The organism is Methanosarcina sp. DH1 (genome assembly GCF_020804205.1).
GTDB lineage: Archaea > Halobacteriota > Methanosarcinia > Methanosarcinales > Methanosarcinaceae > Methanosarcina > Methanosarcina vacuolata.
Genome location: NZ_WJBJ01000033.1, coordinates 1 through 57,671 on the forward strand (window position 1 = coordinate 1; position 57,671 = coordinate 57,671).

Here is a 57,671-nt window from a genome sequence, read left to right on the forward strand (position 1 = left end):
CTTCTTCGTGTGTATTACCACAATTTGAGCATTTATATCGACCAATGTTGATTTCTCCAAGACCTTCTTTAGTATGAGGATTATAGCCATTATGAACCATTGGAGTACTACAAATTGAACAGACTGGAGGAATTTTTCTACGAAAAATTCCTCGTGTGGTATATTCATAATCGTTTCCAAAACAACCAAAAACGTCTAAGAGAGCAGGGAGCTCCGAAAAGTTATTAAGAGTAAGGTTTATAGTTACCATTGTTTTTGCCGTAACATCATTACATAATTATAGAATTATAATTTTGTGTAGTGATGTTACACTTACTTTTATCACTAGATTTTGGGACTGAGTCTGTTAATAGTGAAATTTAATGAATTGAAAATAAACCTCTCCATCCCTGCCATTGCTGTAATTCTGATTGTAGCGCTGCTCTGTACTGGGTGTGTTGATACTAAAGAAGTGTCTGAAGAAAAAGTCCTTCGTGTAGTTTTTAACGAAGGGCCTGATACTGGCGGCAGTCTTGACCCTGCCAACGGCTGGACAGGTTGGTATGTCCATCAGGCAGGCATCTATGAAACCCTGTTTTATTATGATGCAGACATGAACCTCATGCCCAAACTTGCAACAGGCTATAAACAGTTAAACGATACCGAATGGGAAATTCAGCTCCGTAAGGATGTAACCTTCCATGATGGGACAAAAATGGATGCGGATGCGGTTCTTTCTTCGCTGAACAGAGTGCTTGACCCGTCAAACAGCAGATCATCCGAGTACTCCTTCATCAAAGATGTACAAAAAACCGGGAATTACACCATTGTTATTGAAACCAATGGTACTTGCGCTCCACTAATTTCATCCCTTGTAGACCCTATCATGTCCATTGTAAGTCCAAAAGCGGAAAATCTTGACAACGAACCGGTTGGGACCGGACCCTTCAAGTTTGTGTCCTTCGAACCGGGTACAAGTCTTGAACTCGAAAAGAATCCTGATTACTGGGGTGGGGAAGCAAAAGTTGACCGCGTACTCATACAGTATAATAAAGACAGCACGGCCAGGACCATGCTAATAAAATCAGGAGATGTCGACATTGCCAGAGATCCACTCCAGAGCGAGTATTCAGCACTTAAGAATAATCCTGATATAAACGTCACCTCCAAAGAAACGCTGCGGACATATTTCCTTTATGTAAATGGTGGCAAAGCCCCATTCAATGACACTAGAGTCCGTCAGGCCCTTTCTTATGCGATCAACCGCCAGGAAATCGTGGATACAGCACTTGAAGGAGTCTCCGGTATCCCGGCAACTGGAGTATTCACAAATACCATGCCATGGAACGCAAACAACCGGATTAAGTCCTACGAATATAACCCTGAAAAAGCTCTGGAACTCTTCGAAGAAGCAGGAATCACAAAAGGCGATGACGGCAAGCTCTACTACAACGGGAACCCCTTCACCGTTGAAATCCAGACTTACACAAAACGTGCAGCTCTTCAGCCGAGTGCGGAAGTAATCGCCTCAGAGCTGGAAGACATTGGCATCACCTCAAAGGTCACAATTCTGGAAAGTGCCGCACTTCAAGAAAACGCTCTTGCAGGGACATATGATTTCTCCCTCAGTGCATGGAACACGGCCCCTATTGGAGATCCCGATTACTTCCTCTCAACCCATTTCCTATCCACCGGAAGCTATGCATCAGGTTGGCTCCGCTATTCAAACCCCCAGGTAGACGAATGGATTCTCGAAGCAAGAAACGAATCTGACACAGAGAAACGGGCCGAACTATATGATAAGGTCCAGGAACAGATTCAGGAAGATGCACCAGTACTGCCAGTCTTCTATGCCAACGAAATTTATGCTCTTTCCTCGAATGTTGAAGGCTTTGTGATGTATCCAAACGAGTACACAATCATCACCAAGGACATCGGATTCGCATAAATTTGCAGGAGGACGCAAGGAAAAGCTAACGTTTGCAGACAGCAGATTTGATGTTATTTATAGAAAGGTATGTCCCAAGGGAGAGATCAGCAAATGATAAAGCTTCTGCAGTGAAGTTCTTATGGGTCTCTCCTTTTACGACAACAACATGCTGTGAACAATCTCTGAAATAACAGGATAGTGTTTGGAAACGGATATTTTCAAGGTTTCTTCATTCCGGGAAAATCAGTAAAGTGAAAAATGAATATTGATGTTGTTTTATCTAGGCTGGATAGTTACGATATGCTATTATTACCCAGCCGAATAATTACAATTTTTTGACTAAGAGGTATTGACGTGGCGTTAAGGGCGAAGTTATCATTTGCTTGCACTGCAGTCTTTTTTATTGCAGTCGTCATCTGTTCGGGTTGTGCTCAGACAGAGGGTTCTGAAGAAAAAGTTCTTCGCGTAGCTCTCACGACTGGCCCTGATACAGGAGGAAGCCTTGATCCTTCCATTTCATGGGAAGGCTGGCCTATGCGAAGAATCGGAATTTATGAGACTCTTTTCTCTTACGATGAAAATATGAATCTTCAGCCTGAACTTGCAACAGGCTATAAACAGTTAAACGATACCGAATGGGAAATTCAGCTCCGCAAAGGTGTAACCTTCCATGATGGAACTATAATGAATGCTGACGCAGTTCTTTATTCCATCAATAGAGTTCTTAACTCATCAAACAGCAGGTCATCAGAATACTCGTTTATCAAAGACGTCTACAAAACCGATGACTACACAATCGTTGTGGAAACAAATGAAACATACGCGCCAACGATTCTCATGTTCACAGACACCATCATGTCAATTGTGAGTCCTAAAGCCAGTGATCTCGACAAAGAACCGGTTGGAACAGGACCGTACAAGTTTGTCTCATTTGAGCCGGGTGCTAGTATAGAACTGGTAAAGAATCCTGATTACTGGGGTGGAGCGCCAAAAATTGACAGGATCACTATCCAGTACAGCAAAGATGCCGCTGCAAGAACTCTTCTGCTCAAATCAGGCGATGTTGACATTACAAGAGATGTCCTGCAAAGCGAGTACACAACTCTTGAAGCTGATCCTGATATTAATATCGTATCCAGAGAAACGCTTAGAACCTACTTCATGTACATTAACGAAGGAAAAGCACCATTCGATGATGTAAGGGTTCGCCAGGCACTCAATTATGTAATTGACCGTAAGGAGATCGTTGACACAGCTCTCGAAGGCGTTGCCGGCTCTCCAGCAATCGGAATATTCCCTGACATCATGCCATGGAGTGCGAACGACAAGATTGAAGCCTACGCTTATAACCCTGAAAAAGCTTTGAAACTCTTTGCTGAGGCAGGAATCACACAGGGAACCGATGGCAAACTCTACTACAATGGTGAGCCGTTCACAATTGAAATCCAGACCTATACAAAACAGGCCGCAAACCAGCCAATGGCAGAAGTAATTGCCGCCCAGTTTGAAAAAATCGGCATCACCACTACAATAAATATTGCCGAAACAAATTCAATTAGCGCTGACGCGGTAGCTGGGAAATATGACCTTGCACTCTATTCCTGGGGTGTTGCACCTGTAGGGGACCCTGACTATTTCGTGTCCAGTCACTTCCTTTCAAACGGAACTTACGCATCCACATGGCTACGCTATTCTAATCCTCAGGTTGATAAGTGGATTCTTGAAGCAAGGGCTGAGACAGACAAAGAAAAACGTGCAGAACTCTACGACAAGATTCAGGAACAGGTCCAGAATGATGCAGTACTGGTCTGTATCGCATACAAGAAAGAAATTGACGGACTCTCCCCCAATCTCAAAGGTTTTGAAATTTATCCAAATGAATACACGTTCATTACAAAGAATATGGAACTTGCCTGAGGGATTAAAAAATGAAAGACAAAATTACAGCACACTGGAATAAGATCAGTCCAAATTACCGGAAAATGTATCGTGACCACCTTGATGAAGAGATTCTCCTGATGCAAAACCTCTTTTTAGAGAAGCTGCCAGCTGGTAAAAAACTCAATGTCCTTGATATCGGAACAGGGCCTGGCATCCAGGCATTTGTTTTTGCCGAAATGGGACACAATGTCACTGCTCTTGATATCTCGGAAGAGATGCTTGCACGTGCAAAAGAAGGAGCAAAGAACCGTAATCTGTCAATTAAGTTTGTTGAAGGTGATGGAGAAAACCTGCCTTTTGAAAGCAATACGTTTGATGTTATCGTAAACATGCACCTTCTATGGACACTCACAGACCATGATAAATTCTTTAGTGAATGCTGCCGCGTTCTGGTACCCGAGGGCAGAATTCTCGCAATTGACGGCCAATGGTTCCAGCCAGGATACGTTCCAAACAGGAATTACAACCAGGAAGAAAGGAATCATGATGAATTAATTGAGTATCTTCCGCTTTATGGCAGCAACTCGCCTGAAATGATTACAGACATCATGGAAAATAATGGGTTTTCTGAGGTCTCCTGGAAATCTCTTCCCGAGTATGCAGAGTATATGAAAAGATGCGATCCGGAAGGTTATGACTATTTATCTGTTCCATATCTGGCCACCGGAATAAAATGTTGAGGAATAAAAATGGAATACAAAATTGCAGATGACAGACATTGTTCATTTTTGCTGAAATGTGATCCAAAAGAATACGCAGCACCATACTCGGTATCATACCTGGAATTTCTGGATCTCATATCTGCAAGGAAGAGTGGAAGTTTTCCAGAGGCACTGCAATGCTAAATGAGTATTTCATCCGCCGGGCTCTGTATCTCATCCCGGTCCTCATATTTACCTCATTCATGAGTTTTTCACTCATCTACATCGCGCCAGGAGACCCAGCAGAGATTATGATGACGAGTCCCTCGGGTGGATATGATGAAGCAGCTGTCGAGGCTTTCCGCATAGCCCATGGTCTTGACCATCCATTTTACATCCAGTATCTGAACTGGATCAAAGGCGCAGCTGTCGGAGACTTTGGCTACTCGTACATGAGTGAACAGCCGGTGTTTGAAACTGTTCTGAATGCATTCAAAAATACGCTGAAACTTTCCGTTCTCGCTCTTGCAATTGCTCTTGTTATCGCCATCCCTCTCGGCATAGTCTCAGCTCTGAAACATAACACTATTGTTGACGACGCCTGCCGCTTTGGTGCTCTTCTCGGAGTATCCATACCTAACTTCTGGCAGGCCTATCTGATGATAATTTTCTTCTCGGTAATCATTCACTGGCTCCCAGCATCCGGATTCGGACACGGGACAGACATCAGCTACATGATTCTGCCAGCAGTTGTTCTTGGGACAGGTTCAGCGGCTGTAATGATGCGGATGATCCGTTCAAGCATGCTGGATGTCATGGGAAAGGAGTACATCCAGACCGCACGCGGAAAAGGGCTTTCGGAAAAAATCGTTGTCATCAGACACGCATTGAAAAACGCACTTGTTCCGGTTATCACGGTGGTCGGTCTGTCAACTGGTTTTCTCTTAAACGGCTCAGTTGTTGTTGAGACAATTTTCGGATGGTCGGGTATTGGAAATCTTGTGGTGGACTCAATTCTTTCCCACGATTATATGATGGTACAGGGTTCGGTGCTCTTTGTTGCTATCATTTTCCTTCTGGTCAACTTCTTTGTAGATTTGGTCTACGTTTGGGCAAACCCGGAGATACGCTATGATAGAACTTCTTAAAAACCGGCAGATTGCTTTTTCCCTGATGATTCTTTGCGGGCTTGTCTTCATAGCTGTGTTTGCTGGTGTTTTAGCTCCTTATGACTACACGGAAAAGGACCTGCAAAACCGTCTGCTGCCTCCGTCTTCTGACCACCTGTTCGGTACTGATAACCTTGGACGCGATATCCTGACAATGGTGATGTACGGTGCGCGAGTATCCCTTTTCGTCGGGTTTGCGGTTGTCAGCGTTTCGCTTGCAATTGGAATGACACTTGGCGTTCTGGCTGGGTATTACGGCGGGTGGCTGGATGAGGTTATCATGCGGCTAACGGATAGCTTCCTTGCTTTTCCGTCGATGTTTCTGGCACTTGCAATTACCGCGTTTCTGGGACAGGGGCTGGAAAACATGATGCTTGCTTTAATTGTTGTCGAGTGGACGGTCTTTGCAAGAGTTGCACGCGGTTCAACACTTGACGTCAAGACAAAAGGCTACGTTCGGGCATCCAGGTGGGTTGGTGCTTCAAACACTTATGTGATGATAAAGCATGTTCTTCCAAACATTATCTCTCCAGTTTTGATTATGGCATCGCTTGGAATCGGTAATGTGATTCTTGCAGCGGCCGGCTTAAGTTTCCTTGGGCTTGGGGTGCAGCCGTCAACACCTGAATGGGGTGCAATGCTGAATGCAGGCCGTACGTATGTCACAACTGCTCCCTGGTTGATGCTTTTCCCGGGGCTTTTTATAATGATAACTGTTCTTGCATTCAACTACTTTGGTGATGGGTTGAGGGATGTACTTGACCAGAAGATGAAAAATATTGAACTTGAAGGGAGGTTCTGATATGCCTGACGTATTATTGAAAGTATCCGGCGTTTCTGTAACAATCCCAACCGGGCAGGGAGCAGTTCACGCGGTTGATGATGCAACATTTTCTATTAACAAACACGAGATATTTTCACTGATTGGGGAGTCAGGTAGCGGCAAGTCAATTCTTGGCCAGGCAATAATGCGGCTGCTTCCTCCAAATGCGGTGTTTTCCGGGAAAGTGGAACTTGAAGGTAAGGAAATTTCAGCTCTTTCCGATAAGGAAATGCAGAAGGTCCGCGGCAAAACGGTTGCATCAATTGCCCAGAATCCATATCTTGCGATGAATCCCGGAATAAGAGTTGGCACTCAGATTGCAGAGCCGATGCAGGCACATCTTGGAATGAGTAAAGAGGATTCAAAGGCCAGGACATTCCGGGCTCTGAAGTATTTTGATATCATCCCTCCTGAGGTGCGGGAAAGGGAATACCCGTTCCAGTACAGTGGCGGAATGTTGCAAAGGGCGATGGTTGCAATGGGAGCGGCTGCAGATCCTGAACTTATTATCGCTGATGAACCGACAAAAGGTATTGATGTGCTTAAGAAGCGCAATATTGCAGCAATATTTCATAAGGTTGCTTCGGACGGCTGTGCGTTTCTTTTAATTACGCATGATGTAGGTTTTGCCCGGGCGATGTCAGACAGAATCGCGGTAAACTATTGCGGGCAGATTATAGAGATTGCGGGAAAGGATTCGTTTTTCAAAGAACCTTTGCATCCGTATTCACAGGCGCTTTTAGATGCGGTGCCTGAGCGCGGTATGCACCCAATTCCAGGCTTGTCACCTTCGATGATCGAGGTGCCTGAAGGATGCAGGTTTCATCCTCGATGTCCACATAAAACGGACAGGTGCCTGAAGAATCCGCCGGTTGTGGATATGAACGGAAGATGTGTGAGGTGCTGGATGTATGCTTAAGGCAGAGAACCTGCGTTACGTTTACACATCAGGACTGATCAAAACCATCAAAAAAACAGCCGTCTATGGCGTTGGTCTTGAGGTTTGTCCGGGCGAAACGGTGGCTATTGTCGGGGAGTCGGGGTGTGGAAAGTCAACGCTTGCAAAGATGCTTGTCCAGCAACTTGCGCCTGTTTCAGGGGAAGTGTTTTTCGATGGGACAAAACTGACAGGGATGAACTGGAAAAATCTCCGGAAGTTTATGGGAAAAATCCAGTTGATACCCCAGAACCCAGATGATGTGGTTGATCCGAGGTGGACGGTTGAACGGTCAGTTGCCGAGCCATTAGTGATTTGCGAAGTTTTTTCCAAAGAAGAGATTTCGGCAAATGTAGATGCCCTGTTTGCAGAGGTAGGGCTTTCTGCGGAACACAAGACCCGATATCCTCATGAGCTGTCAGGAGGGGAACTGCAGAGGGTAGTAATTGCCAGGGCGCTTGCTCTGAAGCCTGAGTTGCTGGTCTGTGACGAAGCGACCTCGATGCTTGATGTGTCGGTGCAGGCGTTTATTGTGACGATGCTCAAAGAGATTCAGAAAAGACGCGGTCTCAGCCTGGTGTTTATTACGCACGACCTTGAGGCAGCAAAGGCTATTTCGGACCGGGTACTGGTGATGTATGCAGGTGAGATTGTTGAGGAGGGAAAGGATGTGTTTGACCGGCCTCTGCATCCTTATACGCGTGCTCTTCTGGATGCAGCACGGTATATGTCGCTTGAGGTTGTGGTGCCGGAGGAGGTTGGAGAGCTGCCTGATGGTTTTTCAGGTTGTTCCTACTACAGATTGTGTCGGGAGAAAACGGATGCGTGTAAAAAGCCGCAGAAACTACAGGATGTTTCGGGGAGATTGGTGAGGTGCTGGAAATCAAAGTGATGCAATCCCAACAACTAACCTGATGAACATGATGCCATCCAACAACTAACCTGACGAACATGATGCAATCCAAACAACTAACCTGATGAACGTGATGCAATCCAAACAACTAACCACGAACATGATGCAATCCAAACAACTAACCACGAACATGATGCAATCCAAACAACTAACCTGATAAAATACTACGGAAACTCTGCGTAACTGTAGTAGCTGGAGATACCTGACAATCCTGCTTGGAGGGTACAAAAGTTCGTATTCGACTGCTTCCATTTTCCGGGCCTGGAAGTATCAGGAAGGAAGAAGGAAAACTCCGAAATACCAGTGAAAAAACGAGGAATTAAGAATGGATTCTTCGCAAAAGCGTCTTAAACTACACGAATTTGAAAAAAATTTAATATAGAGAATTTTAAAGATATTGTTAGCGAATTCTACAGTTTTTCTGTCTTATAGATACCATAATTCAGCTCGAACTGTTAGACCCAGGCTTACAGGTGTCTAAAAAGTCTTTGTAAAATTAAAAATGTAAGTCTTCTATAAAATTAAAGGCATCTTACTTTAGTAGTTTTAATGCATCCCTGCAAGCTGCTACGGCAGGTGCCCCTGAGGTTATGAATATAACATCCATAACTTCCATTATTTCTTCTTTGGTTGCCCCATTCTTGAGTGCACTCTGCATCTGCACAACCGTACACCTTTCACACTGCTTGGATGCAACAACAGCAAGCGCGATAAGGATTTTCACCTTTGCAGGTAGAGCGCCATCTGACAGTAATTTTTTGTCGCACCTGTTATATTTTTTAAGTGACTCGCTGTCAAGTTCTCCAAGGATCTCAAGAATGTGCGGGGTAAAACCTAGTTTCTCGCTCATACTTTCCAGTAACTCTTCGTGTTCAAGCTCTCTGTGCCCTTCATGATGTCCTTCATGACTTCCTTCCCCATGTTTTCCCATGTTTGTTAACCCCCACTATAATTTAACTGGTTATTAGTATAATAGTATCTGTATATATGTTATTTATCTATTCCTGAGAATTCGTAGTCCCTAACTTAAGCACTTACTTTATAGCCACAGAAGACACGGAAAGCACGGAAGAATTGTGCCCATATTCCCTTTACCCTTCCCTTTACCCTTTCCTTTACCCTTTCCTTTACCCTTTCCTTTACCCTTTCCTTTACCCTTTCCTTTACCCTTTCCTTTACCCTTCCCTTTACCCTTTCCTTTATTCTGTGTTTTCCACGATTTCCGTGGTTGATTTTTCACCCCAAATTGGTGAATAGATTCTGTTCCTTGACTACGGAAAACTTATCTTTCAGCTGCGTCTTCAAAATCAAACTCTTCTCCCTCATTCCAGAGGAGTTCAAATTCCGTACTCATATTTTTTGCAAGCCCTGTATCCCGGATTTTCACAACCGAAAGGACGCGGTCATTATCCTGTGGATGGAGTTGAAACAGCACCACAACACTGTCGTCAAAGATGCCAAAGCAGGAGTTAAAGTTCCTCTGGACAAGCCTCACTTCTATGCCTTTTTTAAATTTTCCTAAATTCTCTTCTCCCTGCATTGAAAACACTGAAGAAAGAGCTGCAAAGCGAGGAGGTGCCAGCAGCCTTATTTTAACCCCACGGTCAATAGCTTTTAAGATTTCAGGCAGCAAGCTGGGAATGATGGGCATTCCAAAGAAAGGAGGAATTACAAGTACTGACTTTTTTATCTCTCCATAAGTAGAAACGGCAAACTTTCTGATGTCGGACTCGGTTACGGCAGTCGTCCAGAATACCTCATTTTTTCGTTTCTGAACCGGTATAGCTTTCAGGGCCTGTTTTGCTTCTTCAACAAAACCCTTTAAGGCCTTTATTTCTTTTTCAAATTCGGCTTTTCGCTTTTCAATAAAGGAATTTAAGGCAATTTCAGGATCAACCGCCCTGAACTTTTTAGGTCTTGAAGTCTGGACTTCCACAAAACCTTTTCCTGCCAGCGATTCCAGAACGGTATATATCTTCCCATAGGGCACGTCGGCATCCCTGTAAACGAGATTTGCTTCGGAGATCCCGAGTTTCAAGAGAGACAAATATGCAGCTGCTTCATAAGCACTCAGCCCTATGTCCTGAAGAAGCCTTTTATTTTGCATACAGGATTCAATTCCTGAAATCTTAAAAGTTTTTTGAAAAATAATTTCCAAATATTAGAAAATGGATCTTTTTACCCGCAGATGCCTGCCTCTCGCAGGCTGCCCAGAAAGATTTGCTGGAAACCTTTGAAGTGGTAGAAACTGAAATAATAAGTCCCGAAAAACATGAGGAGTTCCACAGGTGGCTATACAGCATGGAAGATATTTAATGACCGATCAACTGTGAATCAATTTAGGAAGACAGCGGGCACATACTCAAATGCTTTTCATCCCGAGTCCCGTCTCTGGAGGACGGAYCCCTTTTCGCTATGCTATGTCTCAAGAGGGCTGAATCATAAAATTACTGCTCAACCGTGAATCAATTTAGGGAGGCAGCGAGTACAGACCCAGAGGCTTTGCATGTTGTGCCTGAGGGGGAGAAGGTAACTGATGTCTTCGCCGGCCCCGCAGGTGAAGCAGTGGATTGAGATATCTTTTTTCCGGGGCTGAGCTTCGGCTTTTTCCCGGTTAAATTCGACGGTATATCTTTCTTCAACTGAGATTGCGCCTTCGGGACATATGCCGAGGCAAAAGCCCATACCGTCACAGAGTTCCTCGGATATGACTTTTGCTTTTCCGTTAATGATTTTAATAGCACCTTCGGCACAGGGTGCAACACATTTTCCGCAGCCTGTGCATTTATTTTCGTCAATTTTTACTATCATTCGTTTTACCATTAAATTGACCCCCATTGAAACATCCGTTTAAAAATATATTTTAATTGTGAAACGCAGTGAAATTCCAGAATAAAATGTCTCTGAGAGAGAGTTACATTCAAAGGTCCGGCAAATACCCTTCCCTGTACAGCATTTTCTTATAGTCATTTATTAATTTGCACAGTTTGCGGGTATAATTTATGAAGTCCGTGCCTGTATTCCCTTTGAACAACAGCTTTTCGGCTTGTTCCAGAAGATCGGGATAAACGAGTACCAGTTCTTCTCTAGTGTGAAGGAACAGGGCTGAAAAATCTCTATGGATACTCATGCTTCTCTGGAGCAGTTCCATATCCAGTGTTTTTTCAGAGATATAGTCTTTGAACTTCGTGTAAGCATAAAAGTTTGCAATATTGTGGTTTAAAGAGTTTAAAATCGAGTAGAGAATATTGCCTGTGTTTGGAAGTGGAATGTCCCGAAGCTCAAGGTCTGCACCGTCGTAATTTTCATCTTCTTCGATATTCCGGTCCCGAGTTATATCATGGCTCATTTTATTACCCTATCTCATTCGTAAGTTCTATTTTTGTTATGAAATTTTAAATGTAAGAAACATAATTTAAATGCAAGAAACATAAATGATACCGTGCACCTGATGATGTTCAATCCTGATTTTCAGGCGCAGGAACAACCCCTAGCTGCTGCATCAGGCCAAGAAGGTTAGCTTCACCCCACAGCTCAATGATCTTACCGTCCTTAATGCGGAAAATTTCTATACCAGTCATGGTTATTGGCTTGCCCGTAGCCGGTAAATTCATGAAGTTACCTTTGTGTACTCCGCGAGCTGTAAAACGTGCAGCCACAGTATTTCCCTCGGCAATCATGTCCTCAACTGTAACATTGAGGTGTTCGAAGGCTGCCCTGCATGCAGTAATTACTTCGTTTATTCCCTTGACTCCTGGAGAAGCAGGAAGAGGTACATGTATAGCAAAATCAGGTGCCAGTAACTCGTTAGCGGCACGCAGATTTCCTTTAGAAGGCCCTTCTTCAAAGAATTGGCGAACTATTTCCTTGTTCTCTTCCGTAAACATATTTCCCTCATTTGCGTGTTTATCTCTCTGGTTTTTGATGCATTTCTCGCCTATAAATCTTTTTACCAAAAGCTGCCTTAGGTGATTAATTGTCTTGAATCGTGATTTGTCTTCAGTGATGAGTACCTTCCACAACCTGTATTCCTGCGTCCTGAATCGTCTTTTTTATACTGTCCAGGTTCGGACATTTAGGATAAGTGTCTTCCATAAGCATACAGGAACTGAGATGTACGGCATCAAGGCCATGCTTTTTGAGGGTGTTCACCAGACGGTACACTCTTCTTCCCGAACAGCCTCCGCATGTGAAAAATGCTATCATCTGAGTATTTTCGTCGTAGGCCTCAAAGTGTGACTTTCTTTCGTTGAAAGCCTTAAAGCAGCCTACACCCGGGCAGGTTTCCGAGACGATGTCACAGCGCACGACTGCAATTTTTGTAGGTTTTGCGTTTTTTTCCATTTATGCCTCGTATTGAACCGCTTCAAAAACCGTTAGTTTCAAAAGCTGTCCTTACGCTTGCTTTACGCTTTACAACATGCGCGTAGCTTCGGTTTGTCTCGGAGCTTTTACGACCAGCACCCTGAAAATCCCATCTCCCTGGTTCATAAGGCGGTGGGGAATTTTTGCAGGGCTCTCAATCAGCATATCCCGGCTAACTTCCTGTTGTTCGTCCCCAATTTCAACAATGCCTTTTCCTTCAAGAATGTAAAAAAAGACATCTGTAGGAGTCATATGCTTTTTTAAAGTTTCCCCAGGCTTAAGCTCTATATGTACTGCCTGAGCGTGTTCAGTATTGTAGAGCATCCGGACACTCACATTGTGAGGGTTCGGTTTTTCAGGTGAGGATTTCATCTCGATAACTTTCATTAATTCTCCCCTTTTGACCATAGTTTTTTATTTTTCAGCATTATGCTTTAACCTAGCATTATGCTTTAATTTAGCATTATGTCTTAACCTGACATTATGCTTTAACCTGGCATTATGCCTTAACATTGTGCCTTAGTATTGATACCGACCAGGCTTGAGAATATTCTGGATTTTTTTAATTACACTTATATTATGTATGTTATTCTGATGTCCGTCTATGTTATATTCTGACCCGTCCCATATATGCCTGGTCGGTATAAGTTTTCCGCTATTTTGGAAAGTGTTATGAATTTCAATCCCTGAAACTCTGGATTGTCCAGTGGGTTAAGAGTTGGTTAGAGTTTACAGAGACAAAACTTTGAATTGGGGCAGATCAGAAAGCACTCAAACTGAATAACGCAATTTAAGAGCTGTAAATGCTACATTCAAACTTATCTGATTTTACAGACCTACCTGGGCTTTGAAATCCTCAAGGCCCATGCCTTCAATGAACTTTCCAAGCCTCTTTTTTGTGCCAGAGTCTTTATAGAAATTAACAATTCTCTCGACTGCATCAAGGACTTCCTCTTCTGACAGTTCTTTTGCAACAACCTCAGCAAGTCTTGGACTTGCAGCCGCGGCACCTCCTACCATCAGGGTATATCCTTTAGCAGTGCCCATTATCCCTATGTCTTTAATGGCAGGCTCAGAGCAGGAGTTCGGACAACCGGAAACGGCCATCTTGAACTTGGAAGGCATCGACATTCCGTGGTATTTTTCGTCCAGTTTAAGACCCAGGCCTACTGCATCCTGTTTTCCTTGTTTGCAGAAAGTAGTCCCAGGACAGAACTTTACACTTCTTACGCAAAGCCCTACAGCTGCGCCGGGTTTCATGTCCAGATCAGCCCATGCATTATCAAGGTCTTCCTCTTTCAGACCCACGATTGCAATCCTCTGGGCAGAAGTCATTTTAAGGGCAGCGGCTCCGTATTTTTCCGCAACGTCGGCTATCTTCCTGAGGGTGTTAGGGTCCGCAATTCCTCCTGGAATATGGGGGGCGATTGCATAGGTTTCACGGTCTCTCTGAACAATTGCACCTTTTTCCGGTAAGTTGTCTTTCATGGTTATCAGACTCTCCACAATTTCAAAATATACTACATAGTTAGATTCCCAGAAGTTCTGACATTCTGTTTTGTCAGATACAGGAAAACTTTCATCGGAAATTAATACAAATCTGTTTTATAAAACATATTTTATATTAGTATTCTTTTGATATCAGTATATTAGAGATACTAATTTATATATTAGACAGTTTCTATGTTTATACTATGAAAGACTGCACAGTCTACAAGACCATGAATATCATCGGGAAAAGATGGACAATTCATATCCTTCTGGAGTTGCATAAAGGGGAAAAAAAGGAAAAGCGCTTTAATGAACTCAAAAGGAAACTTGGCTACATAACCCCCAAAATTCTCTCCGAAAGGCTGACAGAGCTTGAAACTGAGGGCTTAATTGAAAAGAAGGTTGATCATTCAACAAATCCTCCAAAATCCGAATATTATCTGACCGAAAGCGGAGTGGATTTCGTAAAAATAATACAGGCAATTAAACGCTGGGGACTGAAGTGGAAATTCCAGAATGAGGAGTGCGAAAAGGCTATTTGCATGTACTGTGAGCGTTAAACTGTAAATAAGTAAAGAGAATTCAAAAACGTAAAATATGCGAGAAAGAAAACAAGGCATTGACAAAGGTACTGACAGGGCACTGTAACTTCCATTTGTCCAGTTTTTCCATGCTTGTAACTGTTGAAGGTTTTGTAAATATCCTTAAACTATCCTTAAACTATCCTTAAACTATCCTTAAACTATCCTTAAACTATCCTTAAACTATCCTTAAACTATCCTTAAACTATCCTTAAACTATCCTTAAACTATCCTTAAACTATCCTTAAACTATCCTTAAACTATCCTTAAACTATCCTAAACTATCCTTAAACTATCCTTAAACTATCCTTTAATGAGCTTTTCTTTATCCACTCGAATTTTTTCAGATTTTTTTTCTTTGTATTATAAAGCCATAGTTTGGTAAGTGTAAATATTTAAGCTCAAAGCTATAATCTGAATATGATCTAAAATATAATCTGCTGATTATTCGGAAGGCCATTGATGACCACTGAAGGACAGATTGACTTTTTCTTTAAGCCTGAAAGCATAGCCCTGATAGGAGCTTCACCAAATCCCGAAAAGCTTTCCTGTACAATCCTGGAAAATCTCCTGAAAATGGGGTTTAAGGGAAACATATACCCCGTAAATCCGGGTTACCAGGAAATCAGGGGGCTTAAATGTTATCCAGCTCCTGGTGACATAAAAGACAAAATCGACATTGCAATTTTTGCAGTTCCAGCCTCTACTGTCCTTGAAATCCTCAATGGCCCTGTGGAAAATATAAAAGGAGCAATAATTGTCAGTTCAGGTTTTCGGGAAATTGGACCTGAAGGAAAGGAAATGGAAGGCCGTCTGAAAGATATTTTAAAGACGAAAAAGATCCGGGCTATGGGGCCGAACTGCCTTGGGATCTACGATACAGCCTCAAAAGTGGATACCTTTTTTATAAGCAGCGATAAAGTCGAAAGGCCCTCAAGCGGCGGTGTTTCGGTGCTTACTCAAAGCGGCTCCTTTGCCGCTATGATTATGGACGAAATGGCAAATGAAGGAGCAGGAGTCGCACGGGTAGTAAGCTACGGAAATAAAGTGGATGTGGACGAAAGTGATTGTCTTGAATTTCTGGAAAGAGACGAAGCAACAAAAGCCGTTGCTCTCTATATTGAGTCTGTGGTAAATGGACGTCGGTTCATTGCTGCTGCATCGAGATGTGTTCAAAAAAAGCCGGTAGTGGCTCTCAAAGTCGGAAAAAGGGAGCCAGGCGCAAAGGCAGCCAGTTCTCATACCGGGGCTGTTAGCGGAAGATATGAAGCTTATGAAGCTGCTTTCAGGAAAGCAGGTATAATAGAAGTTGAAAGTTATGAGGAATTAAAAGACGCCTGCAAAGTCCTGAACAGGTATCCGCTGGCAAAAGGAAAAAGGATTCTCATAATAACTGATGGAGGAGGGATCGGAATTTCCATCGCTGATGCCTGTGAGGAAGCTGGACTCAGGGTTCCCGATCTATCAATAGAAGCTATTAGCAAACTGAGAAAGAAACTCCCGGTTTTTGCTTCCGTTAGAAATCCTGTTGACCTGACAGGTAATGTAAAGGACGAACACTACATTGATGCTCTACAGGAAGCTTTTGGTGAAGAATACGACCTTGCAATAGTGAGCCTGCTATGGGGTCCACCTCTTCTTTCCAAAGGAGTCGCGGAAAAAATCAAAGTCTTTGCCAGTCACTGTGAAAAGCCAGTCCTCATCTGTTCTCCGGGCGGAAAGTTCAGCAGGGAAATGTCTTCGGCTTTTACGTCTATCGGAATACCGGTTTTTTTACTCCTGACAGTGCGGTTAGGGCAGCAGTGGTATTGTGTGGAGGAAAAAATAAACTGAACCTTGATATGAGGTTCAGAAATTCTGAATAGCTTTAAATTTAAAAAATAAAGAATGAGATTGGAGAATCACATAAAGCTTACACAAAGTCCGAGTTACACAAAGTCTGACAGTACACAAAGTCTGACAGGTTACACAAAACTGGCTCCCAATACTCCTTTGGATCATCTGCTCTTTATCAAATTCAAGCTTTCGATGGCAATTCACTGATTAGTTTAGCGATGGTTTGAAAAATCAAAATTAGGACAACATTACTACCCAAGGTAATGACGAGATCAATAGTCAAAAAAGGGTGAAGTAGAGTACTTTCATTTCTTTGTGCCTGGTATTCGAAGAATATCATGTGCGTTTAGCTTATATTCCGATCCTCTCAAAAAGCACAACTATTTTTTATTCTCGTAGATCATTACTAATTTTAATCCTTATTCCATATCAATTTCTTAATATTTTCTATTTATTTTTATATATGACGAAATTTCTATTTAATTCTCAAAATTTAAACTTAATTTTTTTGAACATTGTGGGATTCAAGCCAAAATCATTGATTTTGTTGAGAATGTGTCCACCGCCATATAAAAAAGTTTATTCAGTTATTGCAAAATTCATCTTATTTTTGATAGAGGGCCGAAATGTGGGATATAATAATTATTTCAATATATTTATTAGTCTAGCAGACATCAATCTATAGAGGTGAACAAATGCCAGCGAGAAAAGTAAAGAATGATAATAAAGAAAGACAATTAATAGAAAAACTAGAATCACTAGAAGAAATGAAAGAAGATACGGCAGAACAAATAAACATAGAAGAGGAACCCGATGAAAGTAAAAGACCTAAATAAACAGTATGTTACAAACAAAAAACTTTATTCTAATTTTTTATAACATTTAATACATCTACATCGAGAGCGTCGTAAAAGTCTAGAAATTCTAATTAATTACATGCAGTCATCGAACTTCAATTTCATAAATCTGCATCATATAAACTTATAAAATTTATTTGCTATGCTATAATCGGCTGAATTTTAGTTAATTTTGGACTTTTGCGACGCTTTCACATCAGGCTGTTTCAAAATCATTTTAAATTGTGCAGTTGGGTAATACCCATTTCAATTTTTACTTCATTTCAACAAGAATAGAATTTTGGCTCTTCGCTATTCCATATGGATAAGATGATTTTCAATTAAGCAACACGATAAAAATAAAATCACCGTTAATACGTTCACCAAAGGTCTGGAAAAAGCTGGAAAAATCTTGCTCGTATCAAATGTAGATCTTGCACCTGAAGATGTTTTTCTCATGTACAAAATAAGAGATACAGTAGAAAAGCATTATGGCACTTGTATAAACTTGTTGGAAGAGGATAAGCTTTATCTACAGGATAACGAGTTGCTCTTTTCGGTCATCTTTTCATTTCATTTTTGTCTCTTTATGGATACGCAAAAATTCAAAATTGTATACGAAAGGCTGATTTAACAAGTAAATATTCTCCCGGAGACCTTATAGAGCAATTCCGCAAAGTCTATATGCTGGATTTAGATTGCCAGATTATTTTAACGGAAGTGCCTGAGAAGATTGGTGAAATCGAAAAGAAGTTAAACTTGAACTTATTACCTAAATGAACAGAGTTAAAATTTATAATAGATATATTTAAATAAAAATCGTATTTTTTAAGGTGCATATGATTACCTGGCTGTATGGAATTTCTGTCACTAAAAAGTCGGAAGTTTTTAATGGTTTGAAGCCATAAGCTCCAAAAAGAGAATTTCACCTACGGCCTTGCCCAAGAGTGACTTTTATGGGTAATATCAAAATTCACGCCCGATCAATTGGGTACTTGATAAGTCTTAAGAAATTGCTGTGTGATACCACTGGAAATCTACTGGTAAAAAAATGGAAGTCAATAGAAAAAGGAGATATTGTTTCTATAGAAGAACACATGCTTCCTGAAGTTCTTAGAATCCAGGCCGAAGGATTTAAAAACGGAAGCTCGGAAAAGCTTATAAAATATTCAAAGAATTCAAAAAATATATTTTATGTTATAAAGAACGTGGATGAAATCGTGGGCTACTGTGCCTACTACATAAAACCTGCACTTTCCCTCAAAGGCTTTGAGAAAAAATCAGTAATATCCTCAATTGCAATTGACAGAAATTTTAGAGGCAGAGGTTTTGCTGAAAGGTTATTAAAGAGCAGTACTGAGGAGATGAAAGCAAACGGAATATCATCCGTTCTCTTATATGTCAATATAAAAAATCTGCCTGCGATACACTTATACCAAAAAATAGGCTTTCAGAAAATAAAACAGGTAAAAAATATCTGCGGCCAGAGTGAAAAATGTTATGAGATGGAACTGAGGCTTGTTTGAAGCGTTTCCTTGTATTATTTATTTGGTTCTTCGTTGTTTTGTGTGGATATCCTCATAATATGCTCACAATATCCTCATAAAAACCAATACGATCTCGAATTAAAAATCATCTTATCCACAGTGAATGACGAAGAGCCGTTAATTTTTTTTAATGTATTTCACTATATTACTTATTTTTGTATGTATTTCCCATTTTATAGTTTAAAAACAATTTTTTTAGTGTAATAACTTCAGGTTAATTTTATGTTTAAAGATATATTTAAATAAACCTCGGATTCTCATTTCAATGTGCCTGTAATTAATATCCTTATATTTCTTGGCGGGCTCGTACTGCTCGTAAAAGGGTCAGACCTCTTCGTATTAACATCATCTCAGATCGCAAGAAGGTTTGGAGTATCCGAATTTGTAATAGGTTTGACTCTTGTATCTGTGGGCACGTCAGTACCTGAGCTTGCATCCTCTCTTACGGCATCTTTCCAGCAAGCAAGCGGTATAGTTATAGGCAATATACTCGGGTCGAACATTGCCAATATAGGCCTGATTGCAAGTACAGCTGCTCTCCTGACAAATATCAAGACCGAAGAGGTTATGCTAAGAAGGGACGGTTATATAATGTTATTTGCCTCTTTTCTCCTCTTTCTTTTTATGCTTGACTTCAAAATTTCGAGGTTAGAAGCCTTAATTTTCATTTTATTTTATCTCGCCTATCTTTTATTCCTGCTCGAAAAAGTGAAAAGACACGAAGAAGAAATCTATTTTAAAGATTTTATGATTTATTTTTTCAAATTTGAATATTTTTTCGATCTGAAATCAAAAATTAAACCCCAGGCCCGGGAATACGGAATAAAAAATCGAAACTCTGGAGACACGAAAAAAGGCACCTGGAAATCCGAAAAAATAACCCAAAAGAAAAACGAAAGCGAATCCAATATTGGAATGAGAACTAAAACCGAATTGACAACCGAATTGACAACCGAATTGACAACCGAATTGAGCACCAAATCTAAAACAGAGCCTGAAAATGAAGATATTGATGTCGACATTACAGAAGAAAAACCTCACGAAGCCAGCCTTTTAATAGAATTTTTCAAGCTTATAGCAAGTGGAGTTGCAATCATAATTGGAGCAAAGTATTTTGTCGAACAGGCAGTTTTCTTTGCTATGCTGCTGGAAGTTCCGGAGACGCTTATAGGAATAAGCCTTGTTGCGGTTGGGACTTCAGTTCCCGAACTCATGGTAACCATCTCAGCAGCCCGGAGCGATTATGCTGGCATTGCTCTTGGAAATGTCATAGGGTCAAACATTGCAAATATACTTTTGATACTGGGCTGCTCAGGGCTTGTCCACCCTATCTCGATAACCGGTCTCAGTATTTACTACATAGCGCCTTTTATGCTGATAATGAGCTTCCTGCTCATCTTATTTATACGAACGGGCTGGAGAGTCAAACAGTTCGAAGGACTTATCCTGCTCCTTCTCTATCTGAGCTTCATGGTCCTGATCCTCCGGTTGGGGTAAAAACAATTTCTTAAGTAAACCCAGGAAAATATAGGAATCAAAAATAGGCTCTTTGTTTTCTTGTGTGGATGTCCTCATAATATTTTCATAAAATCCAGTGCGTTTTTGAATTGAAAATAGTATTGTCCATAGAGAATGGTGAAAAACCCAAAAATATAGCAGGTTTAAGAATATGTTAGTAATATTCTGTCTTTTGGGAATGATTCAAATATAATATCAAAGGTTTTTGTTGCCAAAAATGATTATTTCGGGAAATGGGACTATATATTGATTCCCAAACTGAAAATTTGAAGTTATATTTTTATCATTCCTTAAGAAAAGTCTCTTTTTAGCAAAAATTGTTTTTGATTCCATAAAAAATGTGTATAAGACTATTAAGAGAATTCATGGATTTTAAGGCCTGATTTCCTCCACCCGATTTAAAGGTACTAGTTTTCCTCTTGCTTCATTTTCAAAACTTTTAAGCACCAGTTCCTTTTCTTCCTCACTTAGCAGGCTATCTATATCCACCATATGCTCCTTAATTTCCCCAAGTTGTTTTTTGATAAAATTGAGTTCTTCAAATAGCTTTTTTTCGATTTTTTCCCCGTTCATGAAACCACAGCCTGTATTTATCCAGATTTGAATTCATTTATATTTTGTTTGACTCATTTATGGTTTACTTTAGAATTCATTGATGTATTACTTAACTCGCTATGTATTACTTGACTTAAGGCTTGACTTAGAATTTATTGACTTACTTGTGTTACTTGACTTAAGGCTTGACTTAGAATTCATTGACTTACTTGTATTATTGATTTACTTGTATTATTGACTTACTTATGTTTTACTTTAAAACTCCTTTGACTTCCAGGATATCTTTATATCTAGTTTCCGCTTTTAATATTTCCTACTATATATATAAATATTCTACAAAAAATACTTAATTTTTTACCTGTTAACGAATACACTGTCAGTCTTAAAAATATATAAATATAGATTCTCGGACCAAGCACGTAAATGCCTCACAAGATAAATTATATGTATAAGTTACAAAGTATTAAAAGGGTAGGAGTAAAAAGATGATAACTGAGATAATTACTGAAAATATCGGGTTTTTCATCTACGCATTCACATCTGTCTTTGTTGTTATCAGTCCAATCAGCGGAGTAGTAACTTTCATCTCCCTGACCAGCAAGATGACTCGTGACGAAAAAAATCAAATTGCAAAAAAATCAGTCACACTTGCTTGTCTAATTGCCTTTTTTTTTGCAGTAACCGGCAACATAATACTTGAATTGTTTAGCATTAGTGTGGATTCATTGAGGGTTGCAGGTGGGATACTGCTTTTCAGCATTGCTTTTGATATGATGCATGCCAAAATCTCAAGAGAAAGCATTACTGAAGAAGAGATTTCGCAGTCTCAGGAACGTGAAGATATCTGGGTATTTCCTATAGGTCTGCCTCTTCTTACAGGTCCAGGTGCAATCAGTACGGTAATCGTCCTGATGGGAAGCACAGAAAATATTGAGCAGAAAATAATAATCCTTGTATCAATCATATTGACTTTCATTTTCTGCCTGTACATCTTTCTCTTCTCAAGAAGAATCCATAAATTCATAGGATACAATGGAATGCTTGTCTTTACAAGGCTCATGGGACTTCTTCTTGCAGCTCTTGCAGTAAACCTTACTTCAGCAGGTTTAATAAATATATTTAGTTTAACAAAATAAGACAGTGATTCAGGAAAGCTGGGACAAAGTTCCAGAATCGTTTTTTACATTCTATTTTTACATCATTTTTCTGAGTTCTATTATTAAAACAGTCAGTACTGGTTGCATTGGGATTTACTTTTTTCAATAAAAAGAAAGCAAAATGAAAAAATATAACACAAAACCGGCCTGATCATATAAGGTTAATTGACCTGAGCTGGTTTTGTTTTAAATCTTCGGTTTTGAGAGTTGTTGAGAGGTATTTCTGGATGCAGGTATCTTCAAAAATGACTTGTCGGCTGAATTGCACTTTGAGATGATGTACTGGCAGAAATAGCCGAAGATGTACACCCGCATTTTCTACAGTAATAAAATACATTTGAACCGATTACCTGCTTTCTAAGAGGTGTGCCACATCGGACACACTTTGCAGAAGATTCAAACATTTCGGTCTCACTCCATGATTATTAATGGCTCAAGTCTTGCAGTTTCCTTTCTTGTCCAGTACCCACATACAGGACAATACTGAAATTTCTCGAAGAGATCATCTTCGAGTTTAGAATGGCACTCAGGACAATATTTTAAAAAAGGCATTAATATTTCTCCCCTTTTAATTATTAATTAGATATGAATCAATCTATTATTCCGATACTTATTTCAATTATTTCATTCTGGTTTTTCAGATCACTTCTTATATTCCAGGTTCCTTTGCAGATCTTTTTTAGCTTTTAAGATCCTTTTTAGCTTTTAAGATCTTTTTTAGCTTTTAAGATCTTTTTTAGCTTTTAATTTTTTTTAGCTTTTAATTTTATTAGCTTTTAATTTTTTTTAGCTTTTATTATCATCTTCCTAACTCTTCCAGCTTTTCGAAATATGTTCCGGCTCTTTGTTGTTTTGTGTGGATATCTTCATAATTTTCTCATAAAAACCAATGCGGTCTTAATTGAAAATCATTTTATCCATAGAGAATGGCGAATAGCCTATGTTCCCCTTTTTTAATTATTTGCTGTCTTTTAGGTTTTTTTCAGCTATTCATTAGCTTTTGATTTCTTTTTCAGCTTTTCATTATCTTAATCTCTATTTTTTAGCTTTTCAGCTCCTTTCCAGTTCTTTTTCAGTCTCCAGAACCTTAAGGGTGATTTTCATGACCGAATCGGGATTAAGTGAAATGGAATCTATCTTTTCTTTTACCAGGAACTCCGCAATTTCAGGAAAATCGCTTGGAGCCTGTCCGCAAATCCCGCTATGTCTTCCATTCCGTTTTGCTCCCTGGACAGCCATTGCCATAATCTTAATAACACCGGGGTCCCGCTCATCGAATTCAGCGGCAAGAAGTTCTGAGTCCCTGTCAACGCCAAGGGTCAACTGGGTCAGGTCATTTGAACCTATTGAGAAACCGTCGAAGAATTTACTGAATTCATCGATAAGCAGAACATTGTTCGGAATCTCGCACATAACATAGACCTGAAGACCGTTTTCTCCCCTTTTGAGCCCGTTTTTTTCCATTTCGTCAATAACTTTCCGCGCTTCTTCAACCGTTCTGCAGAAGGGAATCATAAGAATAAGGTTTGTAAGCCCCATTTCGTCCCTGACCTTTTTCATAGCCCTGCACTCAAGAGCATATCCTTCCCTGTAGCGCTCATCAAAATAGCGGGAAGCTCCCCTGAACCCTATCATGGGGTTGCTTTCCTCCATTTCAAAATAGCTGCCTCCAAGCAGGCTTGCGTACTCATTGGTCTTGAAGTCACTCATACGAACTACAACCGGCTTAGGATAGAAAGCCGCAGCGATGGTACTAACTCCCTGGGCTAGCTGCTCGACAAAATAATCTTCTCTCCTGTAGCCTCGGGTAAGCTGCTCGATTTCCCGAAGGACTTTAAGGTCTTTAACCTTTTCAGGGTGCACAAGAGCCATCGGGTGCACCTTGATATAGCTTGTAATGATAAACTCCAGCCTTGCAAGCCCTATTCCGTCGTTTGGGATCATGGAAAGGCCAAAAGCCTCCTCCGGGTTTCCGAGGTTCATCATAATCTCGGTTTTCGGGCGTTTCATATCTTTCAGGATCAGGGTATCTTTATGAAAAGGAAGAATCCCTTCGTACACAAGTCCATCCTCTCCTTCGGCACAGCTAACCGTAATTTCCCTTCCTGTTTCAAGCACTTCGGTTGCATTGCCTGCTCCTACAACTGCAGGAATCCCCAGCTCACGGCTGACAATCGCTGCATGGCAGGTCCTTCCCCCTTTGTTCGTGACAATCGCAGCCGCGGTTTTCATTACAGGTTCCCAGTCCGGAGTCGTGGTATCCGCAATCAGGATTTCTCCCGGTTTAAAAGAAGGAAGGTCTGAGATATCAGGGATTACATGGGCTTTTCCGGATGCAATTTTGTCGCCTACGCTCCTGCCTCTTGTAAGGATTTCGGACCTTTTCTCAAGCACATAGGTTTCCAGGATATCTTTACGCCGCTGGGACTGAACCGTTTCAGGTCTTGCCTGCACTATGAAAAGTTCGCCTGTTATTCCGTCCTTTGCCCATTCAATGTCCATGGGTCGCGATTCCCCGTATTTCTCGGAGTAATGGTCTTCTATAGCAGTAGCATACCCGGAAAGTTTGAGCACTTCTTCGTCACTGAGACAGAAGCGCAGCCTGTCAGCTTCAGGAACCTCTATATTCCTGGTGAGCACTTTTGAATCGCCGCGCCCGTAGATCATCTTGATCTCCTTGCTTCCTACTTTTTTCTTGATAATCGGCTTAAAACCCTGCCTGAAAGTCGGCTTGAAGACGTAAAATTCATCGGGGTTGACCTGTCCTTGAACAATGTTTTCTCCAAGTCCATATGCCCCTGTAATAAAAACTACGTCTCTGAAGCCGGTTTCCGTATCCAGAGTAAAAATAACCCCGCTGGAAGCAAGGTCCGACCTGACCATTTTCATGACTCCTATGGAAAGAGCGACCTTGAAATGATCAAATTTATTGGTCACGCGGTAGGAAATAGCCCTGTCAGTAAAAAGGGATGCAAAGCAGCGTATGCACGCATCTCTAAGCCCTGGATACCCCCGAATATTCAGGTAAGTTTCCTGCTGGCCCGCAAAAGAAGCTGTAGGCAAATCTTCAGCCGTTGCCGAACTTCGCACGGCTACATCAGTATTTTCTCCATACTGCTCACATAGGCGGTCATACGCGGTCTTGATCTCCTCCCAGAGTCCATCCGGAATTCCTGCCCCAAGGATCAGGTCCCTTGCAGCTTTTCCCCTTTTTGAAAGTTCTGATACATCCGAGGTATCGAGTCCTTTCATTGTGCTTTTAAGTTTCTCTAGAATCCCTCCAGCTTTGAGGACATACCAGTAAGCCTCAGCAGTAACTGAGAAACCATTTGGGATTTTTACCCCCTTTGAAGTAAGCTCCCTGTACATCTCCCCAAGGGAAGCGTTCTTCCCGCCGACAATTGGGACGTCATCAATCGTAGTCTCTTCAAACCAGCGGATGTACTTACTTTTGTTATCAAACATCTCCCCGAAAATCCCCTTTTAAAATTATTTGCTGTAATCTAAAATATGCGACAATACATTTAAAGCTTCATGTAGAGTTTGGAAAGCTCTCCACTATATAAGCAAAGGACTCTTTATTAAGTCTAACCCTCAATATAATTATGCTGTAATAATATAAATAAGAATCCCGCTAAGTAAAAACTGGTAAAGAGCTTACCTGCAGATAAAAGCAGGAAGCTTAAATTTTAGTAAATAAATAGCAATAAATAATCCTTCCTTTAGAAAAATATTTATCGAAAAACATTTTTAATAAAAATTTACACCAAACATAGTTTTCTGTCGGATCTAAATTACTGGTTTTATTCTTGAATTTGAGTACTGGTTCTGGTTTTCTCAGTACTCTATCTTATTTTCGGACTCTTCCCACGCCTTAAAAGCCTTCAAGGCTTCTTCTCTTAGGAGCTGTCGAAATTCTATATTTCTCTCCTGCGGAGGGCGTGAGATCTCACTATAAATTCGAGAATCCGCAAAGCCAATTTTTTGAGCGTCAGATGACGTATTGGCAAAAACAACTTTACCAATTCTGGCCCAGTAAATCGCCCCAAGACACATTGGGCAAGGCTCACAGGAAGCATAGATAGTACAGCCGCTGAGATCAAAGGTATCGAGTTTCCGGGCTGCTTCTCTTATTACATTTATCTCGGCATGAGCCGTAGGATCATTAAGTGCAGTAACCATGTTGCAGCTCTCTGCAAGGATTTCCCCTTTTCTGACGATTACTGCCCCAAAAGGACCTCCGCCTTTCTTCACATTCTCAAGTGAAAGTTCGATTGCCCTTTTCATAAATAAAGAATCGTTGTCTAGCATTTTTGCTCTCTCATACTCTTTTATGGTCTTATTCACTTCTTCTCGAGATTTTTATCAAAAGTACAGTTCCTCTTTGCGAAGTAACTATAATACATAGCCTGGTTTTACAGGAAAATCCTTAAGTACAGATCTATTCAATAATATCAAATGATTATTAAACAATTGTCAAAGATTAAATAATCAGTTGGAGTGAGAAGTTTGACAAAAAAGCAATTTACTGCTGAAGAGGCAAAAACAGTTGGGGAACAGCTTGGAATAAAATGGGATGAGTTTGATGTTGATCAGTTCCGCAGAGGCATGGATGTTGAGCTCGAACATGGAACCCAGGATCCCTTGACAAATGTTACTAACGACGATCCCATAATGACAGGGAAAATCGCCCTGGCTCATCTGAACGAATTTCCAGATTACTATGATAGACTGGAAGAAATGGAAGAAGAAGCCGAGAAATTCTGGGAAAGTAAGTAAACACTGTGTTTCTTAATCTTGTTTTTATTATAAGAGAGCGCAGCGGATCACGAATATCCCGGCCTTTACAGGCTGTCCGACAATTACTGTTAGTAATGAAATCAAAGTTTCACTGGTGTACCCCGCAGCAAGCTAGCGGGGTATTCGACTGAAATAAAATTGGTTATTGGATAAGCTCACGCAGAGAACGAAATATAAAAGAAATATAAAAGAAATATAAAAGAAATATAAAAGAAATATAAACGAAAGTAGAAAAAGATGTAGTAAAAATTAGTTTGAACAAGTGGTAGAATTTAGCTAAATAATTTTTAAAGTTCTCCTATAAATTCTTTGTGGTTATGTTGTGTAATAACTTAATAAATTATGGCTGGTTTAAGTAATTATAGCCCAGTTAGGAGATAAGCCGCTTGAAAATTTTGAGTGTTCTTTATTACATCAAAGTAAAAGAAAAATCATTTCCACTTATGTTTTATATGTGATTGATATTCTATATCATGCAGTTCTAAATGCTAATATTGAATGGGGTTCATGAGTAGCATTTAGCGAAAATGCAGAGCAAGGTAAAAGAGGTTCGCCATTCCTCGACCCTGCCCTCCACAAATCCGAAACCCCGCCTGAGTGAAGAAGCTATCGAGGTTTTTTGCCATTCCTCCAGCTTTAGTTCAGAAGAGGTTTCAAGGGAAACGGAAATGAGGTTCGCCATTCCTTATTCCGGTTCCGTATATAAGAAGCAAAAAGAAGTGAGAGGAAAATCCCTCTCTATACTGTTTTTACCTCTCACTTCAATTCTTCTCTAACTGCAGCCCAGCTTTGATATCTATCGGCTCCTTTTGATTCTGCCCTTAACTTCAGCCTATGCTCTTTCATGATTATATATTTCTCAGCCCCTCCTATTCCAGCCTAGATTCTTGAAAAATACCCATCATGTAAACATCAATTTCTTCGTCTAGTAAAAATTTTACGTTATCATAAGAGAAATAACCCGCATCTGCCAGCACTATTGTCGGTTTATATCTCAGTGTTTCCTATAATATAAGGCTGCGGAACAAAATCAGGCCGCTTGCTCATGGTTTGCCCCATTTTGATAAAAGTCGGCCCGAGCTCTTCGAAAGCCTCCCTGAGTTTTACAGCCGTCTGCCTATTTTCGAGATCATAAGTACAGGTGCACTCAGGATTTGAAATATAATTGGTGCGCAGATCCCGGTAGAGTTCAGGAATAAGGTTGTATTTTAAAAGAACCCGTGTGACCTCAAGGTAACGCTTTGTTTTCCCCAGCATCCGTAAATAAAAAAGATCTGCTAATTTATATAGTTATTTTATGCCGTTTTTAATTTAAGCGGAAACTTGTGAGCTCTAGTGAAAAGTTAATCCACAAGATTTAAAGAACTAAAAATAATTTTAGAAATCAATTATTTGAAATTGATATTGCCTCAAATTTTTCAAGTTCCTGTGCTAAACTGTTTGGGATTTGGCTTATATTATACTCCTTACCTTCTATCTTATTATTCAAAGCTTCAAGGAACAAACCAAAATATTTTTCATTATTTTGCCCTCTCAACAATGTTATAAACTTCATTAACTCTTCTTGATCCATTTTTTGCATGCGGAAAATCAAGTGGTAACAAGTTCTTATATATATTTTGGAATTAAACTTTGCAGTTTCCAACGACTTGAAATAATATTCATATCTCTCATCTCGTTCGATTGCAATGTCTCCAAGTAATAGATATACTCTTCTGAGTAATTCATAATTTTTACTTTTATTAGAAGCGAAAGCAACTGATTTTGCTCTAATATCGGCTTCCATAAAATTATTATTCTCGTAAAAAGCTTTTGCATATTCAAAAGTTGTTTTTTGCAATTCAAAGGAAGCACCTAGTTTTCTAAGAAGCTCAAAGGATTTCTTGAAACATTTTTCTGATTCATACATATCTTCTTTTTTAGAAGCAACCATTCCAAGCCCTCTTATCGCTGTTGCTTCACTAAGAGGAATCTCTAAACTCTCCGCGAGTTCGAAAGATTTACGATAATTATCTTCTGCTAATTTGAGGTTCTTTATTTTTTCCTTTTTTTCAGCAATATATTTACTTAAATACATATCTCCAAGTTTTTCGAAAATACCTATCTGCTGAGGCTTTGCTCCAATAACTTTGACAATATTCATTGACTCATTAAGAAAGTTCATGGCATCGTTATATCTATCTTCAAGCCTTGAAAGCTCCCCCAAATTTTCAAATATCGGAACCTTTGATATTGGAGCAAGTTTTTCTGCTTTTTTGAGTGCTTTTTCCAGACATTTTTTTGCTCTATCCCAATCGCCATTTTTGATATTAAGTTCCCCAAAATGTCTATATATTATTGAAATCCCTTTTGTATCACCAAGTTCTTTTTTAAGTTTTAAACTTTTTCTGAAAAATTCTCCTGCTTTTTCCCATTCTCCGCGATCTTTATATAAAACTCCTAGATTTCCAAATGAATCCGAAATTCCTTTCTTATCTCCAAGTTCTTCTTTAAGCTTTAGACTTCTTCTGCAAAATTCCTCTGCTTTTTTCCATTCTCCTCGTTCTTTATACAAAACTCCAATATTTTCTAGAGTAATTGAAATTCCTTTCTTATCCTTAAGTTCTTCTTTTATTTTGAGACTTTTTCTGTAAAATTCTTCTGCTTTTTCCCATTCTCCACGGTCTTTATATAAAACTCCTAGATTTCCAAATGAATTCGAAATTCCTCTCTTATCTCTAAGGTCTTCTTTAAGTTTTAGATTTTTTTTATAAAATTTTTCTGCCTTCTCCCATTCCCCTTGATCTTTGTATAAAACTCCTAGATTTCCAAATGAATTTGAAATTCCTTTCTTATCTCCAAGCTCTTCTTTTATTTTGAGACTTTTTTCATAATATTCTTCTGCTTTATCCCAATTCCCTTTATGTTGATACAAAATCCCAATATCTGCAAAAGAATATGCAATTCCTTTCTTATCTCCTAGCTTTTCTTTTATTTTTAGACTTTTTTCGAAAAACTCTAGTGCTTCATTCCATTCTCCTTTATATTGGCGCACAATCCCGAGATTAGTAAAGGAATTTGAGATTTCTTTAAGATATCCAAAATTTTCTCTTATTTCTCGACTTTTCTCATAATATTCTTCTGCTTTATCCCATTCTCCTTTACTTTTATACAAGATACCTATGTCTGTAAGTGAATATGAAACTCCTTTTTTATCCCCTAATTCTTCTCTTACTTTCAGGCTTTTTTCGAAAAACTCTAATGCTTTTTCCCATTCCCCTTTATCTCTGTATAAAACCCCAATATCTGCAAAAGAGTATGTAATTCCTTTTTTATCCCCTAATTCTTCTCTTACTTTCAGGCTTTTTTTGAAAAACTCTAGCGCTTTTTCCCATTCTCCGCGATCTTTATATAAAACCCCAATATCTGCAAAAGAGTATGCAATTCCTTTTTTATCCCCTAGTTCTTCTCTTACTTTCAGGCTTTTTTCAAAAAACTCTATTGCTTTTTCCCATTCCCCTTTATCTCTGTATAAAACCCCAATATCTGCAAAAGAGTATGCAATTCCTTTTTTATCCCCTAGTCCTTCTCTTATTTTCAGGCATTTTTCAAAAAGCTCTAATGCTTTTTCCCATTCCCCTTTTTTCTGAAATTCAATGGCATTTTCTTGAATATTTTTTGCTTGCCTTAATTTCCTTGAGTTTGCTTTTTGAAATGCCATTAAATCCCTTCTTTTTTAGCAGGTATAGGCTGTCTATTCCAGTCTTCTTTAATAATTTCTTCTTTTGGGGTCAAGTTATCAAGTGCTCGGTTAATCTTTTCCATAAACTGATTAATGTCTTTAGGTATAGGCTTTATGAGATTTTTCATATCTTCCGGAATTTTTATTTCTTTTTCTCCATCAGGATAACCTATGATCTTTAATCCTTTCCCCATTGCATATCCGAGTTCCCAAGAGTTCACATAATCCGGTTCTTCGTTGGTATTAACTACGTAAATACTGCTACCTACACATTCATCAATCTCATCTCTGGAATATTCTAAATCATCGTGCTTGGGAATACACTTTATAAACACATCTTTTGATATTGGTATCCTTCCATTTAGATATTCTTGAATGTGTGTATTCTCGACGGAAATTTTGTCACAGGATAAAAAGATATAATATTTCCCCATTGATTCACACCAGAATTTTCTTCAGAGCTTTCACATTATTTTTTGAGATGGCAAGTAGATAAGTTGCATCATTTTTAATCTCATATAACTCCTGACTATTTAACAAATTCTTAAAATCATTTGGAGTAAAATCTCCTTCAATATATTGCATGTTTCTATTAATGGCAGCCTTCATTTGCAATAGTTTTTGCAAATCGTTTCCTTCAAGGTATATGAGGCTACCGTGATTGTAAATGATTTGATCAAGAGTTTTTGAAGAAGAAATTAGTTGTTTTATACTGTAATCAATTCCTAATTTTTCATGTTCAGTAACGACTTCAATGATAGTAGTACAAGCTAAGAAAAGTGGATAATAAAGAGTAGCTTTTTTCTTATTTTCAGTATCAAAATGCCGGAGAACTAATGTAGATATAGAGCCAAATATTCCAGATCCGATAATTATACTTATTAAATTACTTTGACCACTCACAGTTTCTAGAATTTCTGTGGCATTAAAGCACATAACTAGTAAAAATAAATTAATCAATTAATACTTTTTGTTTTAATCTTATAAGTCATTCTGCTTGGAATTTACCAATATTAAAATGCTAAAACGTCAATTTCACGGAAATAGACAAAGAAATCGACTATATTTAAGAAATTACGGCCTTGCTCGAATCTTCCTGAAAACGTCCTTAAAAGCCAGTTTTTTCGCTTCCTTAATTGTAAAGCCGGCTTTTTCGATATTCTTCACCGTATGCCGGGTTGCATGATCCCCAAGCAAGAAAAACAGAACCGGATTAATTAAATGTTCTATGAAGTCAACAAAAGGGTAGTCACTGTGCACATGCTCAAGAGCTATATATTCCCCTGATGGTTTCAGGACTCGTCTCATTTCTTTAAGAGCTTTAACTGGATCAGGAATTGTACATAGAACAAAAGTTGTGACCACATAATCGAAACTGTTATCCGGAAATTCAAGATGTTCGGCATCCATAGGATAAAGGGTAATGTTTTTCCTTTCCTCGGCTTTTTCCTGGGCTCTCCGGAGCATGCCTTCGCTTTTGTCGATACCTATTACCCTACAGCCTACCGGATAGAATTCCAGGTTTCTTCCGGTTCCCACCCCGATTTCCAGAATTTTTCCGCTCAGGCTTGAAAGAGCTTCTTTTCTCCATTCCCGGAAAAAGAAATATTCCAGAGGCAAATCTATCAGTTCGTATATGGGTGCAATTCGGTTATACTTTGAAACAACGGACATTAAGCAAATTTACGCGTTTCTCATGATTAGCTTTTTTGGGATATGCAAGGAAAATTATCAGTAAGAAGGGAAGATGTTCAAATGTAGATAAAATTTTGATAAATCTCAAAATTTTTCCCTATAATACGAAGCGTAAAACCTAAGCGTAAAACCTAAGCGTAAAACCCAAGTGTAAAACCTTAATGACACAAAAAAGTTAATGGAATGGACTTAGAAAATTATAGTCCATCCTTCTCTGGAGGCATCCTCCTCGGTATAGCTAACTCCGTCCACCTTCAGGCCCTTGTCATCCAGAAGGGTTATAATGCCTCCGGTTTTGGGCAGTTTGAAATATCCTTGTGTGATCGGAAATCGCAGGGTGGAGCCTGGGTCTATGGTTCCTGTCAGGCCTGTCTTCTTCTTCTTCCTGTCAACCAGTTTCCATCCGTCAAGCATAATAGGCTCAGGTGTGGCATTAAGGACGGTTACACTACTTTCAAATCCTGCTCCCGGGTTCACCAGGGCAGCAACTATAGACACGCGCTTTTCGACAATCTCCGGGATTGCGTGGCCTGTGGCATCTTCAGTGTGGAAGGACTGGGACTGGAAAGCAAGAAAGACGGCTACCCATCGGTTTTCGTCCGGATAGTGAAATATTATGCCACCATCCTGCCATACGCCATCGTCGTTCATCCAGTCAGAGCTATTTCCCTGGTTCATGTGTATATCGTGGATACCATTCCCAGGCTTGAAACCGAAGTACTTATCACGCTTATCCTCCTCTGGCCCCCATCGCTGGCCAAAGGCATAGATTTCGCTGTTCTCCATGGAAATTGCTTTCTGTACATATTTATGGAAAAGCTCATTGAGGTCGTTATCAGGTCCAGGAAGGTCTGGAGGCAGCAGTTTCATCTGCATGGCATCAAAGAGGTTGCCTCGAATGAAGTCCAGCGCCATTCCATCAGGCTTGCTCTCCAGTTCCTTAAAACCAAAGGGTAGATTCACCAGGTCTTTCAGGATAGGATGGCTGAAATCTTCATCTGCATAGTATAGCACAGTTGAAGGCTCAACCTGGGATTTGACATTAATGGCTATCCTGAAGAGGTCGTCATTACTTACTTTCACCTGAAAGTGAGGGCTTGATCCCTGGCCATTCCTCGTATCTATGGCCTTTCCTTTGAGTACACCATATCCGTTTAAAGGCATAATATCTACTCTCCAAGCTATTGAAGACCCGCACATCCTGGAACTTTGATAATTTACTGAAGTTCAGATGCTTTGCTAGATTTGAACGCCTTTTTATTCTTCTGAATCGCCAAAAATTAGAACTGGCTCCGCTAGCATTCGACTATTGGCAATCAAAACCCAGGAAATCAAGAATGAATCTACTTAATATGTCAGGTCCTTGCAGTAGTTGTTAAACTAATAATTAAATTAATGAGAATAGGTTGTCAATATAAAAATCTTTAACTGAAATTATATAATTATTTTAAACTTATTATGTTCCAGATTGATTTTTAAAAAAGTATCCAAAATACATCATTGGTTATCCAGCTATATATCAACCCTGCAAGACAGAAAATCTTAGTACTTTATCTAAATACACATTTATCTAAATACACATGAAAAGAATTATAATAGCATGACAATTATCTGGCAACTCCCTGAAAATAAATCTCTTTATGATTTTGCCCTGATCTTCTTGAAAACATCCCGGAAAGCTTTTAGTTTTTACTTATTCATTATGATATTTTTTACTTATTCATTATGATATTTTTAACTTATTCCTACGTATATTTCCATATTTAGTTATACCCAATTTATTGTTCTTAACAAGGTGTTTTCCTCTTAGAAGTAAAGTATTTATTGTGTAAACTCTTTAATATTTTTTAGATTTGGTTGGCTTATTAGTTGATTTATTTTTACATTCCTGTTTTTGGAGATGGGGTTGATGGTCGGGAAGTTCTCTAACGATTTTTCATCTTTCATTGAAGATAGCAGTGCCTATATACCCTATGCTGTGATTGGAATTTTCATTTTGCTTGCTGCAACCTTTACTTCAACATATCTTTTAAAAATAGATAGCAAAGTCGCTGAAACCATTTATACGACCGAGAATAGTGATCCCAGGCAGGATGCCATTAACCTCGCCTCGTTCGACCTTGCTCGCTGCCTCAATTATGCAGGAATGGAAGCCCTTGAATGGCAGGGAGAACACCCTGTAATCCTGCCTGAAGGCGATGCCGTTAGCAGGCTTTCAGAAGACGGTTTTATGGTAATCCCAAAAAACCAGAACCTCGAAAGAGAGGACACACTTCAGATTTCTATAAATCTGCCTTCCGATATCTGGGGCAAGATAGAATCCCTCTGGAAAAACCGGGATATTTTGCTAATTGTCAATGACTCTTCAGGCCGCGAAATCAAGAATGTGAACTACGGCCAGGCAACCGGCTTTTTCCAGAAGGTTTCACTTGAGGAAGCCGTAAAAATTCCGGACTCGGCAGCCTCGGGATACGCTTCAATTGAACTTTATTACGGGGATGAACTCAAAGCCTCTGACTGGTTCGTGATTGAAGTAAGTCCTGTAAAAGATATCACAGCAGATGCTTTTAACACGCTGCTTTCTACAAACTACCAGGGAAACAGCCACACTTTCAGGGAATATGCAATTAATGTGGAACCTGACATAGAATCCGGACAGATAAAAATAAGAAAAGTAACCGGAACTCTGCAGCGTGAAATTTCACCTACTGACAAAAATTACACTATTTATTATGTTTTTGAAATTCCTGCCCTGAACTATACCCTTGTTAACCTTGAATCCGGAGAAAGTTTCAATAGTAGTATGAAGCTTTCCACACTGATCACGTCAAGGGAACCTCTTCTAGAAGAGCTTGTCAGGGAGTACGAAACCGAGCTTGGAAACTCTTCGAGGCTTGACTCGACATCAAATTTAGTGCTGGGAGCAACGAACCTGAGGACTTTTATCTACGGCCCCTGGCAGCATTATGCAAACGGCCCTCTCAATATCCTGACCAATCCTGCACTTTCAAGTTCAATCAATGGGGCTACACTTTATACCCAGAAGAGAATTTTTGATTCGGTTGACCCTCTGGCTCTTACCTACACAAGCTACTATAATGGAAAAGTCCTCTACGAAGACATTTCCAATTCCAGAAGAGAGAATACAGGTTTAAGCTTGAATTCCAGTTTGAACTCTACCAGTCTTAACAACTCAGTTTCGGCTTACGAAATGGATAAAGGTGTAAACCTGACAACGACCTACGATTCTCTCGCCCAGAATAAATCCTTCTCTCTGGATATTGAAAAAAGTATAGATGAATCCCTTAAAGCGACAAACACTTCTTTTGAAGACCTCTCCAAAAGTTCAAAAATCGAACTTTCAGCATCCGATTATACCGACGGGGTTCTTGACGGCTGGGTCTTCAACGACCATGTGTGGACAGAGAAAAATCCTGACCTCATCCATTCGGTCACGGACAGCGTTTATACCGCATCAGTCCAGGGACAGGTCCTGAGAGATGGCTTTGATTCTCCAGACTCGATGAGCTCTCTAATCACTGCAAATTTTGACCCGGAATCAGTTTCGTTCAGCGGGCAAACTGTCAGGTGGTATTCGAGATATTATGCATCCGGAACGCACAGGGGGTCTCTTGTGCCGTCTTATTCCTGGAATTATCCAACCCAAGTTTCTTACTCCGAATCCTTAAACCCTTCAATTGACCCTCCTGAAGGAGATGTAACCAGCTGGTTGGTCACATCGGCATCTGTCAGCCTGAACTCGGTTGATATAACCGATGTGAAGATTGAACCTCATTTCTCCTACGTAAGTAACGATACTCTTATGGTCGAAAACCGAAGCGAAGGCTACCTGGATAGGGAATATCACGTTTTTGACTGGAGAATAAGGTACGATATATCCTACAAAATAAGAACAAATTGGAAAATAGACTATGCTTACGATTATACCTACAGATGGAAAACCAGGGAACAGTTGCCTGATGGAAACTACACAACTGTGACGCATTCTGATACGTCAAGCGGTTCGGATTCCCAAACTGCAAGCAAAATCAATATCGTATCCCTTTCTCATGCCGAAACCGAAGATGAAAACCTAACAATAATCTACCACAAATGTCCTCCAGCGGGCGGCTATTCCGGTTTGTTGACTTATTCTGACCCTATCGAGCGAGAATACCGGGAAACAACCCTCTATTTGAACAATACAGGCAATAACGACATAGAAAATAGCATAGAAAATAGCATAGAAAATAGCATAGAAAATAGCATAGAAAATAGCATAGAAAATAGCATAAACAACAGTACAGACAACGGTACAACTAAAACCGAAAGGTTTGACCCATGCTGTTCCGATGCTGCCGACAAATACAGAGATGCATATCTGGATTTAAGAGAAATAGAAAGCATGTTCTGGGCTTATCCTGATGGAAAATATTTACCCAAACATGCTGTTAATTGCGATATCCCATCATGGTTACACCGAATTATGGCAGAAGAAGTACTTTCGATGTTAGACTCGGTGGAAAAGGACAATCCGTCCTTCAATTATTCTCTTCTTGATTCTCCCGGTCAGGACCCAACAGCCCTTCAGGTAGAAACTGCGGAAAAACTTGTTGTGGAACTGGAAAAAGACCGGGACGCTTACGTAAATAAAGAACAGTACCTAACGCCGTCAGGAACAATGTACGCTTCAAGTGACTCGGCCAGGTACATTGCAAAAAGTGAAGCATACAGCAAGCTGCTTGAAGATATCGGCCAGAAAAACCGTAAACTGGATTCTGACCTCAATTCCTATATCCTCAAAGCCCTTGAGAAAAAAGGCCTTGATACCGGTCTGCTTGACAGCGTGACCTCAGGCCCTATGACCCTTTTTAATAATCCTGCAATCGAGAAGGCTGCTTCAGTTCTGGGGAAGGACATGGGTATAATCTCAACAATGACCGTCACCGGCCAGCCGGAAAGCAAATACAACTGGACAGAAAATCTGACTCTGATCGTTGACCAGAAACCGAACTATCTATACCATGATCCTGATTTCGACCTGAGAAAGGAATACGAATGGACTGACACCATGAGCGGAAAAACGATTTACCCCCTGGGTGTCCGGAATACCTGTGTTTTCACAACAGGCATTTCCGAGGAAATTGGAGATATTATCGCTTCAAGCGATGAATACGTAAAAACTGAAATGGCACAGCAGATCAGCCAGAGTATTTCCAACCTGAATGCAGAAGTTTTCCTGCTTGAACAGAATCTCAGCGAGCAGAATATTTCGCTGGATACAACTCGTCTTGACACGGAAGTTTATAACCTGAAACACATGTATGCGCAGGAAATGAGGTCTCCGATTCTTGAAAATGTAGTTCAAGAGGTTAGTTCAAACCCTGTTATTTCCGACTGCATAGAGGATAGCCGAATCAGAGAAGTCACGACAACTTACCTTAACAGGCTTTCGGACAATGAAATTCTCGAAAAATCTACAACGGATGCACTGGCAGTTGAACTTGCTTCTATAATGAAAACGGAAATTCGAGATTCAAACCCGCCTGTTGAACCTGATGAACTTGAAGCTATTCTGAATAGAGTGGACACCGATATTAAAATCGGAGTTGCAGATGGGATCTGCGCAGTTACAGTAAACAAAGGTGAAGTTATCGACACAGGTTTCAGGAAAATCGATGGGGAGCTGAAAAATCTGGCAAATGAAACTGCTGATAAATATTCCGGTGAAATCGGAGACAAAATTTCAAAAAAACTGGATGGGACGATGGCAGCTGTTCCATGTGGGTTGCCGGTATTGCCGCCGCACTGGATTTTTACGGTTAATGTGTGGTCATATGAAGTGAAAGGAAAATATGAGATTTTTACAGTTATTGATAACGACAATGAAGTGATCCCTGAACCTTATTTTGGTCACAAAGGTCAGAAATATGTAAGAAAAGATGAGCTTATCATGCATCCATCAAAGACAAATCATGATGGAACCGTTTTATGGCTCGGAAAAAACGCTCCAATAACGTTTCAGATGAATGGGTATGCTGCAACAATTGTTGGACCTGGACCAAAAGGTGTTGGAGATAAAACTGGTGGCTACTTAGAAGAATCAATTGGTTATAATGATTTATAAAATAAGTTGGGAGAAAATACATGAACGTGAATTATTTGTTAATAGGGTTTTTGATAGGCTTAATATTAATTTCACATTTAGCTACAGCAAGCAGCCCTTATGGTAAAATGGATGTTTATTATAATGACAAGCTGTTACCAGGAAAAGAGGTTGCAAAACCAGTTTTAAAGATTGGAGAGCCATTCAACATTGGAATTAACCTAACAGTTTACCAAAAATGTTACGTCTCCGTAATGATGTCTGAAATTGGAGATAATGACTTTGAAATTATTAGCGGTTCAACTTCTAAAATGAAAGACTATGGAACAGAAATTCTCGACAAAAACTCTACTAAAATGTATGAATGGACTGTTAAACCGACTGGTAACTGGGCAGGTGGATCTATACCAATCAACTTAGTATATCAAATAAACGATTTTGAAACAAGAGATATTTTAGTAAACAGCGGCTTTACAGTTGCCTACTGCACAATCTCCAACGAACATTACCAAGGCGAAACTCCTACTTTTAAGCAGTCTGAGTCCAAAAATCAACCCACTTCAAAAAAGCCAGCTTCAGAAAATTCACCTTCATCAGCATCTGTACCAGCTTTCAATTTAGTAACTGCAATTTCGGCACTTGTGCTTGTATTCCTCAGATTATCTCGCCAGTATTAGGTGCAGAAATATGAGAGCAAAACTGATTCTAATTGGAGCATTTTGTATAGTTTTATTAACAGGAAATGCAGCTGCAGATAGTCCATATGGCAAAATAGATGTATACTACAATGATAAGCTTCTTCCAGGCGCGGAAGTGGCAAAACCTCTCCTAAAGATTGGAGAGCCATTTAATCTCAAAGTAAACATGACTGTTTATCAAGAATACAAAGTATCTGGTCAACTCACCGGGTTAGGGGAGGGATACTTTGAGGTTATAGATGGACCCTCAAAAATGAATCGATATTCAAGTACAATTTTGAAGGCAAATGAATCTCATATTTTTGAATGGACGGTCGTACCAACAGATAAATGGGCTGGTGGATCGCTTCCAATTAATTTTCACTATTCAATAGTAGAAAAAGGCAATCCTGAACCTGTAGTAAATAGTGAATTCACCATCGCCTACTGCACAATCTCCAACGAATATTATCAAGGTGAAACTCCTACTTTTAAGCAGTCTGAGTCCAAAAATCAACCCACTTCAAAAAAGCCAGCTTCAGAAAATTCATCTTCATCTTCATCAGCACCAGCTTTCAGTTTAGTAACTGCGATTTCGGCACTTGTGTTTGTATTCCTCAGATTCTCTCGACAGTAAATGAACTTGAAGCTATTCTGAACAGAGTGGATACTGACATCAAAATCGGAGTTGAAAACAGGATCCGCGTAGTTATAGTAAACAAGGTGGCTCTTTAGTGTCACAAACAATAAGCATTTTGCAACTCTTCATCCAATTCATTAAGTTCATTAATTAATTCCGTTACATTAAAAATAATTTTATTCTTTAAATATTCTATTTTTGTAAATGTTTCATTACTATAAGGATCCTTTTTGATTATCTTCAAGACTTCCTTTGATTTTTTACATTTCAATGTGGTAGCCCAGACATGCCCACCGAATGTTCCTTTGCCTGTAATTACGGTTGCATAAAGTTTGAATAAAAATTCTTCCTTTCTTTCATCCTCTTCTAGAGCGCTCTTTCCATTCTCTTTTCCAATTAAAATGGCGATATCACTTTCAAAAGAGGTTGGAATGTTTGAAATATTAAGGCTCTCAATAGTAGTTTTTAGTGCTATAAAATGTTCCCTATAGTTCTCCAAATGTGAAATTATTTGTGGCATATTTGTATTGAGAATCTCATCTCTTTTATATATAAAAACTAAATTTTCATCTTTTAAACGGAATCTGTTACTTTCTTCACAAATTCGAATAAATTCACACCCATCGAATTTAAGATTTAAATTTATAGCTTTATTCTCTAAATTAAGAATATAATCTCCATTTTCGAAATATAGCTTTATATACTTTGCATAGTCCCTCAAAGGTCTAACTACTTTTTCAATAATTTTTTCTGCATTTTCTCTTTTAAAGTGATTCTCATCTTCTGAATTTTCAATTTTTTCATTTGAAAGACTGGTGAAAGTTTCATGAATCTTTGAGCTCTGAGGCTCAGGAATTATTTTTCTTAATTTACCAATCATAGGTTTCTGGTTACTCTCAGCTATCTCTCCTTCTTCCTTTTGCGTGCTTACGGATGATGAGCAATATTTTGGTGTTATGAGCCTCAGTTCCCCAATGTCTGGCTTTATGACAAGTTTTTGATATGTAAGACGAGCATAAAGTTCATCATAAGTTTCATCATTAATTTCCTCCATATTAAGCACGTAATAAGTGGCACTTTTAAGAATTGAAGGAATATATTCTGAATCCTCAGGAGAAAACACAATAGGTATACACTTATTGTTAGCTTCGGAGTAGTATAGTTCTTGTGTTATAATTGCACCTTCCCACTTTACACCCCTGCCTTTTCCAATTTCATCCTTACCCTTAAACCTTTTTTCATAGTTTTCCGTACAGACGATTAGGACAAAATCAGCTTCTTCGATTTGATTGATCATCCACTGAATCCATCCTTTTGGAGGAGAAGTTTCGTACTGATCTATATTACAATCAACTCCTTCTCTACGCAAATGTTCTGAAAGCCGGAACACATTTTCTTTATGCTTATTAGAATCATGACTGTAACTTATGAAAACCCTAGGACTATTTGGAACATTATCACACTGAGTCTCATTTAAATTAGTATACATTTTAAGGAACTCTTGTTCTCCCGATGTACTCATGCTCTTCTCTCATCGCTTTTAATTTCATGGACTGACAGTAATTTTTCTAACAATATCTAATGCAAATTATGATATAAGTTTAATACTATTTTACATATTAAATTTATTGCTAGTAATCTAACGTCCATCGTAAAAAACAGGTTAGAAATATAGGTCGAGAAACTTAATTCAACTAGAAGGTTTCAGTACTATTGATCTATCTCATCCCTTGCCAATCACTCCTAAGAAACCAAAGCTAAATAGCAAAACTCAAAATATATAGAATATATCCAAAAACTATATAACAAATTTGGTTTATTTATATTTTGGAGGTACAAAGTGATTCGATTCAAAAAATACCCAGGATCCATACAACTCTTATTTTCAACAAAAAAGCTTCGTCTCGGAGTGACCTCTTTCTCAATCGATGCACTTGTACTTCCAGACAGATCTCCTTATGAGCTGCAGATTGCTCTCGTCTGCAGCTCACAAGATCAAAATAGCAAATCAACAATTGCGTAATAAGTTATTACAGTTCAGTGATCTCAGCTTCATTCTTATTTCAAAGGAATTTGAAGAGTTTATTGTATTTATGCTTGCTGACGTGGTAAATGACTGGAATTGCTGAGGTTCTGTGACCTGCACAGACATTGAGAGCCTAAAATAAACACCATGGAAACACTTAAATATTTTTAACACTGATATTCGTATGCAGACCTATTTCCTAGGTTTGGTCTGTAATCATAAGGGGCAGGTCTTATTCTTTCCCTGCCCCTCACAAACCCGTTGGCGGGGTTGCTCTTCCCCGACTACTTATATCTTGTTTTTTGAGTAGAATTTTGGAATAAGTTTGTAGAACAAGTAAAGTCACTAAAATAAAACTCAGTAAAAAACTTAACACTTTGGCACTAATAAAATGGCGCTTTCGTAGTGAGCATCTGAATTTCTGTAAACATCGGCGAGCAGGTTAAAAATCGGTTCGTCATCCAGATTACGAGTATTTTTTGCTTCTTCTAGCCACCTAACTCCATTTACACTTTGAGCCACAGATAGGTGATTCCAATTCATTAATTAGTAAAATTCACACAATTATTGTATCAGTGCTATTATTTTTCTCAATAGCAATAATCAAAATATATATAATATATTCAAAAACTATATGATAAATTTGGTTTATTTATATTTTGGAAGTACAAAGTGATTCGATTCAAAAAATACCYAGGATCCATACAACTCTTATTTTCAACAAAAAAGCTTCGTCTCGGGAGTGACCTCTTTCTCAATCGATGYACTTGTACTTCCAGACAGATCTCCTTATGAGCTGYAGATTGCTCTCGTCTGCAGCWCACAAGATCAAAATAGCAAATCAACAATTGCGTAATAAGTTATTAAAGTTCAGTGATCTCAGCTTCATTCTTATCCTCTTTTGTTTCATCCATGTTAAAGCTATTTCCACAAGTTGTCTCAAAACTACATTTGATTCTACAAATTGGATAATGTGCTGTACTTCAAGGCAAATATATATCTGAATTCCAGAATAATTTTCAATCTAAATTTAAAGTCAACAATTCCAATTATCCAATTGTAGAAATGGGTCGAGTTTTGAGACAACCTAACAGATAAATTATTAGAATAGCGGGAATCCAAAATATGACAATTCCAAGATCAATATAATTTCACTGGTACCTATTATTCATTGACCTCAATCCTTTTTCAAAGAAATTTGAAGAATTTATTTCAGTCGAATGCCCCGCTAGCTTGCTGCGGGGATGGAAACTTCCCCGGTAACCGTTGATGATTATATTATTTGTCAATTCCATTTTTCGGTTGTTAACTTCTGCTCAAACTAAGCCGTTTAGGGTTATTATTTTCTTTAACGGAATTTCGAGCGGTGGCGCGTACATACCCGTTGCTTGCAGCGGGGTTCGCCAGCGCAACTTTGATTATTTTAAATTGTATTTCTCCATTTACTCATTTATTTGAACCTTATATATTCAGTAAAAGTTTTCCTTCTTGTTTTTGGTACGGTTTTGAAAAACCAAAAACAAGACAAACTTACCGCCCAAGGTAATGAGGAGATCAATAGTCAAAAAAGGTGGGGTAAACTACTTTCATTTCTTTGTGCCTGTTATTCGAAGAATTTCATGTGTGTTTTGGTAGTAACAAATGAGATCCCAGATAATCTCAATACTAAATTTTTGGAAATTTCTCCAAAAACGATAGTGAAAAATTATTCATTTCAAGAAGACATCTCCGGAAAGACAGTTATATTATCTTTTGAGTCATAATATTCTTTATGAGTACTCCATTAAAACTTGAATATGTCCAATTAGATAAAATTGATGAAAGAATTCTATTACTAGGTGCCGGTTTTAGTAAAAATTTTGGAGCTCCGTTAGCAAATGAAATGTGGTATTTAATATTTAATCATAAGGAAATTCAGTCAAAACCACGAATTAGAGAATTTATGCTAAATAACTTTGACTATGAAGACGTTTACAATTCTGTATTAGAAGGTTTTGAAGACAAAACGGGACTATTTGGCGAAAAATACTCATTTATCGAATTCAAAGATGATGAAAAAGATGCTATCAGGGAAGCTACAAACTTTGCATATGGGTACATTGATCACGTTTTCAGCCAATTTATGGAATATACGGAAAACTCCACAAAAGACGAAACGCGACAAAAAGAGATACTTACAGGTGTTTCTCAATTTATATCTCTTTTCCAGCAAGTTTATGATTATTTGACAGCTGATGAAAATGCATACTGTTTCGCCAATGGAGATAAGTTAAAGGTGTCCTCAGGTAAAAACTCTTTCATATTTACTCTCAATCAAGATTTATTTTTTGAAAAATGTTACCAAAAAATTTGTACTGAAATGGATTATCAAAAAATTTGTATCCCAGGAATTAAGGAAGAAAATGGTTCTGATTTAGTTAAGTTACCAAGCGAAGGTAAATTATATAGCAATAATATTTTGTCAAACGAAAATTTTTTCCTAATAAAGCTTCATGGTTCATATAACTGGCAAGGTATTGACGGCAATAAAGCAATGGTTATTGGAAAAAATAAAATCAATCAAATCAATAAAGAACCTCTCTTAAGCCTTTATTTCGAAATCTTTAAAAAAGTGCTCTCCCAAGACCAACATCGATTGCTTATAATAGGTTATGGCTTCGGCGACGATCATATCAATCATGTAATCTCGGATTCCATAGCAAATCATGGACTAAAAATATACATTCTTTCACCAGGATCAATTGAAAAATTGAAAGATAAAATAACAAAAGATAGCGAAAATTCTATTACGCTAGAAGAACATGAAAATTTGGTTACTATCTATAAAGGAATTTCAGGTTACTTTCCTTATACAGAGATTTTTACAGGAAATGATACTCTCGATAAACCAATAAAAGAGTACTTTAAAAGCGTTTTCTTAGACGATGATAAATAAAGACTCTTCGCCATTTCCTATGGATAAGATGATTTTTAATTAGTGAGCATCTGAATTTCTGCAAACATCGACGAGCAGGTTAAAAACCTGTTCGTCATTCAGATTACGAGTATTTTTTGCTTCTTCTAGCCACCTAACTCCATTTACACTTTGAGCCACAGATAGGTGATTCCAATTCATTAATTAGTAAAATTCACACAATTATTGTATCAGTGCTATTATTTTTCTCAGTATTATTTAAGTAGATGCTACTACTTATTATATCCAGGAACGGGAACATATTCTCATAACTGTATTAACCAACCCAAGTATATACACCACCACCCCCGTTCCAAAAAACGGTTCTCATCGTCGCCGGCTATCAACCCTCTTTTCATATTCTTCAAAAAAGATAAGTGAATAAAAACACTGTGGATAGGCTCTAAATAGATTGTAAACCCGAACAGTGGGAAATTTATATTATGCCCTTATTTCGAAGGGTTAATTTATCCATTTTAATATGACATCAGCATTACGAGCAGGCGCTTTAAGGTTCTGCTTTGCTGGGTATCCGAAGATCAGCGGCGCGATAAGCTTATGACCCTCTGGCACTCCTACCTCCTTCAGGAATTCCATATCGTAGCCCAGGCCTTCAGCCAGACCTATCCAGCAACTGCCGATTCCTAAAGATTGAGCTGCAAGCATCATATTCTCAGCGGCTAGAGAACAGTCATGCTCATTGATAACATTGGGAGACGCAAACAATAAAATGAGAACAGGCGCTTCATAGAAGATTCGAGTTGCCGGTTTCGATAAAAATTGCACAAATTTTGCCAGCTCTGGGTTTTCGGTATCTTTGTATGCAGCAAGGAAAGCTTTCTTAGCACGGTCATCATATTCCTCGATGAGCTGCTTATTTTTTATGACCACAAACCGCCATGGCTGCTTATTCACGGCTGTGGGGGCATATGTTCCCGCTCTTATAATCTCTTTGATTATTTCGTCAGAAACCTCTTTATCAGAAAAATTGCGCACAGATCGACGCTGGTAAATATTGTCTAGCACTGCATTTAAAATATTTTCTCCGGTAGTTATGCTATTGTCGGTCAAGAACTCACCATTAACAGAATAAAGAGCGAATCTATTTAATTGCTATCTCAGATTAAAAACAACGTTTATCGATGTTGTATCCTGAAATGATTTTGCAAGTTCAAAACCATTTGGAAGTTCAATATACAATACAACAACAAGCGACGTAAAAGGTTAAACGCTGAGTAAACTCCAGTTCATTTGGTATTTTGGAACGATTATGTAAAAGAAACAAATATTGAAGTTAAATTAAAATATTAGGTCATCTGGATACGATATTAACGTAATAAGAGAAATCAAAACACGAAATCAAAACACGAAATCAAAACACGAAATCAAAACACGAAATCAAAACACGAAATCAAAACACGAAATCAAAACACGAAATCAAAACACGAAATCAAAACACGAAATCAAAAAACAAAATAAATTCAGGATAAAACACTCTCATTTTATATAGTTTAAGATTTAAAGCACACCGGATTTTCAGTTTAACTTAAATATGTCTTAACGTACGTTGTAGGTCAGATTTTTAAAAATAAGTACTGAAATTAAGTTAACAAAATTTCACTAATCAAGCTGTCTCAAACCTACAGTCAATTCTACAATTGAGAGAATTCATCCTGCTTTAAGGCAGATATATAACTGAACTTTAGAGTAACTTCCGGTCTGATTTTAAAGTCAACAATGTCAAGTTAATTATCTAATTATAGAAATGGATCGAGTTTTGAGACCGTCTGTACTAAAAAATTTTAGAAGATATTACTAAAAATGGCTTGAATTTTTAGAGGTAACAAGTTGGATAATATTACTAAAAACAATCGGCTTCTTTGGATTGATATAATTCGAATTATTGCAATAATTGCCGTCGTAGCTATTCACGTAGAAGATTCGTTTATTTTTTACTGGAATAAAATCCCACTTACAGATTGGTGGGCATCAAACATATATAACGGATTCATACGGTTTCCGGTGCCCATTTTCCTCATCTTAAGCGGTTATTTGTTGCTGGATAAGCAAGAAGATGACAAAATATTCTTTTCAAAACGATTTAGCAAGGTCGTTATACCTCTAGTGGCATGGTCAATGATATATTGGGTATTCAAGAATAATTTTAATGTGCTTAGCTTATTCACTGCTAATTTTGTGCAGCAATTATTTGCTAACAAAATATATTTTCATTTATACTTCCTCTATGTAATCATCGGATTATATCTCATTACTCCTTTGCTACGCAGAATCCTGGTGCATGCAAGTGCTTATGATGTACGTTATTACTTGGTATTGTGGCTTTTCTTTGTACCCATAAGTAGCTTATTAGGATTACTCGGATACAGAAATGGAATACCCTTAGTGGCTGCAACCTGGGATTTTGGTTTTTTTTTCATAGGCTATGTAATTAAAAAAACCAGGATAACTAAGAAAATAGTATACTTATCCAGTCTTATGGTTATAGTTTCAATAGTAGTTACGATCATTGGGACCTATTATCTTACTGGTCGGAGTGAATATTTTTACGGTTCGGTTCATGTTTTGTTTGCCATAACATCAGTAACTTATTCGCCATGTCTGTTTATATTGATAAAGGCGATATTCAGTCGCTTTTCAGTAGGTATAGGGTCGGCATCTGGTAAATTAATAAACGCAATTGGTAGAGCAACTATGGGAATATACCTTGTCCATCCAATGCTATTACATTTTATATTACACGGAGTGTCAGGGATACGTTTGTTATCGGTAAAGGTATTAAGCCCAATCGTATCAATTCCGTTGGTGACTTTTTTACTGGTTGTTTTATCATTTATTATTGTGTTTTTTTTACAAAAAGTACCTTTACTTAAAAAGATTGTTCCATAACCTCTGATGGTATATTTTGTTTAATTGTTTACACTTTTACATTTTACAGTAAAAACATACACACTTTTACTTTTGACCTTGAAACCAGAGCTTCCCACTTATTCACCCTTTCCAGAACATGAGCATTAAGAGTAAACGGGTTATCTGATTTGGCATTCTGCTTCACGTAAAACACCTTTAGAAAACCCTAATGAATAGATAATTGAAGTAGTCATGTTATGGTTAACAGATTTCTTAACCGAATACAGATGAAAACTGATTCAAAGAGATTATCTTCTTAAAGAGCTTGTTTTCTTAGAGATTATTTTCTTAAAGAATTCTTTCTCAAATATCGATTTTTTCGGTTTATGGGTTCAGCTTCAAGGCTGTGAATATGCCTTTCAATCGCTTTCGAAGAGTGAAGGAAAGAGAGTGTATATTCAGAAAGGACAATTCTGGTGCCTGAGATATACTGCTTCAAGAGTCCTCTGGCAGTTAGCTTATCGACCTGTTCAAGAGAAACGATAGCAAGATACATAAGAAGTCGAATGAAAAATACAAGATGAAGCACAAGCATCTTAACCCAGGGACTGTCCGAACTTATCGCCATCCCACAGATCCAGCTGCAAAGCCTGAGTGAATATGAAATAAGCCTGCTTTTATAAAAATTCAAAAGCAGTAGGAGGAGTATAAGAAAAGATAGACCTCCAGCTATGAGATATATTTCATACGTTGAATCCATAAGAGTCACAAACCCTTACTTTCTGTTACTATTTTAATTTATGCACTTTTATTCGTTCTTAGGAGCGTATGAGAAAGTTAAGAAGTTGCAACTGGAATTTACAGTGTTAACTCAGGAACAGGCTTGATCCAGCTAATGACACATACAGGAAATAAAAATAGTCTGATAGGATGACCGGAAAAGTGAAAATCCGACCGACAAAAAAGATTTCTGCCCCTGCGTCCCTGTACCCCACTTTCAGCAGATGTTTCAACATCACATTACTTTTGGGATAGGCTCATTCAAAAATTCAAGAATTTTCTGTATCTGCTAAATGTGGACATTTTTTTAGAACTAGATAAGCGTACATCAACGCTGCTAGCCACCCACCAATCGCCCCCAACTGGATCCAATCTCCTGAAATTGTATATAATTTCACAATGAGTACGATATTAAGAACTGAGCCTACCATCACGAGGATATGTAATCTTTTTTCAAAGCGGACAGTAACTTGCATTGGTCCTCCCTTTTTTCGTAATGTTATTCTTTATTCTTTTAAGCGTATTACTATTTCTATTTTTTCTGGTCTCGCCGGGAGTTAATACCAAATCTTCTGTTATCGGCTCTTCGCTGTTTTTTGTGTATAACCATCACAAAATCCAACACGGCCGTGAATTGAAATTCATCTTACCCACGATAATGACGAGGAGCCATAACTGTTTTCATATCTGAGATCTCTGCTTTTTAAAATCTGAATGAAATCTTAAAATCAATATCAATAGGCATATTTTTCGTACGCTGAATAGATACATAAGATAAATATAACCAATAAGGCAAGTAACAAAATGAATAGTATAACCGATAGAAGAATAATCACTATGGATTTTCTCATGCTTACATTATGTACAATCATACCACCCACAATGTTGAGATATACATAGTAAATTCCAGCGATGAAGTTGAGAATAGGAATCCAGGCAAGTACCGCCGGAGCATTTGTATAAAGCATAAAATTCACAGTACTATTGTAATTTCCTGTTCCCCCAAGTGCTTTAGAAGCAAGATTGAATGCCTGAGCCATGATGAAGGCACATTGGATACATATAATAAATGGTTCAATAATATTCGAAAATATAATAAAGTTGGATCCCGAATCCTGCATAATGCTTGATGTTAATATGCTAGGCTGAACACCAAATCTTAACATACCGTCGCGGAACAGTGTAAAGAAAAACACGTTTAGGATAATGCTAATTAATGCAAAAATTAGCGGATCAGTGTATCCTTCAGCTGTTTGCATTCTCCTGAAAAAATCAGAAGGTCTCAGCATAACCTCTTTCCAGGTTTTGATATAATTCATAGTTATCTCACTTTGAAATTTTAGATACAATTGAGGTTCTATTATTTCTCGATTAAATTTCTCATTTTTCAATAATATTAGATAATAATATTTATTTTACTAAAAAATTTGGTTAAATCAATTTAAATTCAATTTAATGAATTTTTCTAACATTAATTTTAATTATGGTACTTTTTAGTTGTGTAATAGTGAAAAATTCTCTAGTTAAACTTTCAACATGTAATTACTATTTTATTTTCACTCAATTTGTAAAAGAAAATCACATAAAATAATTTTTTAACAATAGGTATCTTTAATCAGACTTTTATCACTGAATTCTAATCACTGAACTCTATATTCCTCTCTATATCCATCTACATTTTGCGATTCTATTTTAAAGCCCTATGATATGATTTTTTGGTGAAATAAATTATTTTAAGCAATTTTTTTGCTTTTAATGCCATTTCGTTGATTTTGGTAAAACTTCAATTGAACTCAAAACGTTATAACTTTTACACACTTTTATATTCCTTATCCCCAAAATATCTAACAATTTATATTTCAATAATTGAGTGCCGTCCATCTCACCCAAAAGCGTATCAGTCCAGTTTCGCTTGTAAGCTTGACGACTCATGCGGTGGTTCATTTTTGATTATTCATGGCATTCTTATCCTGGCAAATTTCCGGATTAAGTATCTCTTTCTAATTATATTAACCACCATTCTTACTGGATTTTATAGCCAAAGGAGTAATGTCAAAAAATAGATAATGAAAGAAAACCAATTATCTATGAGGAATAATTATTAGACGTTTTTCAGCGCCTGATACCGATACTTAAAAATTAATACTCAAAAGGGAAATGAGGGGGAAAAATTGGAGAAAAAATTTAAGATTTTACTGACTATTGGGACTTTACTGCTGTTAATGGGCGTGCTCCTTACTTTTACCAGAGACCCACTTTTGTGGGGGACAGGGACCGTAACTGCACTATTCATGATTCTGCTTTTCAGGATAGACCCTCTAAGTCCGAATGAGTAATGGGAAAAAGAGGTCCAGAGCCACAATTCTTTGACGTTGCCTGTCCGAACAAAAACTGCAAGCTCTATAGGCTTACTGGTCAAGGCAATATTACTGGGACTGGAACTTACATAAGTCGTGGGAAAAAATAAGAAGATATCTTTACCAACATTGCGGCAAAGTATTCAATGACCATACAGCCACTTTTTATCATGATCTTCGCAAAGATGAGCAAATTATTGATTTAGCTTTACAAATGTATATGAAAAAACAGTATTTTGTAGAGAAGTTAGTTGAGTTGCTTAATAAATATCTTTCAGATAAAATTCCTTTTTTTGTCAAAATGGGTTGAACCTTTATAAATATGTTATTTTTAAACAATTTGGAGTTTTGAGGGAGTGGCCACGAACCGGGAAAAAATACACCTGCAAAAGGGGCAGGAATTGTGGACTCAATTGTATGTTATATGTCGTGCTCTTTAAAAGCCTGTAAAGAAATAAAAGATTCAAAAACCGACTCAGCAACAGCTATTGACAGATATAAATATTTTAAATCTAGTTAAGAACTACCGCAGGGTTCAAAGCTCTTACTTTGTTCTTCTTAGTAACCTGCGTTGCTACTTACAGCCTGCCAGATTCTCTTTGATAGCTCGGAATACTGAGCTTTTGGGTCTCCTATTTTCTGAATAAAAGAATTTGCGCCATTCTCAATTGCCTGGTCCATAAGTTCGTCTCTACCCACACCTGTAAACAGGATGAAGGGAGTGTCAATCCTTTTGTCACGAATAGTTTTCAAGAGCGTGATGCCGTCCATTAAAGGCATATCATAGTCTGAGACTACCACATCATAGGAGTTTTTCTCCAGCCTCTGAAGGGCTTCCCTTGCAGAGTCTACAGTATCCGAGGTTATATCATGAAAGACTTCTAAGAAGGTTTTTGATAGCTCCAAAAACAAAGGGTCATCATCTACAAGCAGTATTTTCACGGGGATCTTCTCCTGAGGTTAATTATCTTGCAACCTTCTTGTGGATCATTACGCCACTTATCATCTCCTATGTACCAAAATTGCACCCACAACTACCACTAAATGCTATTAGTATAAATGTCTTAATTAATATAAAAAGTTATCTTTTATAAAATGTTATTTTTTACTTCATAAATGGGAGTTTGAAAGAAAAATTAAGGTATGGGAAGAAGTAAAAAAGTGTTTTTTAAGAAAATAATGAATAAAAACAAAAAATGAAGAATAAACAACAGAGATAAAAGATAAACGAAAAAAGAAGGGAGTTATCCCTGATTAATGAAGCTATCCAATTCTTTTTTCAACATCTGGCTAAGGATTTTTCCGTCAACAGTGCCTCTGTATTCTTTCATGACAATGCCCATTAGGGGACCAAGAGCTGCCGGACCTTTTTCCTTGATAAAGTCTCCTCTTTCCCTGACGGTTTTCTTAATGAAGTTTTCGACTTCTTCGGGGTCAAAAGCACTGAGTCCGAGATTTGAGATCGCTTCCGGCGCGTTCAGTTCAGGCTCTTTTGCAAGAGCGGCCAAAAGGTCCTGGATTGCTTCTTTTGCGATTTCCTGATTTGAAATAGCGGCAAAAAGTCCTTTGAAATGCTCATCCGTAAGGTTTTCGGTCTCTACCCCGTTTCTCCGGATTTCAGGAACGATCCCTACAAGAGTTCGGGCAATGAGGGTTGAGTTTACATTTTCATCTTTTTTGTAAATCTCTATCAGTTCCTCAAAGAGAGGGAGATGCCTTGAATATGCTATTTTTTCAGCAAGCTCTATATTCAGGCCATTTTCGGAGACAAAACGTTTCGCTCGTTCAGTAAGGAGTTCGGGAACCTCAATTGAATCGAAGTATTCCTGCGATATTTCTATTTGAGGCACATCGGTTTCAGGGTACATCCTTGCAGCACCAGGAAGGGGACGCATATAGGCGGTGTTTCCATCGGGAAGAGCTTTTCGAGTCTCTTCAGGAATTCCTTCAATAGCTTCTTTTGCTCTTTGAATAACCGCTTCAATTGCGAGCCTGGCTTTTTCAGGTTCGTCCGCAACCATTATTACGGCATCCCCTGCAGATGCGCCTATCGCATCCCGGACAGTCTTGACTTCTTTTTCGGTGATCCCATAGTTGGGAAGTTCGTCGGTGTGGAAAATCCCTCCAACGCCCGCAGTCTTTGCCCTGTCTGAAAATTCGGTCCCAAGTCTTCTTCCTGGCTGCACTTCTTTGCCTACCATCCCATCGAACTTCCTGAGAAGGGCCGCAAGAACTGCACCTTTTTTCACACCTTTTTGCAGGACCTTGGATTTCGTGTCTACGAAAAGTCCTGTTATGTCGTAGATTTCCTCGCAGACGAAAGCTTTTCTCTCCATAAGCTCCTGCCTGATAAAAAGAAGATTTAACTGCCTTTCAACTTCCCTGCGGACAATATCTTCTATAAGGTCAAGCGCCTGAACACCTTTTATTTCGACTCTTGCGCCTTCGGCAATTGAGATATTTACATCCTGCCTGATCGTGCCAAGTCCTCTCTTTACTTTCCCTGTAGACCTGAGGAACATTCCTATCTGCTCGGCGACTTCCCTTGCTTGGCGAGGAGACTTGATATCCGGTGCTGTTGCGATCTCCACAAGCGGGATTCCCAGCCTGTCCAGGGAATAAATGATCGAGTCTCCGATTTCCTCTACTTTCTGGGCAGCTTCTTCTTCCACACAAAGGCTGTCAATTCCGCAACGCCCCTGGGAGGTTTCAATAAATCCATCACTTGCAAGAAAAGCAGTCCTCTGGAACCCGCTTGTGTTAGACCCGTCTACCACAATCTTTCTCATAACATGCATCTGGTCGACAGGCTTCATGTTGAAGAGTTTTGCAATCCCGAGAGAAATGTCCAGGGCTTCCTTATTGAGTTCTCTTGGAGGCTCTTCATCATTCTCTATAAGGCAGGTCGTGTCATAAGCCTTATAGATATACTTCCTCCGGATCTTGGTCTGCTCCACCGCAGCCCTGTCTTTTTCTCCCATCTCACTTTCCGTAGCCCTGAGATACCTGAAAAACTCGAAGTCCGAGTCCTTGACATCCCTTATAAGGGTCGGACACCTGCAGAACAGCTTCTCCTTCGAATCCAGCTGCTGGTGAATTTCAAGTCCGGCTTTCAGCCCAAGTTCACTATAATCATATTTTTCCATATTTTCACCCGAATCTAAGCAGGAAGCGCCTTAATTCTCTTTAATTTTAATTGAATTCCCTTAAACTTTCCTTGTAAACTTTCCTTGAATTTCCTTAAACTTTCCTTGAATTTCCTTAAACTTTCCTTGAATTTTCTGTAAACTTTCCTTGAATTCCCTTAAACATTCCTTGAATTTTCTGTAAACTTTTCTTAATTTTATTTAATTTTTATTATTCTCTTCAGCCCTTTTTAATTCTCTTTCAAGTCTTATCTTTTAAATCCAGCTCTTTTTGTTCTCCTTTCGGTTTTAAGCCCTTCGGCTAATTACTTCCTCTTTTCTTTTATAACCTTTTTGCGCCCGATTCCTTTCTTAGCTTTTTTAGGTGCTGCACTGGCAATTTCAATTGTTATTGATCAATTGTTGAGTAATTGAATAATTATTGAGTAGGAAATTAAATGTAAAAGGCATTATAAAATGTATAAAGGTATCTCTGTATATAAGAGTGAATCTAAAAGTGAAGCAATTGAATTGACTCGCGAAGTAATAAAATCAGTAAATAAGTAAAGAAGTGCTGGCTGCTCCCGGGTAGATTAATTCTTCTCGAAAATTATTTTTAGCATTGAAATTATTTTTAGTGTTGAAATTATTTTTAGCGTTGATCTGTACAAAAAATCTCGTATCCTCTTTAAATTCAATCGAGAATTTTCCAACTTGATAAATGTGCAACAATTTTATCATATTGTCATAAAATTGAATTCATCGCTTGAAGTTGTTTTTAAATTGAGTTAAATTTTTAAATTTTCAGCAAACACCTGAAATTTACTTCTATCTATAAAACTTCTATCTGTAAAATTTGAAGAAGATGCCCTTTTTTCCGTGGTTGAAACTCCACTAAATTTGAAGAGAATTCCATTAAAAAGAAAAACAGTAAAGAAAAAAATTTACTGAACCTTTACATAAATCGTTCAAATCTTTCCTTTTTCGCTTTACAGATAGGACAGACTCCAGGCGGTTCGTCCATGGCACAGAGATATCCGCAAACCTTACATCTCCACACCGGTTTTGAAAGTTTCCCTGTAAATTCCATAGTCTCCATCATCTCGGATCTTTTCTTTTCTTCGGCTCTTTCGGCGTCCCTCTGTTCTTTCGGAGGGCGCCTTTCAGGAATCGATTCTACGCTTCTTTCTCCCCGGCTAACCTCGTCTGAAACGTAAAGCGCACAGTAACAGGCTCCGTAATCGTTCAGGTCAGGGTCTCTATAGTAGCAGGGACAGACAATATCCAGGTCCTCTTCCAGGTTATTAGCAGAAAGCCTACAAGGGCAGGACCAGTAGCCGTACCGCCGTTCATTCTCGAGCAGGCCCCGTACAAGATCCTTTGTGAACTCAACGTCAGGGTTAAGGTGATATCCCGATTTTTCAACCTGATTGTTCAAACGCTTATAGACTTTGTCCACCAGTTCTTCGGTTATATCTTCTTCAGCGGCTTCTTCTTTCAGCCCAATTCCCCCTTAAACAAAAATTTTTGAGAAAAAGTTTTATCGATAACTTTTTCAAAAAAAGTTTTTATCAAAAACGAATTATTTCCTACAAAATCTTCAGTCTGATTTATCCCTGAAATCCAAGGGCTTCACGGATTTCTTTTTCTCTAAAACCCACGATCGCTTTTTCCCCATTTATAACAGTTGTCGGGAAAGAGGTTGAAGGGTTGAAGTGTTTTACTTCCTCAACAGCCTGGTTTTCTTCTTCTCCTTCAAGCTTATCCACGTATATAAAATCGAAATCTACACCAAGATCAGTAAGCAGTTTCTTTGTCCTTTTACACCATACGCAGGTGCTAAGGCCATACATTACAATCTTACCCTTGTCAATTCCGGAAATGTGATCTCCTTTTTCTTTATCCAGAGTAGATACATCCATTCTGTTAAACCCCCGGCTACGATGAAGTTATGGCAGTATGCCTATGAGTTACTTTACCTTGAAAGCGCGTTTTTATCTGAGCCTGCAGACAAATTGAAGCTCTGCCAGGCTGCAAGTATTATAAATTGCTTATAAGAAAATATAAACTAAAGTATATAAGTTTAGACATGCCAATAGAAAAGACAAGTAAAATAAGAATTTTCAGCCGGATCGAATTTCACCTTGAAACCCAAAAAAGGTGTGAAGGAAGTGTTATCTGCCCGGCTTTTCAAATTTGAACACCAGTTTTCGTCTACATCTTCAAGCATACGGGATAAGGAATACGAATAATTCTTATTTTATCAAGCCCATCCGGACATACCATTCATAATCGTGGGCAAACCGCTCTTTATCAGATTTTACAAGCTGGCAGAAATATTCTGTTGTCTGGCGATGCATTTCATCCTGATCCGGATACTTTATCTCCCCACGAATCGATTTTGCCAGCTTTTTACCAAGTTCTTCGGCGTCTTCCGCAGCCTGCTCGAGTGCAGAAGGATACATCCCGACTGCAATACCAATGCCACCGACAACGGTAACACCAAGAGTCATGAGCACGCTGTTCATGTATTCTACAACCACATCCGCCTTGCCTCCTCCTGCTGTGGACACTGAGCACCCGAATTTTCCGGTCAGCATCTGGCAATGGATAGCATCCGAAAGTCGGTCAAAAAAAGCTTTCATAGGGGCCGGAACCGAGTTAATATAATTCGGAGCTCCAAAAACAATTCCATCGGTGTTCAGAATTCTGTCAAGAAGCTCCTCAAAGTCATCGATCTGAGGACACTCTCCTGTCGCATAACAGGCTCCGCATCCTGTGCAGTATTCTATACGCAGTTTGTAGAGATCTATCAGTTCGACGTCGGTACCTTCTGACTCCGCGCCTTTGAGCACGGATTTTACCAGTTGAAGAGTCTTGCTTTCATTTCCTTTCGGGCTTGCGTTAATTCCAAGAATTTTCACTATTACCACCTAGATTAAATGGGTTACGCAATAATTACATGAATTACACAGGATTAACGTATTATTTTTTGCCTTTTTCTGGAATACTGGCGTCAGTTACAGGGTTCCTTTTTCCTCTTACGAGGGATGCGAATATTCCAATAATGCAGAAAGCCGTAAACAGCGTGAAAGCATAATGCAGGCTTAAAACGAACTGGGGATAATATTCAGGCGTAATCTCTACGGGACCGATAACAATTGCAAAGATCATCATTGCGATACCCATAGACAGCATCTGGCCAAGAAGCCGCATAGTCCCGTTTATTCCCGATGCAACGCCGTAGAACCTTTTATCGACAGAACTCATGATTGCATTCGTGTTTGGAGATGAGAAAAGCCCAAAACCTATACCAAGAATAATCAGGGTAATAACGAGGCGCCAGAGAGGAGTTGATTCTGTAAGGAAAATTAGAAGGGAGAGCCCAAGCGCAGTAAATGTCATCCCTGCGGACGCAACAATCCGAGGTTCAATCCTGTCAGAGAGCCGACCTGCAATTGACGAAACCATAGCCATGATGACCGGCTGCGCTACCAGGATAAGTCCGGCATGTTCGGGAGTGAAGCCTTTCGTGTACTGGAGATCGAGGCTTAAAAGAAAAGTCACTGCGTAAGTAGCGCTATAATTGATTAGTGCGGATAAGTTCGAAAAGGCAAAGATTCTGTTTTTTGTCAGTAGGCCAATATCAAGAACGGGAAAAGGTGTTCTAATTTCATATAGGGCAAAAATAATTACTCCGAGAG

General features: G+C 38.8%; 51 protein-coding genes and 2 pseudogenes (1 of these 53 running past the window's edge). 24 read left to right on the top strand and 29 right to left on the bottom strand.

Annotated features, from left to right (window positions below; genetic code table 11):
• Positions 1 to 250, bottom strand: a pseudogene (locus FXW07_RS17560) (ISNCY family transposase); the annotation flags it as partial.
• A gap of 102 nt (positions 251 to 352) precedes the next feature.
• Here FXW07_RS17560 and FXW07_RS17565 point away from each other — a divergent pair.
• From FXW07_RS17565 to FXW07_RS17600, 8 genes are all read left to right on the top strand, one after another.
• On the top strand, positions 353 to 1,927 hold the full coding sequence (locus FXW07_RS17565) for an ABC transporter substrate-binding protein (RefSeq protein WP_229396810.1): 1,575 nt from the start codon (positions 353 to 355) through the stop codon (positions 1,925 to 1,927).
• A gap of 336 nt (positions 1,928 to 2,263) precedes the next feature.
• Complete coding sequence (locus FXW07_RS17570; protein ID WP_229396811.1) at positions 2,264 to 3,826, top strand: ABC transporter substrate-binding protein; 1,563 nt, start codon at positions 2,264 to 2,266, stop codon at positions 3,824 to 3,826.
• Positions 3,827 to 3,837: 11 nt separating this feature from the next.
• Positions 3,838 to 4,530 (top strand): class I SAM-dependent methyltransferase, encoded by a 693-nt coding sequence (locus FXW07_RS17575; protein WP_229396812.1) that lies wholly within the window; start codon positions 3,838 to 3,840, stop codon positions 4,528 to 4,530.
• Between the two features lie 9 nt (positions 4,531 to 4,539).
• Entirely contained in the window at positions 4,540 to 4,695 is a 156-nt protein-coding gene (locus FXW07_RS17580) for a hypothetical protein (protein WP_229396814.1), read from the top strand.
• Positions 4,689 to 5,639 (top strand): ABC transporter permease, encoded by a 951-nt coding sequence (locus FXW07_RS17585; RefSeq protein WP_229396816.1) that lies wholly within the window; start codon positions 4,689 to 4,691, stop codon positions 5,637 to 5,639. Before FXW07_RS17580 ends, FXW07_RS17585 begins: the two co-directional genes overlap by 7 nt.
• Positions 5,623 to 6,462: a nickel transporter permease gene (gene nikC, locus FXW07_RS17590; protein WP_229396818.1), complete on the top strand. Its 840-nt coding sequence runs from the start codon at positions 5,623 to 5,625 to the stop codon at positions 6,460 to 6,462. The genes FXW07_RS17585 and nikC overlap by 17 nt, the downstream gene beginning before the upstream one ends.
• Before the next feature lies 1 nt (position 6,463).
• On the top strand, positions 6,464 to 7,402 hold the full coding sequence (locus tag FXW07_RS17595) for an ABC transporter ATP-binding protein (RefSeq protein ID WP_229396820.1): 939 nt from the start codon (positions 6,464 to 6,466) through the stop codon (positions 7,400 to 7,402).
• The gene (locus tag FXW07_RS17600; RefSeq protein ID WP_229396821.1) at positions 7,395 to 8,312 is read left to right on the top strand and encodes an ABC transporter ATP-binding protein; all 918 of its coding nucleotides are present in this window, start codon (positions 7,395 to 7,397) and stop codon (positions 8,310 to 8,312) included. The genes FXW07_RS17595 and FXW07_RS17600 overlap by 8 nt, the downstream gene beginning before the upstream one ends.
• A gap of 553 nt (positions 8,313 to 8,865) precedes the next feature.
• Here the strand turns inward: FXW07_RS17600 and FXW07_RS17605 are convergent.
• The 8 genes from FXW07_RS17605 to FXW07_RS17640 all read right to left on the bottom strand — a co-directional run bounded on the left by FXW07_RS17605 (position 8,866) and on the right by FXW07_RS17640 (position 14,186).
• Entirely contained in the window at positions 8,866 to 9,264 is a 399-nt protein-coding gene (locus FXW07_RS17605; protein WP_229396823.1) for a carboxymuconolactone decarboxylase family protein, read from the bottom strand.
• A gap of 351 nt (positions 9,265 to 9,615) precedes the next feature.
• Positions 9,616 to 10,440: a helix-turn-helix domain-containing protein gene (locus FXW07_RS17610; RefSeq protein WP_229396825.1), complete on the bottom strand. Its 825-nt coding sequence runs from the start codon at positions 10,438 to 10,440 to the stop codon at positions 9,616 to 9,618.
• Positions 10,441 to 10,787: 347 nt separating this feature from the next.
• Entirely contained in the window at positions 10,788 to 11,156 is a 369-nt protein-coding gene (locus tag FXW07_RS17615; RefSeq protein ID WP_229396827.1) for a 4Fe-4S dicluster domain-containing protein, read from the bottom strand.
• Between the two features lie 97 nt (positions 11,157 to 11,253).
• Positions 11,254 to 11,682: a hypothetical protein gene (locus tag FXW07_RS17620; protein ID WP_229396829.1), complete on the bottom strand. Its 429-nt coding sequence runs from the start codon at positions 11,680 to 11,682 to the stop codon at positions 11,254 to 11,256.
• A 109-nt stretch (positions 11,683 to 11,791) separates the two neighbouring features.
• Positions 11,792 to 12,289 carry an ester cyclase gene (locus FXW07_RS17625; protein WP_229396831.1) on the bottom strand — a complete coding sequence of 166 codons (498 nt, stop codon included), beginning with the start codon at positions 12,287 to 12,289 and terminating at the stop codon, positions 11,792 to 11,794.
• A 43-nt stretch (positions 12,290 to 12,332) separates the two neighbouring features.
• Positions 12,333 to 12,677, bottom strand: a complete 345-nt coding sequence (locus tag FXW07_RS17630) for a CGGC domain-containing protein (RefSeq protein ID WP_048121455.1) — start codon at positions 12,675 to 12,677, stop codon at positions 12,333 to 12,335.
• A gap of 69 nt (positions 12,678 to 12,746) precedes the next feature.
• Entirely contained in the window at positions 12,747 to 13,085 is a 339-nt protein-coding gene (locus FXW07_RS17635; RefSeq protein ID WP_229396833.1) for a cupin domain-containing protein, read from the bottom strand.
• A gap of 441 nt (positions 13,086 to 13,526) precedes the next feature.
• Positions 13,527 to 14,186 carry an NAD(P)/FAD-dependent oxidoreductase gene (locus tag FXW07_RS17640; RefSeq protein WP_048121450.1) on the bottom strand — a complete coding sequence of 220 codons (660 nt, stop codon included), beginning with the start codon at positions 14,184 to 14,186 and terminating at the stop codon, positions 13,527 to 13,529.
• A 206-nt stretch (positions 14,187 to 14,392) separates the two neighbouring features.
• Between FXW07_RS17640 and FXW07_RS17645 the strand changes: the two genes are divergently transcribed.
• The 5 genes from FXW07_RS17645 to FXW07_RS17665 all read left to right on the top strand — a co-directional run bounded on the left by FXW07_RS17645 (position 14,393) and on the right by FXW07_RS17665 (position 20,486).
• Positions 14,393 to 14,749, top strand: a complete 357-nt coding sequence (locus FXW07_RS17645) for a helix-turn-helix domain-containing protein (protein ID WP_048121448.1) — start codon at positions 14,393 to 14,395, stop codon at positions 14,747 to 14,749.
• Between the two features lie 483 nt (positions 14,750 to 15,232).
• Positions 15,233 to 16,603 (top strand): acetate--CoA ligase family protein, encoded by a 1,371-nt coding sequence (locus FXW07_RS17650; RefSeq protein WP_229396835.1) that lies wholly within the window; start codon positions 15,233 to 15,235, stop codon positions 16,601 to 16,603.
• Between the two features lie 698 nt (positions 16,604 to 17,301).
• On the top strand, positions 17,302 to 17,442 hold the full coding sequence (locus FXW07_RS17655) for a hypothetical protein (protein WP_156151088.1): 141 nt from the start codon (positions 17,302 to 17,304) through the stop codon (positions 17,440 to 17,442).
• Positions 17,443 to 18,398: 956 nt separating this feature from the next.
• Entirely contained in the window at positions 18,399 to 18,968 is a 570-nt protein-coding gene (locus FXW07_RS17660) for an N-acetyltransferase (RefSeq protein WP_229396837.1), read from the top strand.
• Between the two features lie 288 nt (positions 18,969 to 19,256).
• Positions 19,257 to 20,486 (top strand): calcium/sodium antiporter, encoded by a 1,230-nt coding sequence (locus tag FXW07_RS17665; protein WP_229396839.1) that lies wholly within the window; start codon positions 19,257 to 19,259, stop codon positions 20,484 to 20,486.
• Positions 20,487 to 20,879: 393 nt separating this feature from the next.
• Here FXW07_RS17665 and FXW07_RS17670 read toward each other — a convergent pair whose 3' ends face one another.
• A complete protein-coding gene (locus tag FXW07_RS17670; protein ID WP_229396841.1) occupies positions 20,880 to 21,080 on the bottom strand; it encodes a hypothetical protein in 201 nt (66 codons plus the stop codon).
• Positions 21,081 to 21,547: 467 nt separating this feature from the next.
• Here FXW07_RS17670 and FXW07_RS17675 point away from each other — a divergent pair, with 467 nt between their 5' ends.
• On the top strand, positions 21,548 to 22,198 hold the full coding sequence (locus tag FXW07_RS17675; protein WP_229396843.1) for an NAAT family transporter: 651 nt from the start codon (positions 21,548 to 21,550) through the stop codon (positions 22,196 to 22,198).
• Positions 22,199 to 22,458: 260 nt separating this feature from the next.
• On the opposite strand, the gene FXW07_RS17680 is transcribed toward FXW07_RS17675, so the two are convergent.
• From FXW07_RS17680 to FXW07_RS17690, 3 genes are all read right to left on the bottom strand, one after another.
• Positions 22,459 to 22,623, bottom strand: a complete 165-nt coding sequence (locus FXW07_RS17680; protein ID WP_229396845.1) for a hypothetical protein — start codon at positions 22,621 to 22,623, stop codon at positions 22,459 to 22,461.
• A 646-nt stretch (positions 22,624 to 23,269) separates the two neighbouring features.
• On the bottom strand, positions 23,270 to 25,684 hold the full coding sequence (gene ppsA / locus FXW07_RS17685; protein ID WP_229396847.1) for a phosphoenolpyruvate synthase: 2,415 nt from the start codon (positions 25,682 to 25,684) through the stop codon (positions 23,270 to 23,272).
• Between the two features lie 372 nt (positions 25,685 to 26,056).
• Positions 26,057 to 26,530, bottom strand: coding sequence for a nucleoside deaminase (locus tag FXW07_RS17690; protein WP_229396849.1), 474 nt, complete (start codon positions 26,528 to 26,530; stop codon positions 26,057 to 26,059).
• 189 nt (positions 26,531 to 26,719) lie between these two features.
• On the opposite strand from FXW07_RS17690, the gene FXW07_RS17695 reads away from it, so the two are divergent.
• Both FXW07_RS17695 and FXW07_RS17700 read left to right on the top strand, forming a co-directional pair.
• Complete coding sequence (locus tag FXW07_RS17695; protein ID WP_229396851.1) at positions 26,720 to 26,998, top strand: DUF5661 family protein; 279 nt, start codon at positions 26,720 to 26,722, stop codon at positions 26,996 to 26,998.
• Positions 26,999 to 27,546: 548 nt separating this feature from the next.
• Entirely contained in the window at positions 27,547 to 27,795 is a 249-nt protein-coding gene (locus tag FXW07_RS17700) for a hypothetical protein (RefSeq protein WP_229396853.1), read from the top strand.
• A gap of 211 nt (positions 27,796 to 28,006) precedes the next feature.
• On the opposite strand, the gene FXW07_RS17705 is transcribed toward FXW07_RS17700, so the two are convergent.
• From FXW07_RS17705 to FXW07_RS17730, 6 genes are all read right to left on the bottom strand, one after another.
• Positions 28,007 to 28,276, bottom strand: a complete 270-nt coding sequence (locus tag FXW07_RS17705; RefSeq protein WP_229396855.1) for a hypothetical protein — start codon at positions 28,274 to 28,276, stop codon at positions 28,007 to 28,009.
• A gap of 127 nt (positions 28,277 to 28,403) precedes the next feature.
• Complete coding sequence (locus FXW07_RS17710; protein WP_229396856.1) at positions 28,404 to 30,719, bottom strand: tetratricopeptide repeat protein; 2,316 nt, start codon at positions 30,717 to 30,719, stop codon at positions 28,404 to 28,406.
• Positions 30,719 to 31,174 carry a hypothetical protein gene (locus tag FXW07_RS17715; protein WP_229396858.1) on the bottom strand — a complete coding sequence of 152 codons (456 nt, stop codon included), beginning with the start codon at positions 31,172 to 31,174 and terminating at the stop codon, positions 30,719 to 30,721. Before FXW07_RS17715 ends, FXW07_RS17710 begins: the two co-directional genes overlap by 1 nt.
• A gap of 4 nt (positions 31,175 to 31,178) precedes the next feature.
• Positions 31,179 to 31,676: a hypothetical protein gene (locus tag FXW07_RS17720; RefSeq protein WP_229396860.1), complete on the bottom strand. Its 498-nt coding sequence runs from the start codon at positions 31,674 to 31,676 to the stop codon at positions 31,179 to 31,181.
• Between the two features lie 138 nt (positions 31,677 to 31,814).
• The gene (locus FXW07_RS17725; protein WP_229396862.1) at positions 31,815 to 32,414 is read right to left on the bottom strand and encodes a class I SAM-dependent methyltransferase; all 600 of its coding nucleotides are present in this window, start codon (positions 32,412 to 32,414) and stop codon (positions 31,815 to 31,817) included.
• A gap of 210 nt (positions 32,415 to 32,624) precedes the next feature.
• Positions 32,625 to 33,599: a DUF2278 family protein gene (locus FXW07_RS17730; protein ID WP_229396864.1), complete on the bottom strand. Its 975-nt coding sequence runs from the start codon at positions 33,597 to 33,599 to the stop codon at positions 32,625 to 32,627.
• Between the two features lie 745 nt (positions 33,600 to 34,344).
• Here FXW07_RS17730 and FXW07_RS17735 point away from each other — a divergent pair.
• From FXW07_RS17735 to FXW07_RS17745, 3 genes are read left to right on the top strand one after another with little or no spacing between them, the layout of a single operon-like run.
• Positions 34,345 to 38,562 (top strand): hypothetical protein, encoded by a 4,218-nt coding sequence (locus FXW07_RS17735; protein WP_229396866.1) that lies wholly within the window; start codon positions 34,345 to 34,347, stop codon positions 38,560 to 38,562.
• Positions 38,563 to 38,582: 20 nt separating this feature from the next.
• The gene (locus tag FXW07_RS17740) at positions 38,583 to 39,218 is read left to right on the top strand and encodes a sarcinarray family MAST domain-containing protein (RefSeq protein ID WP_229396868.1); all 636 of its coding nucleotides are present in this window, start codon (positions 38,583 to 38,585) and stop codon (positions 39,216 to 39,218) included.
• 10 nt (positions 39,219 to 39,228) lie between these two features.
• Positions 39,229 to 39,855: a sarcinarray family MAST domain-containing protein gene (locus FXW07_RS17745; RefSeq protein WP_229396870.1), complete on the top strand. Its 627-nt coding sequence runs from the start codon at positions 39,229 to 39,231 to the stop codon at positions 39,853 to 39,855.
• A gap of 100 nt (positions 39,856 to 39,955) precedes the next feature.
• Here FXW07_RS17745 and FXW07_RS17750 read toward each other — a convergent pair whose 3' ends face one another.
• Positions 39,956 to 41,380: an SEFIR domain-containing protein gene (locus tag FXW07_RS17750; protein WP_229396872.1), complete on the bottom strand. Its 1,425-nt coding sequence runs from the start codon at positions 41,378 to 41,380 to the stop codon at positions 39,956 to 39,958.
• 318 nt (positions 41,381 to 41,698) lie between these two features.
• Here FXW07_RS17750 and FXW07_RS17755 point away from each other — a divergent pair, with 318 nt between their 5' ends.
• Complete coding sequence (locus FXW07_RS17755; protein WP_157206087.1) at positions 41,699 to 41,881, top strand: hypothetical protein; 183 nt, start codon at positions 41,699 to 41,701, stop codon at positions 41,879 to 41,881.
• A gap of 1,774 nt (positions 41,882 to 43,655) precedes the next feature.
• Entirely contained in the window at positions 43,656 to 44,819 is a 1,164-nt protein-coding gene (locus tag FXW07_RS17760) for an SIR2 family protein (protein ID WP_229396874.1), read from the top strand.
• A gap of 480 nt (positions 44,820 to 45,299) precedes the next feature.
• On the opposite strand, the gene FXW07_RS17765 is transcribed toward FXW07_RS17760, so the two are convergent.
• Positions 45,300 to 45,908 (bottom strand): nitroreductase, encoded by a 609-nt coding sequence (locus tag FXW07_RS17765; protein WP_229396876.1) that lies wholly within the window; start codon positions 45,906 to 45,908, stop codon positions 45,300 to 45,302.
• A 777-nt stretch (positions 45,909 to 46,685) separates the two neighbouring features.
• Between FXW07_RS17765 and FXW07_RS17770 the strand changes: the two genes are divergently transcribed.
• Positions 46,686 to 47,744: an acyltransferase family protein gene (locus tag FXW07_RS17770; protein ID WP_229396878.1), complete on the top strand. Its 1,059-nt coding sequence runs from the start codon at positions 46,686 to 46,688 to the stop codon at positions 47,742 to 47,744.
• Positions 47,745 to 48,045: 301 nt separating this feature from the next.
• Here FXW07_RS17770 and FXW07_RS17775 read toward each other — a convergent pair whose 3' ends face one another.
• Both FXW07_RS17775 and FXW07_RS17780 read right to left on the bottom strand, forming a co-directional pair.
• Positions 48,046 to 48,333 carry a hypothetical protein gene (locus FXW07_RS17775; RefSeq protein WP_229396880.1) on the bottom strand — a complete coding sequence of 96 codons (288 nt, stop codon included), beginning with the start codon at positions 48,331 to 48,333 and terminating at the stop codon, positions 48,046 to 48,048.
• Positions 48,334 to 49,219: 886 nt separating this feature from the next.
• The gene (locus FXW07_RS17780) at positions 49,220 to 49,804 is read right to left on the bottom strand and encodes a YIP1 family protein (RefSeq protein WP_346655675.1); all 585 of its coding nucleotides are present in this window, start codon (positions 49,802 to 49,804) and stop codon (positions 49,220 to 49,222) included.
• Positions 49,805 to 50,656: 852 nt separating this feature from the next.
• Here FXW07_RS17780 and FXW07_RS17785 point away from each other — a divergent pair.
• Both FXW07_RS17785 and FXW07_RS17790 read left to right on the top strand, forming a co-directional pair.
• Positions 50,657 to 50,821, top strand: coding sequence for a hypothetical protein (locus FXW07_RS17785; protein WP_156151084.1), 165 nt, complete (start codon positions 50,657 to 50,659; stop codon positions 50,819 to 50,821).
• A pseudogene (locus FXW07_RS17790) lies at positions 50,821 to 51,220 on the top strand (IS1 family transposase); the annotation flags it as partial. The gene FXW07_RS17785 and the pseudogene FXW07_RS17790, both read left to right, overlap by 1 nt.
• 180 nt (positions 51,221 to 51,400) lie before the next feature.
• Here the strand turns inward: FXW07_RS17790 and FXW07_RS17795 are convergent.
• The 6 genes from FXW07_RS17795 to FXW07_RS17820 all read right to left on the bottom strand — a co-directional run.
• Positions 51,401 to 51,784, bottom strand: a complete 384-nt coding sequence (locus FXW07_RS17795; RefSeq protein WP_229396882.1) for a response regulator — start codon at positions 51,782 to 51,784, stop codon at positions 51,401 to 51,403.
• 302 nt (positions 51,785 to 52,086) lie between these two features.
• Complete coding sequence (gene gatE, locus FXW07_RS17800; RefSeq protein WP_229396884.1) at positions 52,087 to 53,988, bottom strand: Glu-tRNA(Gln) amidotransferase subunit GatE; 1,902 nt, start codon at positions 53,986 to 53,988, stop codon at positions 52,087 to 52,089.
• Positions 53,989 to 54,922: 934 nt separating this feature from the next.
• Positions 54,923 to 55,426 carry a ferredoxin-thioredoxin reductase catalytic domain-containing protein gene (locus FXW07_RS17805; RefSeq protein ID WP_229396886.1) on the bottom strand — a complete coding sequence of 168 codons (504 nt, stop codon included), beginning with the start codon at positions 55,424 to 55,426 and terminating at the stop codon, positions 54,923 to 54,925.
• Positions 55,427 to 55,577: 151 nt separating this feature from the next.
• Positions 55,578 to 55,889 carry a glutaredoxin family protein gene (locus FXW07_RS17810; RefSeq protein WP_229396888.1) on the bottom strand — a complete coding sequence of 104 codons (312 nt, stop codon included), beginning with the start codon at positions 55,887 to 55,889 and terminating at the stop codon, positions 55,578 to 55,580.
• A gap of 333 nt (positions 55,890 to 56,222) precedes the next feature.
• Positions 56,223 to 56,891, bottom strand: coding sequence for a flavodoxin family protein (locus FXW07_RS17815; RefSeq protein ID WP_229396890.1), 669 nt, complete (start codon positions 56,889 to 56,891; stop codon positions 56,223 to 56,225).
• A 61-nt stretch (positions 56,892 to 56,952) separates the two neighbouring features.
• On the bottom strand, positions 56,953 to 57,671 hold the 3' portion of the coding sequence (locus tag FXW07_RS17820) for an MFS transporter (RefSeq protein WP_229396892.1). 760 nt of this gene lie beyond the right edge of the window; 719 of the gene's 1,479 nt are visible here — the last part of the coding sequence; the start codon falls outside the window, past its right edge; it ends in the stop codon at positions 56,953 to 56,955.

Bases quoted from the DNA above. Each gene is read 5' to 3' on its own strand.
- FXW07_RS17575 (WP_229396812.1), top strand. From the start codon at position 3,838: ATGAAAGACAAAATTACAGCACACTGGAATAAGATCAGTCCAAATTAC.
- FXW07_RS17580 (WP_229396814.1), top strand. From the start codon at position 4,540: ATGGAATACAAAATTGCAGATGACAGACATTGTTCATTTTTGCTGAAA.
- FXW07_RS17585 (WP_229396816.1), top strand. From the start codon at position 4,689: ATGCTAAATGAGTATTTCATCCGCCGGGCTCTGTATCTCATCCCGGTC.
- nikC (WP_229396818.1), top strand. From the start codon at position 5,623: ATGATAGAACTTCTTAAAAACCGGCAGATTGCTTTTTCCCTGATGATT.
- FXW07_RS17595 (WP_229396820.1), top strand. From the start codon at position 6,464: ATGCCTGACGTATTATTGAAAGTATCCGGCGTTTCTGTAACAATCCCA.
- FXW07_RS17600 (WP_229396821.1), top strand. From the start codon at position 7,395: ATGCTTAAGGCAGAGAACCTGCGTTACGTTTACACATCAGGACTGATC.
- FXW07_RS17605 (WP_229396823.1), bottom strand. From the start codon at position 9,264: ATGGGAAAACATGGGGAAGGAAGTCATGAAGGACATCATGAAGGGCAC.
- FXW07_RS17610 (WP_229396825.1), bottom strand. From the start codon at position 10,440: ATGCAAAATAAAAGGCTTCTTCAGGACATAGGGCTGAGTGCTTATGAA.
- FXW07_RS17615 (WP_229396827.1), bottom strand. From the start codon at position 11,156: ATGGTAAAACGAATGATAGTAAAAATTGACGAAAATAAATGCACAGGC.
- FXW07_RS17620 (WP_229396829.1), bottom strand. From the start codon at position 11,682: ATGAGCCATGATATAACTCGGGACCGGAATATCGAAGAAGATGAAAAT.
- FXW07_RS17630 (WP_048121455.1), bottom strand. From the start codon at position 12,677: ATGGAAAAAAACGCAAAACCTACAAAAATTGCAGTCGTGCGCTGTGAC.
- FXW07_RS17635 (WP_229396833.1), bottom strand. From the start codon at position 13,085: ATGAAAGTTATCGAGATGAAATCCTCACCTGAAAAACCGAACCCTCAC.
- FXW07_RS17640 (WP_048121450.1), bottom strand. From the start codon at position 14,186: ATGAAAGACAACTTACCGGAAAAAGGTGCAATTGTTCAGAGAGACCGT.
- FXW07_RS17645 (WP_048121448.1), top strand. From the start codon at position 14,393: ATGAAAGACTGCACAGTCTACAAGACCATGAATATCATCGGGAAAAGA.
- FXW07_RS17650 (WP_229396835.1), top strand. From the start codon at position 15,233: ATGACCACTGAAGGACAGATTGACTTTTTCTTTAAGCCTGAAAGCATA.
- FXW07_RS17655 (WP_156151088.1), top strand. From the start codon at position 17,302: ATGCCAGCGAGAAAAGTAAAGAATGATAATAAAGAAAGACAATTAATA.
- FXW07_RS17660 (WP_229396837.1), top strand. From the start codon at position 18,399: ATGGGTAATATCAAAATTCACGCCCGATCAATTGGGTACTTGATAAGT.
- FXW07_RS17670 (WP_229396841.1), bottom strand. From the start codon at position 21,080: ATGAACGGGGAAAAAATCGAAAAAAAGCTATTTGAAGAACTCAATTTT.
- FXW07_RS17675 (WP_229396843.1), top strand. From the start codon at position 21,548: ATGATAACTGAGATAATTACTGAAAATATCGGGTTTTTCATCTACGCA.
- FXW07_RS17680 (WP_229396845.1), bottom strand. From the start codon at position 22,623: ATGTTTGAATCTTCTGCAAAGTGTGTCCGATGTGGCACACCTCTTAGA.
- ppsA (WP_229396847.1), bottom strand. From the start codon at position 25,684: ATGTTTGATAACAAAAGTAAGTACATCCGCTGGTTTGAAGAGACTACG.
- FXW07_RS17690 (WP_229396849.1), bottom strand. From the start codon at position 26,530: ATGCTAGACAACGATTCTTTATTTATGAAAAGGGCAATCGAACTTTCA.
- FXW07_RS17700 (WP_229396853.1), top strand. From the start codon at position 27,547: ATGCAGAGCAAGGTAAAAGAGGTTCGCCATTCCTCGACCCTGCCCTCC.
- FXW07_RS17705 (WP_229396855.1), bottom strand. From the start codon at position 28,276: ATGCTGGGGAAAACAAAGCGTTACCTTGAGGTCACACGGGTTCTTTTA.
- FXW07_RS17710 (WP_229396856.1), bottom strand. From the start codon at position 30,719: ATGGCATTTCAAAAAGCAAACTCAAGGAAATTAAGGCAAGCAAAAAAT.
- FXW07_RS17715 (WP_229396858.1), bottom strand. From the start codon at position 31,174: ATGGGGAAATATTATATCTTTTTATCCTGTGACAAAATTTCCGTCGAG.
- FXW07_RS17720 (WP_229396860.1), bottom strand. From the start codon at position 31,676: ATGTGCTTTAATGCCACAGAAATTCTAGAAACTGTGAGTGGTCAAAGT.
- FXW07_RS17725 (WP_229396862.1), bottom strand. From the start codon at position 32,414: ATGTCCGTTGTTTCAAAGTATAACCGAATTGCACCCATATACGAACTG.
- FXW07_RS17730 (WP_229396864.1), bottom strand. From the start codon at position 33,599: ATGCCTTTAAACGGATATGGTGTACTCAAAGGAAAGGCCATAGATACG.
- FXW07_RS17735 (WP_229396866.1), top strand. From the start codon at position 34,345: ATGGTCGGGAAGTTCTCTAACGATTTTTCATCTTTCATTGAAGATAGC.
- FXW07_RS17740 (WP_229396868.1), top strand. From the start codon at position 38,583: ATGAACGTGAATTATTTGTTAATAGGGTTTTTGATAGGCTTAATATTA.
- FXW07_RS17745 (WP_229396870.1), top strand. From the start codon at position 39,229: ATGAGAGCAAAACTGATTCTAATTGGAGCATTTTGTATAGTTTTATTA.
- FXW07_RS17750 (WP_229396872.1), bottom strand. From the start codon at position 41,380: ATGAGTACATCGGGAGAACAAGAGTTCCTTAAAATGTATACTAATTTA.
- FXW07_RS17760 (WP_229396874.1), top strand. From the start codon at position 43,656: ATGAGTACTCCATTAAAACTTGAATATGTCCAATTAGATAAAATTGAT.
- FXW07_RS17775 (WP_229396880.1), bottom strand. From the start codon at position 48,333: ATGGCGATAAGTTCGGACAGTCCCTGGGTTAAGATGCTTGTGCTTCAT.
- FXW07_RS17780 (WP_346655675.1), bottom strand. From the start codon at position 49,804: ATGAATTATATCAAAACCTGGAAAGAGGTTATGCTGAGACCTTCTGAT.
- gatE (WP_229396884.1), bottom strand. From the start codon at position 53,988: ATGGAAAAATATGATTATAGTGAACTTGGGCTGAAAGCCGGACTTGAA.
- FXW07_RS17810 (WP_229396888.1), bottom strand. From the start codon at position 55,889: ATGGATGTATCTACTCTGGATAAAGAAAAAGGAGATCACATTTCCGGA.